This window comes from Dictyobacter formicarum (assembly GCF_016587435.1).
The window spans coordinates 344,983-402,653 of the sequence record NZ_BNJJ01000006.1 but is presented as its reverse complement, the minus strand read 5'-3'; the positions used below and the strand labels follow the sequence as shown (position 1 = coordinate 402,653).

General features: G+C 52.1%; 41 protein-coding genes (1 of these 41 running past the window's edge). 11 read left to right on the top strand and 30 right to left on the bottom strand.

Annotated features, from left to right (window positions below):
* The 3 genes from JMI88_RS13205 to JMI88_RS13195 form a co-directional block, all read left to right on the top strand.
* Positions 1-133 carry part of the coding region annotated (locus tag JMI88_RS13205) for an RIO1 family regulatory kinase/ATPase domain-containing protein (RefSeq protein WP_201362323.1) on the top strand (this coding region is incomplete at its 5' end). Its footprint begins 571 nt before the window's first position, so 133 of the 704 annotated nt are shown.
* Between the two features lie 220 nt (positions 134-353).
* Complete coding sequence (locus tag JMI88_RS13200) at positions 354-1,391, top strand: zinc-dependent alcohol dehydrogenase (protein WP_201362322.1); 1,038 nt, start codon at positions 354-356, stop codon at positions 1,389-1,391.
* A 35-nt stretch (positions 1,392-1,426) separates the two neighbouring features.
* Positions 1,427-2,356: a U32 family peptidase gene (locus JMI88_RS13195; protein ID WP_201362321.1), complete on the top strand. Its 930-nt coding sequence runs from the start codon at positions 1,427-1,429 to the stop codon at positions 2,354-2,356.
* 5 nt (positions 2,357-2,361) lie between these two features.
* Here JMI88_RS13195 and JMI88_RS13190 read toward each other — a convergent pair whose 3' ends face one another.
* Positions 2,362-2,709, bottom strand: coding sequence for an inorganic pyrophosphatase (locus tag JMI88_RS13190; protein ID WP_201362320.1), 348 nt, complete (start codon positions 2,707-2,709; stop codon positions 2,362-2,364).
* A gap of 119 nt (positions 2,710-2,828) precedes the next feature.
* Between JMI88_RS13190 and ptsP the strand changes: the two genes are divergently transcribed.
* Positions 2,829-4,574, top strand: coding sequence for a phosphoenolpyruvate--protein phosphotransferase (gene ptsP / locus JMI88_RS13185; protein ID WP_201362318.1), 1,746 nt, complete (start codon positions 2,829-2,831; stop codon positions 4,572-4,574).
* Positions 4,575-4,696: 122 nt separating this feature from the next.
* Here ptsP and JMI88_RS13180 read toward each other — a convergent pair whose 3' ends face one another.
* The 14 genes from JMI88_RS13180 to rpiA form a co-directional block, all read right to left on the bottom strand.
* Positions 4,697-4,963 (bottom strand): HPr family phosphocarrier protein, encoded by a 267-nt coding sequence (locus tag JMI88_RS13180; protein ID WP_201362316.1) that lies wholly within the window; start codon positions 4,961-4,963, stop codon positions 4,697-4,699.
* Between the two features lie 63 nt (positions 4,964-5,026).
* Positions 5,027-5,701: a class II aldolase/adducin family protein gene (locus JMI88_RS13175; RefSeq protein WP_201362315.1), complete on the bottom strand. Its 675-nt coding sequence runs from the start codon at positions 5,699-5,701 to the stop codon at positions 5,027-5,029.
* Between the two features lie 73 nt (positions 5,702-5,774).
* Positions 5,775-8,675, bottom strand: coding sequence for a glutamine amidotransferase (locus JMI88_RS13170; protein WP_201362313.1), 2,901 nt, complete (start codon positions 8,673-8,675; stop codon positions 5,775-5,777).
* Entirely contained in the window at positions 8,662-10,728 is a 2,067-nt protein-coding gene (locus JMI88_RS13165; protein ID WP_201362311.1) for a vWA domain-containing protein, read from the bottom strand. The genes JMI88_RS13170 and JMI88_RS13165 overlap by 14 nt, the downstream gene beginning before the upstream one ends.
* 18 nt (positions 10,729-10,746) lie before the next feature.
* Positions 10,747-11,643 (bottom strand): DUF58 domain-containing protein, encoded by an 897-nt coding sequence (locus JMI88_RS13160; protein ID WP_201362309.1) that lies wholly within the window; start codon positions 11,641-11,643, stop codon positions 10,747-10,749.
* A gap of 17 nt (positions 11,644-11,660) precedes the next feature.
* Positions 11,661-12,764, bottom strand: coding sequence for an AAA family ATPase (locus JMI88_RS13155; protein WP_201362307.1), 1,104 nt, complete (start codon positions 12,762-12,764; stop codon positions 11,661-11,663).
* Between the two features lie 4 nt (positions 12,765-12,768).
* On the bottom strand, positions 12,769-14,424 hold the full coding sequence (locus tag JMI88_RS13150) for a DUF8809 domain-containing protein (protein WP_201362306.1): 1,656 nt from the start codon (positions 14,422-14,424) through the stop codon (positions 12,769-12,771).
* A 75-nt stretch (positions 14,425-14,499) separates the two neighbouring features.
* Positions 14,500-15,375: an ABC transporter permease gene (locus JMI88_RS13145; protein ID WP_201362304.1), complete on the bottom strand. Its 876-nt coding sequence runs from the start codon at positions 15,373-15,375 to the stop codon at positions 14,500-14,502.
* The gene (locus tag JMI88_RS13140; RefSeq protein ID WP_201362303.1) at positions 15,372-16,364 is read right to left on the bottom strand and encodes an ABC transporter ATP-binding protein; all 993 of its coding nucleotides are present in this window, start codon (positions 16,362-16,364) and stop codon (positions 15,372-15,374) included. The genes JMI88_RS13145 and JMI88_RS13140 overlap by 4 nt, the downstream gene beginning before the upstream one ends.
* 12 nt (positions 16,365-16,376) lie before the next feature.
* A complete protein-coding gene (locus JMI88_RS13135; RefSeq protein WP_201362301.1) occupies positions 16,377-19,091 on the bottom strand; it encodes a DUF8815 domain-containing protein in 2,715 nt (904 codons plus the stop codon).
* A 386-nt stretch (positions 19,092-19,477) separates the two neighbouring features.
* Positions 19,478-20,458: a ketol-acid reductoisomerase gene (gene ilvC / locus JMI88_RS13130; protein WP_201362300.1), complete on the bottom strand. Its 981-nt coding sequence runs from the start codon at positions 20,456-20,458 to the stop codon at positions 19,478-19,480.
* Between the two features lie 50 nt (positions 20,459-20,508).
* On the bottom strand, positions 20,509-21,375 hold the full coding sequence (panB, locus tag JMI88_RS13125) for a 3-methyl-2-oxobutanoate hydroxymethyltransferase (RefSeq protein ID WP_201362298.1): 867 nt from the start codon (positions 21,373-21,375) through the stop codon (positions 20,509-20,511).
* 39 nt (positions 21,376-21,414) lie between these two features.
* Complete coding sequence (gene panC / locus JMI88_RS13120; protein ID WP_201362297.1) at positions 21,415-22,299, bottom strand: pantoate--beta-alanine ligase; 885 nt, start codon at positions 22,297-22,299, stop codon at positions 21,415-21,417.
* Between the two features lie 36 nt (positions 22,300-22,335).
* Positions 22,336-23,034 carry a ribose-5-phosphate isomerase RpiA gene (gene rpiA, locus JMI88_RS13115; RefSeq protein ID WP_201362296.1) on the bottom strand — a complete coding sequence of 233 codons (699 nt, stop codon included), beginning with the start codon at positions 23,032-23,034 and terminating at the stop codon, positions 22,336-22,338.
* A 645-nt stretch (positions 23,035-23,679) separates the two neighbouring features.
* On the opposite strand from rpiA, the gene JMI88_RS13110 reads away from it, so the two are divergent.
* Positions 23,680-25,575, top strand: coding sequence for a response regulator (locus JMI88_RS13110; RefSeq protein WP_201362295.1), 1,896 nt, complete (start codon positions 23,680-23,682; stop codon positions 25,573-25,575).
* Positions 25,576-25,867: 292 nt separating this feature from the next.
* Here JMI88_RS13110 and JMI88_RS13105 read toward each other — a convergent pair whose 3' ends face one another.
* The 11 genes from JMI88_RS13105 to JMI88_RS13055 all read right to left on the bottom strand — a co-directional run bounded on the left by JMI88_RS13105 (position 25,868) and on the right by JMI88_RS13055 (position 43,148).
* Positions 25,868-28,036, bottom strand: a complete 2,169-nt coding sequence (locus JMI88_RS13105; RefSeq protein ID WP_201362294.1) for a S9 family peptidase — start codon at positions 28,034-28,036, stop codon at positions 25,868-25,870.
* A gap of 190 nt (positions 28,037-28,226) precedes the next feature.
* Positions 28,227-29,087: a PspA/IM30 family protein gene (locus tag JMI88_RS13100; protein ID WP_201362292.1), complete on the bottom strand. Its 861-nt coding sequence runs from the start codon at positions 29,085-29,087 to the stop codon at positions 28,227-28,229.
* Positions 29,088-29,362: 275 nt separating this feature from the next.
* Positions 29,363-30,913 carry an SPFH domain-containing protein gene (locus JMI88_RS13095; RefSeq protein ID WP_201362290.1) on the bottom strand — a complete coding sequence of 517 codons (1,551 nt, stop codon included), beginning with the start codon at positions 30,911-30,913 and terminating at the stop codon, positions 29,363-29,365.
* A 6-nt stretch (positions 30,914-30,919) separates the two neighbouring features.
* A complete protein-coding gene (locus tag JMI88_RS13090; RefSeq protein WP_201362288.1) occupies positions 30,920-31,678 on the bottom strand; it encodes an NfeD family membrane protein in 759 nt (252 codons plus the stop codon).
* A complete protein-coding gene (locus JMI88_RS13085; protein WP_201362287.1) occupies positions 31,665-32,003 on the bottom strand; it encodes a hypothetical protein in 339 nt (112 codons plus the stop codon). The genes JMI88_RS13090 and JMI88_RS13085 overlap by 14 nt, the downstream gene beginning before the upstream one ends.
* A gap of 168 nt (positions 32,004-32,171) precedes the next feature.
* A complete protein-coding gene (locus tag JMI88_RS13080) occupies positions 32,172-32,654 on the bottom strand; it encodes a hypothetical protein (protein WP_201362285.1) in 483 nt (160 codons plus the stop codon).
* Between the two features lie 231 nt (positions 32,655-32,885).
* Positions 32,886-34,049 carry a TQO small subunit DoxD gene (locus JMI88_RS13075; protein ID WP_201362284.1) on the bottom strand — a complete coding sequence of 388 codons (1,164 nt, stop codon included), beginning with the start codon at positions 34,047-34,049 and terminating at the stop codon, positions 32,886-32,888.
* 502 nt (positions 34,050-34,551) lie between these two features.
* Positions 34,552-37,002, bottom strand: coding sequence for a penicillin acylase family protein (locus tag JMI88_RS13070; protein WP_201362282.1), 2,451 nt, complete (start codon positions 37,000-37,002; stop codon positions 34,552-34,554).
* 94 nt (positions 37,003-37,096) lie between these two features.
* The gene (gene cysS / locus JMI88_RS13065) at positions 37,097-38,521 is read right to left on the bottom strand and encodes a cysteine--tRNA ligase (RefSeq protein ID WP_201362281.1); all 1,425 of its coding nucleotides are present in this window, start codon (positions 38,519-38,521) and stop codon (positions 37,097-37,099) included.
* A 381-nt stretch (positions 38,522-38,902) separates the two neighbouring features.
* On the bottom strand, positions 38,903-42,487 hold the full coding sequence (gene metH, locus JMI88_RS13060) for a methionine synthase (protein WP_201362279.1): 3,585 nt from the start codon (positions 42,485-42,487) through the stop codon (positions 38,903-38,905).
* A gap of 136 nt (positions 42,488-42,623) precedes the next feature.
* Positions 42,624-43,148: a type 1 glutamine amidotransferase domain-containing protein gene (locus JMI88_RS13055; RefSeq protein ID WP_201362278.1), complete on the bottom strand. Its 525-nt coding sequence runs from the start codon at positions 43,146-43,148 to the stop codon at positions 42,624-42,626.
* A 247-nt stretch (positions 43,149-43,395) separates the two neighbouring features.
* Between JMI88_RS13055 and JMI88_RS13050 the strand changes: the two genes are divergently transcribed.
* Positions 43,396-44,565 (top strand): carboxylate-amine ligase, encoded by a 1,170-nt coding sequence (locus tag JMI88_RS13050; RefSeq protein WP_201362276.1) that lies wholly within the window; start codon positions 43,396-43,398, stop codon positions 44,563-44,565.
* A 57-nt stretch (positions 44,566-44,622) separates the two neighbouring features.
* On the opposite strand, the gene JMI88_RS13045 is transcribed toward JMI88_RS13050, so the two are convergent.
* Positions 44,623-45,807: an aminotransferase class V-fold PLP-dependent enzyme gene (locus JMI88_RS13045; RefSeq protein ID WP_201362274.1), complete on the bottom strand. Its 1,185-nt coding sequence runs from the start codon at positions 45,805-45,807 to the stop codon at positions 44,623-44,625.
* A gap of 236 nt (positions 45,808-46,043) precedes the next feature.
* Positions 46,044-46,481, bottom strand: coding sequence for a YbjQ family protein (locus JMI88_RS13040; protein ID WP_201362272.1), 438 nt, complete (start codon positions 46,479-46,481; stop codon positions 46,044-46,046).
* A gap of 150 nt (positions 46,482-46,631) precedes the next feature.
* Here JMI88_RS13040 and JMI88_RS13035 point away from each other — a divergent pair, with 150 nt between their 5' ends.
* Positions 46,632-47,681 carry a homoserine dehydrogenase gene (locus JMI88_RS13035; protein ID WP_201362270.1) on the top strand — a complete coding sequence of 350 codons (1,050 nt, stop codon included), beginning with the start codon at positions 46,632-46,634 and terminating at the stop codon, positions 47,679-47,681.
* 8 nt (positions 47,682-47,689) lie between these two features.
* Here JMI88_RS13035 and JMI88_RS13030 read toward each other — a convergent pair whose 3' ends face one another.
* Positions 47,690-49,336: a mucoidy inhibitor MuiA family protein gene (locus JMI88_RS13030; RefSeq protein ID WP_201362268.1), complete on the bottom strand. Its 1,647-nt coding sequence runs from the start codon at positions 49,334-49,336 to the stop codon at positions 47,690-47,692.
* Positions 49,337-49,683: 347 nt separating this feature from the next.
* Here JMI88_RS13030 and JMI88_RS13025 point away from each other — a divergent pair, with 347 nt between their 5' ends.
* From JMI88_RS13025 to mutL, 4 genes are all read left to right on the top strand, one after another.
* Positions 49,684-50,064 carry a hypothetical protein gene (locus tag JMI88_RS13025; RefSeq protein WP_201362267.1) on the top strand — a complete coding sequence of 127 codons (381 nt, stop codon included), beginning with the start codon at positions 49,684-49,686 and terminating at the stop codon, positions 50,062-50,064.
* Positions 50,065-50,608: 544 nt separating this feature from the next.
* Positions 50,609-51,544 (top strand): hypothetical protein, encoded by a 936-nt coding sequence (locus tag JMI88_RS13020; protein WP_201362266.1) that lies wholly within the window; start codon positions 50,609-50,611, stop codon positions 51,542-51,544.
* A gap of 722 nt (positions 51,545-52,266) precedes the next feature.
* Positions 52,267-54,969 (top strand): DNA mismatch repair protein MutS, encoded by a 2,703-nt coding sequence (gene mutS / locus JMI88_RS13015; RefSeq protein WP_201362265.1) that lies wholly within the window; start codon positions 52,267-52,269, stop codon positions 54,967-54,969.
* Positions 54,969-56,750 carry a DNA mismatch repair endonuclease MutL gene (gene mutL / locus JMI88_RS13010; protein ID WP_201362264.1) on the top strand — a complete coding sequence of 594 codons (1,782 nt, stop codon included), beginning with the start codon at positions 54,969-54,971 and terminating at the stop codon, positions 56,748-56,750. Before mutS ends, mutL begins: the two co-directional genes overlap by 1 nt.
* Positions 56,751-56,842: 92 nt before the next feature.
* On the opposite strand, the gene JMI88_RS13005 is transcribed toward mutL, so the two are convergent.
* On the bottom strand, positions 56,843-57,670 hold the full coding sequence (locus JMI88_RS13005; RefSeq protein ID WP_201362263.1) for a hypothetical protein: 828 nt from the start codon (positions 57,668-57,670) through the stop codon (positions 56,843-56,845).
* Between the last annotated feature and the right edge of the window lies 1 nt (position 57,671).

Sequence of the window (57,671 nt, the reverse complement as noted above, 5' to 3'; positions counted from 1 at the left end):
TTCCCATGCTTTGTCCCTACTGACGCGCGATATTGACAACGTGTGTAAATACATGGCCCGCTACGGATTGAAGCGAGACTCGGCTCAACTCGCCAATCGGCTCTGGCAGCGCTTTAAGAACGCCAGATTGTAGTCTGCCCCCTTCCTTACGCGGTGTGGCCTCAAACAATTGAGAAGAGCCAGTGGAGCGACACGATAGCAGCTGCGTCGCTCCACTGGCTTTGTTTTCTTCATTGTGTTTCGCTACATGTAGGCCTCGTAGGTACGAGCGATATATAATAATGGTAGTTCGAATGTTTGCATGCTACTTGATGGTAGTGTTATATATGTGGTGGAAAGGCTAGCTTGAGCTTATGAAGGCTGTGATTATTACCGAACCTGGTGAGGCTCATGTGACTGAGCTAGATCGACCAGCTATCGGACCTGGTGAAGTGCTGGTGCACTCATGTGCGGTTGGCATCGGTGAAAGTGATGTGGAGCTTTTTCAGGGCAAGCGTGCAAAAGGTTTTTTCCGCTATCCCGTTATCCCTGGCCATGAGCTGTCGGGTGAGGTGGTGGCAGTGGGTGAAGGCGTGTCCAATGTCGCACCCGGCGCTAAAGTGGTGGTTGAGAGTATTTATGCCTGTGGGATCTGCCGTAACTGTCGTGAGGGTAAGACAAACCTCTGTGAGTCTGGCTACAATGAGCTTGGCTTTACTCGTCCTGGTGGGCTGGCAGAGTATGTAGTGGTATCTGCTCGCCAGCTGCATGTGTTGCCTGAGAGTGCTTCACTGGAGGAGGCAGCCCTGCTGGGTCCCGCAGCTGTGGTGGCGCACGCCTTTTTACGCACCCAACCACGGCCAGGCGATGTGGTCGTTATTCTTGGGGATGGACCATCCAGCCTGCTTGCGGTACAGGTAGCGCGGCTGTATAGTCCAGCGGTAATAGCGGTACTTGGCTTTCGCGCCGAGCGGCTGCAACTGGCAGAAGACTATGGAGCGACCCACACTGTAAATATGAGCCGCGAAGACACGCAATCCCTTATTCAGGCTTTGTCAGGTGGACACGGTGCCGATCTGGTGTTTGAGGGTACCGGACACGTACAGGCGATTGAAGAGGCGCTCTCAGTGGTTAAGCGCGGTGGGTCGGTATTACTGACTGGCCTTGAAGCCTCGATTGCTCCTTTAAGCTTTACCACTGATCTTTTTGTCTTAAATCAGATCAGTGTTTATGGTGTCTTTGGTGCCAGCACAGCCGCCTGGACCTATGCGGCCCAGCTATTCCTCAACGGTTCACTGCAATTAGCGGAACTCATTTCCCATCGTTTTTCGCTGGAAGAATATGAAGATGCACTGGATGCCATCATTTTACGTCATAGCCGGGCCATAAAGGTTATAATGATTCATGAGTAAATGCATCTTTGTGAATGTGAAAGGATTAGAACCTGATGGAAGAGACTCGCCGTTTCCTGACCAGCCTGGGTTTACCCGCTGGTGATGCCTATGATCTCCCAACCAGTACGAAGCGTTTCCCAGATGGCGCCCAGTATCGGATCGAGATTCCCAGCACCGAAAGTGGGCCCGCGTTAGCTGCCATCATTGAGGAGGCCGAACGCTATGAGCTGACTATCCATCGCGTCTCTCAGGGCAGTGGTGTGATGTTAATGACCGACGCCGAAATACTGGAGATGGCACGCCTGGCTAGATCTCAGCAGATGGAGGTGAGCCTCTTTGCTCGTCCCAATGCTGCCTGGGATATTGGTGCTATGGCCGTTGCCAGTGGTGGCAAGACCGTGGCGCCTCGTCTCCGTGGCCAGGATCAACTGGTGCATTGTCTGGAAGATGTGCGGCGGGCGGCCGATCTGGGCATTCGCAGTGTGTTGTTGGCTGATGATGGCGCTCTCTGGGTGGCCAATGAAATGCGCCAGCAAGGCCTGTTACCCGCTGATATGCAGTTTAAGATCAGCGTGATGATGGCGTCGGCCAATCCCACATCTATTCGCTTGCTCGAAAAACTTGGGGCCGATACCTTCAATATTCCAACCGATCTGAGCTTGCCACAGATAGCTGCTATTCGGCAGGCGGTAGATATCCCATTGGATATTTATGTCGAGGCACCAGATGATCTGGGCGGTTTTGTGCGCTTGTATGATATTCCTGAACTGATCAGGATTGCTGCGCCTGTCTATATCAAATTTGGCCTGCGCAATGCGCCCAATATCTATCCCGCGGGCACCCATCTGGCATCCACTGCGCTGGCTCTTTCGCGTGAGCGCGTACGTCGAGCCAGGCTGGGTATGGATATCATCAAGCGCTATTATCCAGATGCTGTGATGTCTCAGCCTGGTGCCAGTGGCTTGGCCATTCCTATCGAGTGAAGACTCTAGTGCTCGACCAGTAAAGCTGATTGTGTAGCGGGCCATCTGTTATGTATTGCCAGAATGGCCTGTTGTTCTTGTGGCGTACAACCTATAAGTAGTTTTATCTCGCTATCCCGTTTAGTGAGGTCAACAGTGATAAGGATAGCACTGATGTGCCTTTCTGGCAGGCTGCCCAGCCAGACATCGATACCATTGCCATCACCAGAGATTGTGCCACTGAGGTATCCGTAGTCCAATGGATAGATGAAGTCCGGGTAACGGGGGTGAGCCGAGCCTTTGGGGCGGTCGATTTTGATGGTGCTGGTCTCGACCAGAGTTGTTAGTAAGTGCCAGAATGCTTCATTATACATGTATTACTCCTCGCCGGAATGTTTGTTTTATGTATTTTATAATGTGAGATTATACTACCATTGACGGCTGTCGGGCTTTGATTTTGGAAGGGTGACGCAAGAAACGTTGAGGTTTGGTTATGTCTTCGATTGTAAAGGGTATTCCAGTCACCGCTGGAATTGCTATTGGCTCGTGGGTCGTCTCTGATCCTACGCCGCCGGTGGTTCCGAAAAATCATATAACACCAGATGCCGCTGAGGGTGAGAAAGCCCGTTTGCAACAGGCTATCGAGGCTTCTATTGCAGAAGTGACCCTGTTGCGCGATCAGGTGCAGGCTCGTTTAGGTGACGAGGAAGCGGCGATTTTTGGTGCTCATCTACTGTTGTTTGAAGACGATACTTTGCTGGAGGGGACGCACCAGCGCATTGATGATGAGCATATGAACGTGGCCTGGGCTCTGGCCGAGACAACCGATGAAATAGCTCAGATGTTTGCGGAAATGGAAGATGAGTATTTTCGTGCCCGTGCCGCCGATGTGCTGGACATCCGTACCCGCATCCTCAATCATCTACAGGGTCGTCCTACAGCGCAATTACGCTATCTGAAGGAGCCTGTGATCGTCGTGGCGCGCGACCTGTTGCCCTCAGATACGGCCGGGCTGGACCCTCAGTTTGTGCTGGGCCTGGTGACAGAGCAGGGAGGACCAACCTCGCATACCGCTATCCTTTCGCGCCAGCTGGGGATTCCTGCCATCGTGGGTGCGCAAGGTTTGCTTGCCAGGATGTCTACTGTCTCTCAGTCTGAGCATGCTACGCTGGTACTGGATGCGCGCAATGGCGAAGTGATTATCGAGCCAGACATCGCTACCATACAACGCTATGAGCAGGAGCTGACCAGTTATCGGCAGCAGCAGGAACAGCTCAAGGAGATGCGCGAGCTGAGCGCTACTACACCTGATGGTACGACTATCGAGATTGCTGCTAATATTGGACGGCTACGCGATGCCGGACCAGCAGTAGCGGCGGGCGCCGGTGGCATTGGTCTATTTCGAACCGAGTTTCTCTTTCTAGACCGTCAGGCGGCTCCATCGGAGGAAGAGCAGCTGGAAGCTTACAATACGGTCCTGCAGGAGTTTGCTGGCCAGACGGTTATTGTGCGCACCCTGGATATCGGCGGCGATAAAAGCGTTCCCTATCTCTCGTTGCCAAAAGAGGACAATCCATTCCTGGGCCTGCGTGGCATTCGCCTGTGCCTGGATCCACGCTATCAATCTCTCTTTCGTACGCAGATACGTGCTTTGTTGCTGGCTGCTCGGCCCGCTGTAGCGTCGCTCTGGATTATGTTGCCCATGATCTGTGATCTGCGCGAGCTGCGCCAGGCCCGGACCTTCATTGCTGAGACGGAGGCGCAACTGCTGCAGGAAGGTAAACTTACAGCGCCTGTTCTACCCCGTTTACGCCTGGGAATTATGTTGGAGACGCCCTCCTCGGTCTGGCTGATAGATCAACTGGCCAGGGAAGCGGATTTCTTTAGTATTGGCACCAACGACCTGGCCCAGTATACCCTGACCAGCGATCGCATGAACGCCGGCTTAGCGGAGTTGCAGCGCCCCTTCCATCCCGCTGTCATGCGTACTATTGCACACATCGTGCGGAGCGCCCGTAAGCTGCAGCGCTGGGTGGGCATGTGTGGCGAAATGGCCGGCGATCCACGCGCCAGTGCTTTTTTATTAGGCCTGGGCATTAATGAACTGAGTATGGAGGCGGGCTCATTCAATGCGGTGAAGCGGGTCATTCGCAACACTACCATGGCGCAGGCTCGGGAGATTGTGGAACGCGTGCTGGCCGCTGAAAGCTCTGCAGACATAGAAGAGATACTCTTGTAAGGAGGAGTTGAGGTGTGGAAGAGTACAGCTCTACGCAACCAGAATAGGCGCTAGCTGTGCCCCCGGCATGCTCGCCCTCGCAACGCTTCTCTCCCTCCTTCTCCGGAAGGAGGGAGATTCTTTTATACTTCTGCAAAATTGTTTTGAATCAATCCTGCCAGTGCTGTTATCGCCTTTTGTTCATCCTCGCCCTCGGCTGTGATCTCAATTTCTGCGTCTTTTCCGGCGCCGACACTGAGCACACGGACCAGACTTTTGGCATCCACAGTTTTCCCGTTGTAGGCAACGCTAATTTTACTGTTAAATTGCTTGGCTAACTTCACAAATTGAGCGGCTGGTCGAGCATGAAGGCCTACCTCATTCTGGATGCGTACGATGTTCTGTTGCATAACTACTATCCTCTATCTGGCCCTGGCGGGAACGATACTGGTATATTAGTGTATACCAATGGTTTAGCTTGCTGTCAATGGAGTGTCGATGGCTGTCTGGCCATATCCCTGCTTCCAATTGGCATGCAGTCTGGCTACCTCTTCGGCCGGCAACGGTACGGGCGTGCCTAGTTGCCTGGCGAGACAATAGATGCGAGCGGTATCTTCTAGCGCATGAGCGATTGAGAAGGTCAGTGCCAGATTAACGCCCACCACCATCGCCCCGTGGTTGCCCCAGATAACGGCCGGACCATCTCCCAGCGTCTGTGCCACCAGTTCGGCAAAAGCTTGCGTCCCCGATTCTTGATAGGGCACAATCGGCACCTCGCCTCCCAGGCAGGAAGCCGATTCCTGTAAAATCATCGGCAACGGTTGATAGACAACGCCAAAGGCCGAGGTATAGAGTGCATGCGTATGCATCACACAATTGATATCCCGGCGCTGACTTAAAATATAGGTGTGGAGCGGCATCTCGACCGAAGGTTTCCACCTGCCTTCTATGATATTACCCCGCTCATCAACCACAGCAATATCCTCGGCGGTTAGCAACTGATAATCTGCTCCGCTGGGTGTGATGCAGATCAGCCCGCTTTCTGGATCACGGGCACTGAGATTGCCCTGAGTCGCGCGCACCAGCTGACTCTCATACATTTTCCTGGCATAGTGCGCCACTTGAGTGCGTAAATCATTCAACAGCATCTGCTGTACCTCCTTAACAGGAAGTGTATCACGTTTCTTGACATAATTGTTCCTATTTTGCCTGTCTGTCAGACTATTCCTTTTCTTGTTCTCGTTTCCGTTTGGCCTCTACCAGGCGAGATGCGGTTGATGAACTGGCCGACACCGATTGTTTGGGTTCAGTCGGCTGAGGCTGCGACCTGCTTGTCGTTGAGGTTGCGTCGGGCGCCGCTTTAACCGGCGATTGTGCCCTCTGTGGTGGCGATACGCCTGCTTGATTAGCTTGGGGCGCGACCGGAGGCTTGATCCGGGCACGCTGACTTTCACGTTTGGCCCGAATAGAGCTCAGGGATGCCACGCTGGGCTTCTCACCAGGTACGTTACGGTTAGCTGTAGCTGGTTGTGCTCTGGCCCCCGTTTGGGCGTGTGTCCTGAGCCAGTGGTATCCTTCAACGATAAAGTCAAAGTTGGCCAGACGTCGGGCGGCAATATCCACCGGCAGGAGTAGAGCGGCTAATATCAACAGCCAGAATGCAATAGGAATTGAGGCTGAGGTTGGCATCAGATTCTGGGTAAAGGCTGATTCTGTATCATTGGGATTGAGGAGTATGCCTCCACCGGTCTGGGCCAACAGTTGTAAGAAGCGTGTATCCGTTCCCTGGTTATGATATTCGGGCGAATAGGGGACCACCATGCCTGTTGTGGCGGTCAGGCGACTCTCCTTCTTGTTAGCTCCCTGCCAGGTTACCTGCAACAGATAGGCTCCCACCTGTTCAGCCGGAAAACTGCCTTCCCAGCGCTCAGGAGCGGTTGGCTGTAGATTGATATTTTGCTGCGAGAGGTCGGGTCCAATGATATGGGCCTGGACCTGCTGTTGACCGCCCTCGGCTGTTGTGCCTGGCGGCAAGTCGACCGTTAGCTGTCCCTGCCCATTGGTGACCTTGCCGTTAATGCTCATGCCCCCATCATTGGCGGCTGGCAGGGTCCAGGTGACAAGGTTGGCCCACCACTTAGAGGCATCGTTCCAGCTTAACCAGTTCTTGGTCCACAGGCCTAAGGAATCGCTGGTCCAGGCCGCCACGCGCCCCAGGCCGTATTGCCAGACCGCCAGCACCGGATCATCCAGGTGACTTACCAGCACCATCTGGGCGGCCGGCTTGGGCGTGGTGGCCACATAGCCGTTCAGAGTTGGCAGGCCGGTGATCCCGGTCAGGATTGGATGGTTGCCGACTACGGCCGGATTGAAGCTCTCATTGATTAAAGAGCGCCGTGCGGCCCTCTGCGTCTCTTTCAGTAGAATTTGGGGAATAATGCTGGGATTGTCGGCGCGATAGAAGCGACCTTTGCCCCATTGAGCAATATTTTGCATGGTTGCCAGGTCTTCATTGCTCAAGGCATTTGTTTCAACCGTCGAGACGGTAATATTTTCATTGGCCAGTTTGGTCACCTGTGGCGCATAGTTGTCGTAGGCATCCCCATCGCCCAGTAAAATGATGTGCTTAATTTTGGCATCCGTATGCAGTAATTCCTGTTCCGCATTGGCGAAATCAGGATTATAGCTGGGTGGATCGACCGGATTAATGTTGTCGATAGCCTTATTGATCGATTTTTTGTTGGTCACATGCTGCATTTTAATGCTCAGGGTACCATAGCCAGCCGATATTCCTACCTGGTCGCGTGGCGTGAGAAGTCCCACCACTCCTTTGGCGGCCTCTTTTGAGATGTTGATCTGCACCTGCTCTTCCAGGCTCTCTACGATCAGTACGACCGCGATTGAAGGCGTCTCTTTATGTTGTGGAATATCCATGCTTACCGGCAGCACCTGCTCTAAGGGCGTATCTGTATAGCCTCCAACACCATAGCTGTTCTGACCACCACTCACCACCAGTCCATGCCCGAGATCACGTACAAAGGCCTGCAGGATCTGCATCCGTGTGTTGCCCAGAGCGATGGCTGGCACATCGGCCAGGATAACGCTGCTATAGGGCACCAGCCCATCTAGCGTGGTGGGTACATCGTTGGGGGTAGCAACCGTCACATTAATGTGGGTCGCCTGCAGGGCCGCCACGATGTTATGTCCGCTACCGGGCTGACCTTCGATAACCAGAATTTTGGGTGGTCCCTGCACATTGACAAAGGCGGCCGCCTCATCGTTCTGCGTAATCGAGTCTTTAGGAGCTTCCAGCGTAATGCGGAAGGTATGAAAACCGACCGTCGGAGCCTGCATATCAATACTAAGGTCTTGTTCGCCTGCGGATAGGGTTACTTTTTGTTGCGAGATGACTGTTGAGTCCAGGTAGATACGTGCCGTGCCCTGTTGGGCAACAGTGCTATAGATTCTGGCGTGCAGTTTAAAATGTTCGCCAGTATGCAGGTTGGTTGGAGCATCAAAGCTATCCACCCTGACATCATCAGTATTGACGGTCGGCAACGCCACGATATCCAGTCGAATGCCTTGCTGCTGTAAGAGCTGAGCTTCCTGTTGCGCGTCTTCAAGATTTTGCTGACCATCGCTGAGCAGTATGATATGGCGCTGGCTGTTGGAGGGCAGAATGGCCGCCGCCAGGCGCAGTCCAGCGGCCAGATCGGTATAGTTGGTGTCCGGCGTTGACTCAAAATGAGAGAAATCTACAATCTGTGATTGTATCGATTGCTCTACCAGGGCGTTGCGTCCAACGGCAACGATACCAACCTGGTCGTCGGCGTGTTTATGCCTCACTGCTGAGCCAATCCACTGCTCGATAAAGGTGCGCTGTGGACCCGTGCTGGCCGAGATATCGCCGACAAAGATGGTGGCCTGGCGCGAGACCGGCATCGCCCAGGCTGTTCCTGCCAGGGCCAGGATAATACAGCTGAAGATTAGCAGACGTGTTGCCAGGATCAATATACGTTGCTGCCTGGGATAAGGAAGCGACATGCGTTTCCAGGTCAAATAGACCAGGATTCCGATGGGTATTAAGAGCAAGAGTAGCAGTGGTTGCTCAAATGTTAACACGGCGCTCCCCTTTCGTTGATTTCTTCAACTTTGTGCGCAGGCGTTTCCTGAATTTCTTGCTCTGGCGCTGGGTGCGATTCCAGCTTGCCTGCACCTGTTCCTGTATGGAGGCAAGCCACGGATAGCGGGCGCTCCGCTGATTGGGCTTGCCACGCATGGTTGTGCGCGGCGTCTTACTCGCTGACTGATTGCCGCTTTGTTGCGGCTGGTAGTTGCGGCTAAAGAGCCACCACTCAGCACAGAGTATCAATAAGAGAAACGCGGCGATCCATGGCCATATCTCTCGTAGCTGGCGCGAGATGGTGTTTTTATTGTTGGTCACATTGGTGCTATGGGCGACTGGAATGCTTTTGGCCGGGGCCAGTTGCGATTGATTGGGATTGAACAGGTTGACGGTAAAGATACCGTTGAGGACATGCCCGTGGACGCGCTGACTGACCTGGTAGATGCCGACCGGATTGGTACGTGCATAGGGCGTTACGGGAAAAGGTGGTCCCACCGTAACGGTCTGCTGATCTGGTCCTGTGACTGTGACCTGGTCTGCGCCCGGCCAGGTCTGTATATTCACTGCCGCGCCTGGGATCACCTGTCCATTGCCGGCTACCGGTGAGGGCAAAAACCAGTTGATCAGATTATATATCAGGATCGGGAAGGATGGTTGTAGCGGTAGATCGGTTTCGTGCAGATCAAAACCAAAAACCGCGATACGGCGGTTGTTACTTTCACCCGCTAGCAGCAGCGGGGTCTCGGGCGTATTGATAATGGGCTGGGCCCAGAGCGATGGTTTGAGCTGATGGCTATCGTGCATGGTATGAATACTGCTCAGGTCGACATTGCTTAACAGGTTTTGTGGATCATTGCCGGTGCTGATATGTGTGACTGCTGTAATCGGACCGGATGAGCCAAAGGAGTAATTATGCGTGGGCGGATTGACGTATAAGATGTTGCCTGCTGGCTCTTTTGGCGGTGTATAACCATCAAAGATCGTCAGATCATATGTGCCTATATTGGCAGCATATTTAGCTGGATCAATAGTGTATAGCGTGACATTGGATTGCAGACGCAGGGCTGTTTGCAGATACATGTTGCCTTTGGTAACCAGCAGCACACGGCCACGAATAGAACTACCCACCAGGGTCCAGGCTTCGTGATCGGTGGTCATCGCATCTTGCGAGAGCAGGCGAGCGTGCAGCAGATTTGTGCGCGCCGGCAAGGGGCCCCATTCAATCGCTCCACTGGCTCCTGCATTCAACGTCACAGTTTTGACGCTGAAGAGTCGTCCATCGGCATAAAGCTCAACTGGGATAGAGCGCTTATCATGGCTATAATTGCTGATCTGGGCAAAGGCGATTAAGTTGCCTTGCAATGAGCGCGAGGAGAGGGCCATCAATGCAACATTTGGCGCGTCACTGCCAATCGACATATAGCGGACCGGAAAGGACGAGTCCAGCGTTTGATTGCTATTCATGACGTGGCCATCCCCAATTACCAGTACCTGTGCGTTCTCCTGTCCTGCCGCCAGCGAGCCTGCCAGGGAGATGGCCTGCTGCAGATCGGCATCCTGGTTGGTTACGCGCGCATGTTGCAGGGCATTCGTTAACTGCGTTTTATCCTGCGAGTTCGCGATCAAGACCTGGGGTGTACGCGCCATAGAGATCAGCGAGAGGTGATCGTTTGGTCCAAGGGCATCGATAAAGCTGCTGATGGTATCTTTAGCCCTTTCAAAGCGGCTAGGAGCTACATCGGTGGCCTGCATACTGGCAGAAGCCTGCAAGATAACAATGGTATTGCCGCTGATTGGACTGCTCATAAAAATAGCCGGGCGTACCAGGACCAGGACGATAATGATTGCCGCCAGGAGCTGTAAGAGCAGAAGTGGCGTGATGCGTAGGCGTTGCCATGGACGACTTGCCTGCAGATCTTGCATTGCCTGCTGCCATAAAAGCGTGCTACCAACTATCTTTTCCTGGCGCCTGGGGCGCATAAAATAGAGCAGCAGGATAATTGGTATGATGGCGCTAAAGGCAAGGGCAGCAGGAACAAGTATGCTCATGACACAATCTTTCTATGGTTATCGAACCAGTTCTACTTGTCGCAATAGGCGCTGCACGACATCCACAATATCGGTATCGCTGGCAATCAGTGTGTATGTGCCCATATGGGTATGCGCGAAGGCTGCCAGTTCTTCTGTGAAACGGGTCAGACGGTCCCGGTACGCCTGTAGAATATGCGAAGAGGCGCTGACCTCAACGCTCTGTGTGCCTTCGCTATCGCGTAACCTCCAGTCCCCTTGTATCTGTGGGTCCAGTTCATCGGGAGAAAGTATTTGCAGTAAAGCCACTTCCTGCCGCAACTGGCGGATTGCCCGCACCCCGGTTTGATAGCCCTGGGGTGTCAAGAAATCCGAGATAACAATGGTCAGTCCGGGAGTAGTGACCACGCGCCCAATATCGTAGAGCGCTCGATTGAGATCAGTTGTCCCCGAGCGGGGCAGACGCTGCAGGAACTCACCTGCGCTCCAGATGGCATTTTTTCCGCCACTGATGCGTCGATATGCTACCAGGCGATCCGTCAGGGATCCCAGGATCACGTTATCCTCACATTTGAGGGCGATATAGGCCAGTGCCGCGGCTACCGCAACGGCCAGTTCTGCTTTCTCTGGCGTTCCTTGATGCATAGAATCCGAGCAATCGAGCAGAATGGTGACGGTAATGTTCTCCTCGGCCTCAAAGACACGCAGGAAGAGCCGTTCCAGGCGCGCAAAAGCCCGCCAGTCGATGCGGCGGAAATCGTCACCGGGCGCATAGCGTCGATAGTCGGCGAACTCCATTGATGATCCAGCTAGTGGCGATCGTCGGCGTCCCTGTCTTCCCGTGGCCATCGGACGGCGCGTGAGCAGCGAGATATTATCCAGGCGCTGGAGCACACTGGCATCCAGCGGAAAACGCACTTTCTCAGTATCAGGCATGGGTAGTCTTTCTTCTATTAATCTGCATCTAGCTCAGCGATAATGGCTTCGATTAACTGCTCGGTCGTAATATTGTCGGCCAGGCCATCGAAGTTAAGAACAATACGATGGCGTAGAGCTGCGTAGGCCACCGCTTTGATGTCTTCAAGCGAGACATTGTAGCGACCTTCCAGCAATGCCCGTACTTTGCCCGTCATAATCAACGCCTGCAAGCCACGCGGGCTGCCGCCGTAACGTACATACTGACGCACTTTTTCTGGTGCCCCTTCCTGATCGGGGTGGGTGCCCAGCAGCATACGTACCGCGTATTCTTTGACATGAGTCGCGATTGGCACCGCCCTGGCAATTGCAATCATGCGTATCAGTTCCTCGCCCGAAGTTACTTTCTGGGCCTGCAATGTCTCTGTGCCGATGGTGGTATCGATGATGCGCATGAGATCTTCTGCCTTAGGAAAATTGACCATAATCTTCAGCATAAAACGATCGAGCTGCGCCTCTGGCAGGGGATAGGTCCCTTCCATTTCTAATGGATTTTGCGTGGCCAGCACAAAGAATGGCTGGGGCAATGGACGCGTACGATCGCCCACACTGACGGTCCGTTCCTGCATCCCTTCCAGCAAGGCGGATTGGGTCTTCGGGGTGGCGCGGTTGATTTCATCGGCCAGCACAATATTGGCAAAAATGGGGCCTGGCTGGAATGAAAAGGCGCGTTTGCCGCCCGCGGCGCTATCGCCTTGCTCTGAGACAATATTCGTACCCACGATATCAGCGGGCATCAGGTCGGGTGTGAATTGGATGCGTGCAAACTTGAGCGACAAGGCATCTGATAGTGTGCGTACCAGCAAGGTTTTGCCGAGACCGGGCACACCTTCAAGCAAGACGTGCCCTCCGGCCAGCATGGCCAGCAGCAGTTCTCGAATGACATGCTCTTGCCCTACGACGATGCGGCATAGTTCCTGTTCCAGTTTATTGGTTACCGCGATGAATTGCTCGATATTCTCTTCACTGGGTTCAGCGGAAGTTATTGTGGGCTCCTTTGTCGCAACCTCAAAGGTTTGCGGTTGAGGCTGAAATTGCGTATCATCGTATGGATTGAAAGTGCTATCACTTGCGTTTGCCATAATTTTACTGTTGCCCTTCTAATGTGTTGAAGTAATCATGGACCAGATCCTTCTCGTTCGGTGCGACATTGCTATTATCAATAGCGTCGTGGGCTTTCTGATTATACTGTTCAATCACCTGCGAATAGGGAACCTTTGAGCCAGGCTGAACTACACTGGTGTTATTATCTGTGCTCTGAGTGCTTGAGCCCTGGCCGTTTTGGCCCTGAATATATACAGACTCATCTTTATGTGGGCCCGAGCCATTTGTGCCGTTACCACCGGACCCTCCCTGGTTCTGCCCTTGACCCTGACCCTGACCTTGCCCCTGCTGCCCTTGACCTTGACCTTGCTGACCCTGACCTTGACCTTGCCCCTGGTTTTGTCCCTGACCCTGGCCTTGTCCTTGATTCTGACCCTGGCCCTGACCCTGCTGATTTTGCCCCTGGTTTTGCCCCTGTTGATTCTGACCTTGCCCCTGTTGTGCCTGCCCTGTGGTATTGTCTGTTGCCGATGCCAGGTTATTGGCGGCGTCCTGCAGACTCTGCGAGGCCTGGTTGATTGCGTTCTCACCGGCCTGGTTGGCGGTCGTCTGGCTGCTGGCTGCTTCTACAGCCTTGGCGGCATCTGAGATTTCGCTACTACTGCCGTCTGCTATAGATTTGGCTAACTGGTGCAAGGCGGAACTCAGGTTAGGATCTTTGTTGGCCTGATTGGCAGCTTTTTCCAGGTCTTGCGCTAGCTGTTTGCGTTGATCAGGCGATGCTTTACTGGCCTGATTGGCGAGATTTTGGAGCGATTGGGCCAGGCTTTTATTATCGCTATTGCTTAGTGCTTGCCCGGTGGCTCGCGTGTTGGCGTTAGAGCTATTTTTGAGTGTGTCGCCTGCGGCGGAGCGAGCCTGAGTTCTGTTGCTGGACTGCGGATCACGTAACTGATCCAGTTTGGCCTGTGCTTCTGAGAGTGCCTGCTGGGCGTCGTTTGGATTTTTTGCCTGCTGTAATTTGGTTTCCAGGTCGCGCAGGATCTGATCAATTTTTTGCTTCTCATCTTTAGAGATTGCTGGCTGCTGAGCGGTTATTTGCCTGATCTTTTCGACGTTGGCAACCTGTTTGGCGATTTGCGCTTGTAATGCGGCCTGTTGTTTTAGGACGGCTGTCATAGGATTGGGAGCCAATACTAAGGGTACCAATAAGAGCAATAGCACGACCAGGGTGATGGTCGTGGCTCTTTGCAGGCGCAGTGCAATACTTTTTGCTGGCGTATTGGCCCCTAGTTGTTTCAGGGCGTCGCGCCGCTGTAATTTTGCCAGCACCGATGTCTGATCGCGTAGCTCCCATGCGGTTCCCACGCGGTCGTGGAGAGACAGCCGCTCATCGACCATATGGGCTGTACTGGTATTCGTTGGCCGAAACCATAGCGCCAGGGCAATACCCAGGACCGGTAAGGCGATACCGACACCCAGTGCCCAATAGGGGGCTGAGGCCCAGGGGAGCAACCGGGAAATCAGCAATACCAGGCAGGCCAGGAATAAACCGATTAGTAAGCCTCGGATGCCCCAGAAGAGAATCCTTTGAGTCCAGATGCGTCTACGCCAGGGTCGCAGTGCAGTGTTGAGACTGGTCTGCGCTGGCGTTTCCCGGCTGCTCGTCTGGGTATGTGACGGTATAAAGGTTGCCATACTACACCCTTTCTCTCGTCTCATAAGGTGGACGGATGTCTGTATTCATCTATGTACACCTGCATTTCTATTTCATTACGCTGTCGCCGACGCTTTTGTTTCGTTTCCTGGTGTCCCGATATTGTTGTTGCGGGTACGTAGCCGTAAACGCTGCCAGGCCTGCGGTTTCACCAGCCACAGACTCAAGCTGATGAAAACGAGGGTGGCGATGAAGTTGAAAATACTATACGTTTGCCAGAGAGCAAGATTGAATGGACCAAAGGCATACATATTATTGTTGGTGAGTCCACCATAATTGAATGTGCTGAGCAGTGCCATGACCGGATGCCACATCATATAAGACGGCATTCTGCTTGAGTTGGAGGGTATCATGATGGCGAAGAGGACCGGTAAGCCCAGCCAGAGCAAGAGCGCGACATAGGAGAGCGCGGTTGAGATGGCCGGTCGCGCCACCAGGGTCGAACAGAAGATACCCAGGCTGGCGGTCAGGATCGCGGTCAAGATAAATACCAGCAGTGCTGCCAGGGCCTGTAGTGGTGAAACACCACCAAAGAAAAAGACCAGGCTAAAGATAGGGATAGAGGCTGCGATCAGTATTAATGCGTTGAGCAGTCCCGCCAGTAACTTGCCCGTAATGAGCGATGTCGAAGATAGGCGTGAACAGAGCAACAGATCAAAAGTCTGGCGCTCCTTTTCGCCGTTGACGGTGGTCGCTGTAAAGGCTGGCGTGATAAAGATGATCAGGAAGAGTTGAACTATGAGCAGCATACTATAGAGTCCAATCCCGATGTTGGCCCAGTTCCCACCGTAGATCGCATTATTGCTACTGATACTAATATCCAACCAGCCCAGCAGGCCGAGTAATAAAATGTAGATGACAATCAACCAGATCGTGCGTTCGCGCCTCATGCGCAGGCGCATTTCTTTGATTAATAGTGCCATAAAGGTCATGCCTGGTTGCTCCTTTCGGTAATGTTCAAGAAAACTTCTTCGAGCCGCCCACCGCCCGAACGAGGAGCAAAAGAGACAACCGGATAACCCTGAGCGATGAGCGCCGCCAGGATATGATGGAGCGTCTCATCATCACCGCTAAATTCTGCTTGAATCAATTTGTCTTCGTTGGTCGTGATATTGTGAATATCCGCAACATTTTCCATGTGCGCGACAATGTCGGTGATCCGTGTGTTGTCTAGCAGCCGGATCTCTATTTGACGTGCGCCACCCAGCTGGTGTGTGACTTTTTCAACATCTCCCGCGATCACCATCTGTCCGTTTTGGATAATGGCGATATCTGTACACATTTCCGCCAGCTCAAGTAGAATATGTGAGCTGATCAAAATTGTTTTGCCCATGCTCTGGAGGGTGCGCACCAGTTCGCGCAGTTCAACGCGTGCCCGTGGGTCCAGACCCGAAGCTGGCTCGTCGAGCAGCAGTATATCTGGATCATGGACGAGCGCGCGGGCCAGGCAGAGCCTTTGTTTCATGCCGCGCGATAGTGTCTCGACCATGGCTTCGCGCTTTGACGAGAGCTCGACCAACTCTAAAAGATCCGTCACGATGCCTGCGCGTTTTTGTCGTGGAACGCCATGAATGCCAGCATAGAACTCCAGGTATTCTGCTGAGGTCAAATCTGGATAGACGCCAAAGAAGTCCGGCATATAGCCAACTTTGCGTTGAATAATGGAGGGAGAGCGTGTCACCTCCTGTTCTTCGATCCAGACCCCTCCTGAGGTAGGGGTGAGCAGGGCCGCAAGAATGCGGAGCAGTGTGGTTTTACCTGCTCCATTAGGTCCAATTAATCCATAGATGGTGCCACGCGGTATCTCCAGGCTGATATCGCGTAACGCATGTGTATTATGATAACGTTTCGAGACGTTTTGAATCTTTATGATCGGTTCCGTTACTTCTGATATCGTAGATGGTAACACCATATTCTGCATAGCTGCCCCTCTCTAATGTGCGACCGTTCCTTGTAGGGTTAGGACTGGTTTATCAAAGACTGCATTGGTATCATGATTGCTTAAATGCAGCAATATGCGTCCCCCCGGCCCGATATAGGACTGCGCAGATTTGACTGTGCAGGTAAATTCACTGAAGGATACGCTGTCCCAGTTACCTGTCTGCCAATTATAGAGATAAGACTGTAGATGATTGATATTCGTTGTTGCGCCAATAGTCTGGCCAACAGATTTTGTTGGCGATAGCGACGATGTGAATGTCAGAGAACTATTCTCCAATTTGGATATATTGGGAAGGGTATATTCCAGCGTCATATTTCCAGTCGTCATCGTATAGGTACCTAATGCCGGCTCCTGAATATTGCCGGGGGCACTCTGCTGAATATGGACTATCTGACTATTAATGACCCCCGATGGAAGCTGAATTGTACCTGTGAAATTGACATCCAGCGGTGCCTGCACCATGGTTTCCTGTGAACCATTGGGCGTTTGTCCGTTGACCGTAATGTTTCCATTAATGGCGGACGAATCATTGGCCCAGCCAATAATTGTCGCGGGGGCGCCCGATAACAAAAGCGGATCGCGGTCGCTCACATTATTGCCTACCACAAAACGTTTAGTGATTACACCATTATTATTGACCATTTGTAAGTTCTGGTGGTAGCAATTATTGTTGTCGCAGTAGCCTCCACTGAGCGCTTCCAGCATGAGCACATGGCGGTGTGGCGTGTCTTTGACCTGGTTGTTGTTGCTGTTATAAGAGTAATAGCCCCCGTTGGGATTGGTGATCATGCCGCGACTGTTGGCGATCTGGTCTGCAATCGTCAGGTTATTGGAGGGGCTATTGGGGGTGTTGCTCCCCAGATTCAGTTGAATGCGGGTTGTGCTGTTCGGTTTGATTTCACCCAGCGACACATAGCTATTACCCATGACCACAAATGCATCGGTTAGTGTATAAGGGAGCGTGCTGGTGACTGTGCCGCTCAGGATATTCCGTTGTAGCTGCAGTTGTGAAGTAATGCCACCCGAGGTATGCATATCTCGTTGGGCTACCAGCGAGCGTGTGGTCCAGATATCAACGCCCTGTAAGTCGATATCGGTACCGTTACTACCGACTGTATAGATCGATTGCTGGTTATTTGAAGTTCCACGATAGGCAGGATCAACATAGCCATTTGGATCGGCCGGCTGTACCAGACTAGCCCCGGGTACATGGACCTGGAAATCTCCCTGGCTGGGGACAAACACACCTAGAAAGGTGGTAGCATGGCCGCTAGAGCCAGTTTTATCGGGTGTATTGAGTTGGATGAGCGTAATACTACTATTGATAATGGCCGATCCCTTTTGCTGCAGGGCCAGTCCATAGCTCAGCAATGTAAAGACGGCGATGGTCGCCAGTACGATGCGCCAGCTCCAGTCGCGCCGTTTAAAGGCACGTATTAATAGCAGGCGTAACGGACCCAGAATGAGGATGTAGCTCAAAAGAAGGATCAAGATGAGCCAGATAGAAGGATAAGCATTCGGGAAGAAAGTTTGCAGCAGCGAAACCAGCGTTGAAAAGGCCCCATTGTTATTTGACACTGGCGTAATAGTATTTCCCGCGGCGCCTGTACTCATTAGGACGCGATCTCCTAAAGAGCGTAACAGGAGGTTTGACCAGAGCTGATGGGTATTTTGCCAGCTGGCCAGGGGCTCGATAGTTGGATCATAGGCCAGATAATAGACGGTACCCTGTCCCTGTACTTTTTGTACGATTACCGGCGTGCGATCTGATGAGAGAAGCGTAGTTGTATTCTGCGTCGGTTGGGCCGTGCTGATCGGGACCGCTGCTTTGAGCATATCGTTACTAGCCTGGTCACCTGGTGTCAGCGTATTAACCGGCAGGAGGTGTTTGTTGGCAGGGATGTTGCCAGTTCCATTGATGGTGACCGGCAACAAACTCGCAGGAAAGGCACTCAGGGTACGTTTCCACTCAGGCCCACCGGTTACAATAAGATTTCCTCCTTGATAAACCCAGTTCTGCAGTGCCGCCAGTTGTTCCTGGCTTAAAGAGCCCGTAGTGAAATTATCCACCACGATAACATCGAAATTTTTGAGTATCGCGGCCTGTTTAGGCATGGCGGCCACCGTCAGATTCTTCGTTTGTCCGGCTGTAGTAAACAGGTTTGAGAGAGCCAGGTTTAGTTGCCCAAAGTTATTTGGTGTATCAGATAAGATGCCAACCAGAGTCAGATTGCTAGTAGTATTAGACGCTAGCCCCTTGTGGGAAACGATATGACCACTTGCATCCAATAAATTTACCGAGACCTCTGCATTCGCACCCTGCGCATTTAAATTTAGCGGTACTGGTATAGAGATTTGCTTTTTTGAGCCCGGTGGAAGATTGATTGCTTCTTGATAGCTATTTGTACTGATGGTTGCATTAGGTCCATTTAGTGGTGTGGTGGGAATTGTAATCGATACTTTGCCCGTAAAATCGCCGCCCGTATTGCTCAGGTTGACTTGTATGGGCACCCAGTTGCCATCCCGATAAAGGCCCTCGAATCCCATACTTGCATTAGTAATGGTGGGGCCGCTGGCCACGCTATGTTGTTGATAGGCGAGTGCCGATGGGGAAAAAAGCGCAAAAAAGAGAAATAAAGCAAGGTAACCAGCAATATATAACGTATTTCGTACAATGCGTTGAGGCCGCATGTGTAAAATGAGCATATCCCTGAGCCTCTCTTATGAATGGTAATCACAGTATCACGTCGCATAGAGTTAGTAAGAAACGTGCTTTAGCCCATTTGAAAACATATATCTTCTCAATAGAGCGAAAGGTGGAAAATCTCCAGGGTATGTTTTATGCTAGATTGTATGTTACTGCTAGTACATTAGACGTTTTAAAAGGATGTTTTGTTGCATATAATCTGGTACACTTGTATGTTCTCCGCTTCACATCACAGAAGAGCCAAAGGCTGGTAGCAGAGGAAGAGATTATAGCACCGGGCTGTGCATCCTCCTGTTGCTTTATTCATCGGCGCCAGCCTGGCGCAAATAAAGGTAGTATTTCCTGTGCATGCTTGATATAGGATAACAGATAATCCTGAGAAATACTATGGCAATAGTTGCCGCAATTGTGCTCCTACCGTTTCGATTGGATGCGCCGCATCTTTTCGTCGCCAGGCTTTCAGCATTGGTTGGCCAGCCTGGTTTTCTAGAATCCAGTCGCGGGCAAAGCTACCATTTTGTATGGCTTTAAGCGCCTGGCGCATGTTGCCCCGTGTATGCTCATCAATAATTCGCGGACCCGTCAGATAGTCACCAAATTCGGCAGTATCACTGATCGAGTTATGCATAAAGTGAATGCCTCCTTTGTATAAGAGGTCTGCGATGAGTTTAACTTCTTGCAGACAGCAGGTATAGGCCACTTCAGGCTGATAGCCTGCCTCTACCAGCGTCTCAAACGCTGTTCTTATTAGCGATGTGAGTCCCCCGCACAGCACAACCTGTTCCGCGAACAGATCGGTCTCGGTCTCTTCTGCGAGCGTCGTTTGAATGACGCCTGCTCGTGTACAGCCCAGGGCCCGGGCATAGGATAATGTCAGCTCGCGTGCCTGCCCGGTGACATCCTGGTAAACCGTCCAGAGGGCGGGGATACCTGATCCGACGCTATACATGTATCGTAACTGCGCGCCCGGCCCATTGGGCGCTACCATGGCCACATCGATATTTTCTTCCGGTACAATCTGTCCATATTGCAGGCTAAAGCCATGGGCTATCAGGAGCAGGTTGCCTGGAGCAAGGCCTGGTTTAATGCTCTGCGCATAGACCTGGCCCTGATATTGATCCGGCACCAGCAGCATAATGACCTCTGCCTGTGCCGCGGCTTCATGCGGAAGGAGTGGCGACCAGCCATCCTTTTGAGCTTTTTCTCGACTTTTACTGACAGCTGGCAGGCCTACCAGTACACTGCAGCCGCTATCGCGTAGATTCAGAGCGTGTGCGTGCCCCTGACTACCATACCCAATGATCGCCACCTGCTTATGACGAATAAGCTCTATATCTGCATCCGCATCATATAAAATCGTTGCCATACCTGTTTCCATTCTTCTCTACGTATCGTCAGACGGTAACTGTCGAAAGCTCAGACCTCTGGATCTGTTGGCTGATCTATAAACTGGCTTTTCAGGGTCCGGGCGACCTCTTTATGGGTATGATAGGTTTCGCTATCAGCGGGAAACGTGCCCGCCTGCACATCCGCACTATATTGTTTTAACGCCTGGGTGGCGATCTCTGCAAGCTGTGCATACTGGCGCACAAACTTGGGCAGGTGATTGGTCGTCAGACCAAGGATATCATGAAAGACCAGGACTTGCCCGTCGCAATGCGGCCCGGCACCAATGCCAATGGTCGGGATGGCAATCTCTTGCGTAATGATTTGTGCCAGCACATCGGGTATCCCTTCCAGGACCAGCGCAAATACACCTGCCTCAGCCAGCGCCATGGCATCTTTTAGCAATTCTCGCGCGCCTTCTAGCTCTTTGCCCTGTACCCGATAGCCACCCATGGCATGCACGGATTGGGGGGTCAGGCCAAGGTGGCCCATTACAGGAATTTCAGCGGCCAGCAAGGCTTCAATCATTGGCAGGCGTTTGCGACCACCCTCCAGTTTGACTGCCTCGGCTTTTCCTTCACGCACCAGGCGACCGGCGTTGCGAATCGTTTCCTCTGTCGAAATATGGTAGCTGAGCCAGGGCATATCCGTTACAATCAAAGAGCGTGGTTGAGCCTGGGCTACGGCGGCACTGTGGTGGATCATAATCTCAATGGTGGCTGAAAGTGTATCCGGCCTGCCCAGCACGGTAGTGGCGACGGAATCGCCAACCAGGATCATATCTATCCCGGCCTCGTCTACAATGCGGGCCATTGGCGCATCATAAGCAGTGACCATCGTCAGCTTCGTTGTATGTTTGCGAGCTTTAATGGCAGGAACTGTAACTTTATCGCGCATGGTTGTTCTTTCTCTTGATTTATGGGTTCGTGTATCGGTTCAGAATGCCTGATTGCCTGGCTTGCCTGTATCCCATGTTCCATCGGCATGCAGCACAAAATTATCGATCAGGCGCGTTTTTCCAATTCGCACAGCAATCAGCAAGAGGGCGGGCGGGCTCAGTGTCTCCAGCGGAAGAAAGGTGTTGTAATCACGAATTTCGATATAATCGAGCCGGGCGCCCGGTTCGCTGTTAACCACGTCCCGGGCTGCCTGGATAATGGTCTGTGCGTGTGTTTGGTGCTGGTTCTCAAAGGCTGCCTGAGCGGCTTTGAGGGCACGATAGAGCACTGACGCGCAGGCTCGCTCTGCACCAGTAAGATAGCTATTGCGGCTGCTCATGGCGAGTCCATCGGCTTCACGGATAGTGGGTAATACCTGTAGGGTAAGCGGAAGATTGAGATCAGCGATCATGCGGTTGATTACCGCAACCTGCTGGGCGTCTTTTTGGCCAAAATAGACCTTGTTCGGTTGTACAATCAGAAATAATTTGAGAACAACAGTGGCGACGCCTCGGAAATGCCCTGGGCGCAAGGCTCCCTCCCCCTGGTCGACCAGCGCGCCCTCGGGCGTCACATAGGTGGTAAATCCCGAGGGATACATCTCCGCCACGCCAGGAAGAAAGACCACATCGACCCCCAGGGCTGTGAGCAGTTGGAGATCGTGCTCGATGTTGCGTGGATAGCTGCTAAGGTCCTCATGCTGACCAAATTGCGTTGGATTGACAAAGATGCTGACCACCACATGTTTGTTCTCGGCGCGTGCGCGCTGAACCAGCGAGAGATGACCTTCATGAAGATAGCCCATGGTTGGTACGAAGCCAACGGAACCTGTCCACTGCTCATGTTCATGCCTCATTGCTTGAACGGTGCGGACTATGTGCATAGTTGCGGGACTCCTGTGATTGTGATGTTGTGTGAGTTATCGTGAAAAAATCTGTACGCCTTCTGGACCACCAATAATGACCTGGCTGACCATATTAATGAAGAGGCCGGTTTCAACGACCCCAACGATGCTATGGATCTGGGCGTCTAACTGTGCCGGATCGCTAATGCCCTGGGGGAATGTGCAGTCCAGAATATAATTATGATTATCAGTAATAAAGGGAATATTGTTATGCTGCCTGATCTTAACCTCCGCTCCCAGCCGGGTTAACTGTAATGTGATCGGTGTCTTTGCCAGCGGCACAACCTCTACTGGCAGTGGATAGATATGCCCTAACTGCGTAACCTTCTTGGACGAATCAGCAATGACCACAAAACGCCGTGCGGCTGAAGCCAGAATTTTCTCGCGCAAAAGCGCTCCACCGGCACCTTTGATCAGGCGGAATTGAGGATCAATTTCATCTGCGCCATCGATATAAATATCCAGTTCTGGATGCTCATCCAGGTCCGTCATAGGAATATGCAGGCTGTTCGCCAGATCATACGTGGCCAGTGAACTGGCCACCGCTCCCTTGATTTGTAGGCCCTGCTGGATCCGCTGCGCCATGGCCTGCACCAGATAGGCCGCCGTCGAGCCAGTCCCCAGCCCTACCACCATTCCTTCCTGTATCAGCTCGGCGGCTGCGTTACCAGCTAATTGTTTCCATGTATTTTGTGGACTCATAGGTGATGTCATGACCAAACTTGCTCCTTCATTGTTCAGTTCTGGTGCCCCTGATTGCGCGAATTGTAGTACAACGAATGTACTAATAATAGCCTTTTCGCGGCAGGGTACCGCTTGCTGTGTCGAGTATAGCACGTTCTATAAAGAGGCTACAAATGTGCTTCCTGAGTTGCGTGGTACCTGATCCTACTTATCTTGCCATCCCTACGACGTCGTGATACACTCTTCAAGTAATTAAAGAAATTAATCGGAAAAGTCCTGCTCCTTTACAGGAAGGATGAGCGAATTCCTTTACGCGTTTGTTGAGAATCTGTCGTTCGGGCTATAATCATATACAAAGCGACAAATATAAAGGCATGGGACCAGAGCTATGCTACTAAAAGCATACTACTATTTTGCCCAGACTCTCCTTCTTACCAGGAATAGTGAAAAAGAGCGCGGGCTTTTCTCATACCTGCTACGCAACATTGCTGTTATTTACAGCCGGGCGACTTGAGATTACCCGGCCTGCGATGCGTTTTCCCGTTACGGTTAAGAATGAGCAAAAGAGAACATGGGTGAGCGTAGCGCTGTCTACCTGCCGGTAGGAATTATCTCAGAAGGCCGAGCAACGATAAAGACTGAGGCTTTTTCTTTGGCTGTTCGATGCAGGAGCTGGTGTCTCGGTCTACGTTGATGGGGGTGGAACAGCCGAATCTGTTTCAGGTGGTAGTAATGATGTCTGATGTCTGGCGCATTATTGTGGTTGCGAGTGATGATGCTCTGAACCAGAATTTAGTCAACTCTCTGCGCAAGGATGGCTACGTTGTGCAGAGCGTGATGAGTGAAGCGGATGCAGTGCGTGCTCTCTGGTCGGAAGAGTATGAGATCGTCATTTGTGATGTGAAGACGCCCGGCGCCGAGGGTTTTGAGTTGCTTCAATGGCTGCGCGCCTATCGTCCCAACATACGTATGATTATGCTGGGAGAAGTCGACTCTGCCATGTCGCGCATGCAGGCCCTGGAGAGTGGCGCGGTAAGCTATTTTGAGAAGCCATTAGATATTCGATTGCTAAAAGAAGAGTTGCGTCGACTGCTCCAACCAACAGGTTTTTCAGCCAGCCTGGATTCATTTGATCTGTTAGACGTGATCCAGATGGTCAACATGAGCCGAAAAAGTATTACCTTATTGGTGAATACCGGGCTAGAGGAGCGCGGCATTCTGCGTTTTCAGAATGGCGAATTGATCTGGGCTGAATATGGAGTGCTGCGCGCGGAAGAAGCCTTTTTTGCTCTGGCCGCCCATAAAAATGGCACCGTGATCCACCAGCCCTGGAATGATCAGATTGCTTCTAATGTGACGCAGCCTCTGTCGCGTCTAATTTTTCAGGCCTTGCAATACCGGACAAAGTATGCTAATCGCCAGCAATATAGTGGTGAGATTGAGAGAGTTCAGCCGGCCCCTACTTCTTTTGCCGACATAGATGATACCCCATTTATGGTTCTGACTGAATCCTCCTCTTACACACCTGCTTTACAGGCCAGCGAAGACCAATGGAGAGATACAGCAGCCGCAGCGCCTGAGGTGCCGCCAGACAAAGAATGGTGGGAAAACACGGGACGCATGCCCCGCGTGGGCCCCGAGCAGGCCAGTGCCGCTCAACTCAATGACGCCACGTCTGCCCCTACGATGGCCTTGAACGGGCAAGAGTTGATGGATATGCTCCAGAAAATGAGCGATCGCTCGCGTGACCAGGCTGCGTCTGTGCCTGTTCCTGATCAGAATAGCGAGCTTCCTGGCTGGTTGACGAATCAGCCAACCTCTTCGCAGCGCGCTATTCCTCAGCCTGCGGCCGATACATCGTCGTCTGCTGCGTATCCAATACCTGCCACACCGGATATGGCTGCGCCAGCAGAGGAGTGGTCGGCTGATCAGACTCTAGCGGCAACCACCGATCAACTTGCGCCTGAACAGCGCGGTAGTTTTCAGGAGACTGAAGTATTGCGTCCGTCCAGGAGCGTGTGGGATTCTATCGGGCATACGACATCGGCTCCTCTCAATAGGCCAGCTGCGTCATCCTATCAGAATCAGAGTATGACGCAGCGAGCATCCAATAGCGATGCCTTTGCTTTTAACGCCGCAGACGAAGGAAGACAACAACTATCTTCGAGTATGCTACGAACTCAACAGGCGGCCAGGCGTAATTATGCTTCCCTGGTTTCGGCCCTCCAAACGCTAGGCTATTCTGTGCCTGGCTTTATTGCTGCCGCCGTAGCCACAATTGAGGGACAACCTATTGCCCAGGTAGCTGTTGACGACATGGATGTCTCCAGCCTCTGTCGCCACTTTAGTGCGATCCAAAAGAGTGCTCTGCTGGCTGTCAATGAGCAGGATGAGGGAGGGGAATACGAGCATACTGTAGTGACCAGTGCGGGAAGACAGATCTTCATGCATATGGTTGGCACAGATCAGCGAATTTTTCAGGTTTTAATCACCACCCGTGAGGCTGACCCCACGCAGTGTATCCAATTAATGACCAACGTAGAAGAGACCATTAGCACAGCTCTACAATAGATGCAAAGCGAGAAAGACATTTCCCATGAGTGAGAAGCAGATCGAAAAAAAAGAAGCAGCCCCCAACAAAGGATATTCCTTTATCATTGGCATGATAATTGCTCTGGCCATTATTATTGTGTTTGTGTTTCTTTTTCCTAACTAAACCTGGGCCGTCGCGCTCCCAAAGGGAGCGGGGCGTGGGGATATTTGTGGGGACAAATTATGCCCCTCGCGTTCTCGCCCACACCCGCCAAGGGGCCGCCTGAGGTTTTGCCGAAAACCTTTCGCTTAAAGTGGCAAAGACGTTGCCTCAATGATCAGTCGACAGGTGACGATGCAAAAACTCCACCAGCCGCTGTTCCTGATACTTAAGGTGCGCGGGATTGCGTGGCATGTGCCGCGCTTCCGGGAATATCATCAGTTCGTAGTCCCCTGCAACTGTAGCCAGGGCTTCAGCTAGCCGCATAGTATGACGGGCATGCACATTTTCGTCCACCAGGCCGTGCACCAACAATAATTTGCCTGCCAGCTTTTCGGCGTAAGGTAACACCGAACTGGTTGTGTAGCCTGTGGCATTGGTGCCTGGTTGCCCCATGTAGCGCTCGGTATAGTGGGTGTCGTATCCCTCCCAGAAGGTGACCGGTGCGCCAGCAATGCCTGCTTTGAACACCTCCGATGCCCGCAATAGCGCCCTGCAGGTCATATAGCCACCATAGCTCCAACCATAGATGCCTACCCGCTTGCTATCGACATAGGGTCGGCTACTCAGGAAGCGTACCCCTTCCGCTTGATCGTCAACTTCGAGCTGCCCCAGGTTGCGCGCGATCGCAGCCTCAAAGGCCAGGCCACGATTCGCGCTGCCCCGGTTATCGACTTTCAACACGACGAAGCCCTGTTGTGCCAGGTATTGAGCGCGCAGGTCTACGGTGAGGGACCAGGTACTGGTAACTGTCTGCGCGTGAGGACCTCCATAGACGGACACCACCAGCGGTCGTGGTTGACCGGCGGTGCGTGTTTGCTCTGATGCATAAATTGCCGCGTAGAGCAACGTGCCATCGCTCGTATGGAAGCTGGTGATCTCAGGCACGCAAAGTCCGAGCGAAGCGGGCGTGGTTCCCTTGTTCTCAAACAGCACATTCCGTTCCTTCCCATCTGCCAGGCTGCGTAGTGTCAGGCGAGGCGGTTGCTGAGGACTTTGCCAGGTATCGACGAAAAAGCGGCGATCAGGCGAGATGACCGCGTCGTGCCAGCCCGACTCCTGAGTCAGGCGCCGCAGGGGTCCGCCATCAAGCGAGACAGCATAGAGGTGCCGTTCCAATGGTCCCTCGCCAGTGCCCTGGAAATAGACGATGCGCCGATCCTCATCAACTGCCACCTGGCCGGTCACCATCCACTGTCCCTCGGTCAGTGTCCGTATCTCACGTCCATTGCGATCATGGAGTGAAAGATGGCGAAAGCCTGTCCGTTCGCTTGACCAGAGAAATTCACCCGAGCGGAGGAAGCGCAGGTCATTGTGAAGATTGAGCCAGGGTTGCTCTTGCTCCTCGATCAGTGTCGTTGCCGCGCCACTCTGGGGATCGAAGGTCACCAGCCGCTGCGCACACTGATCGCGTGACTGGATCAACGCCGTCAGCGTGCCATCGGGTCTCCAGGCCACGCGTGTCAGGTAGATATCGTCATTTGTACCCAGGTCCATCCAGGTGACATCCTCCGGGCGTCCGTCCACTGCCACAATGCCCAGTTGCACGACTACATTCCGTGTGCCTGCGAAGGGATAGCGGTGCTCCTCCACGGCTACTTGTTCCGTTCCCTGATGCACGATAGGATAGCGGGGAATATGGCGGCTATCGGCGCGCACAAACGCCAGGCGTGCACCATCCGGACTCCACCAATAACCCTCTGAGCGTCCCATCTCCTCCTGTGCGATATATTCCGCCAGGCCATTGGTCACGCCATCCGTTGCGCCGCTGGTAAGCGTTCGTAGTTGTCCAGATCCATCAGTCGTGATAACATGGAGTTCACCGGAGCGCACGAAAGCCACATGTGACCCATCCGGGCTGAGTTGCGTGTCAATCGCCCCTTCACTGTTTGCTAATGGGGTCAAGCCTTGCTCGCCGTGCGCGATATAGAGCCGCCCATCAAATGGGATCAGCAGGACCAGTGACGTCCCATCCGTTGCCCGGGCGAATTGGTAACTGGTGACGCCTGATTCGCGTTGCCGGCTACGTTCGCGTCGCAACTCCTCCTCGAGGGAGATCTGACCGGTGGCACGTACCGTGCCACCGGTCAGATCCGTGAGCTGTCGCCGTTTCCCATTGTTCAGATCATAGCTCCATAGCTCTTGAGCCAGCGAACCTGCGACACCCTGCCGATAGGTCACCTTCTGGCTGTCGGGGGTGAATGCTATGCCGTTTGGTGCGCCCATGCCCGGGCGTGGATAACGTGCGACGTCCTCCAGGGATAACTGACTGTCCGTCATTTCGTGCCTCCTATGAAATCCTTTTATCCAACAAGTGTATAACCTTTGCAAATCACATGATTATATATAGGATACGACAAAATTAGCAAAGGTAATCTTTTTTCGAAGGGGGGAGTTAAGGATGCACCAGGGCCAGATTATCCGTGTGGGTGAAGAAGGCCGACCTCGTAGCGCCCAATCATGGCCCCGCTTACGCGTCCGAGTTCTGCGAGGTTTCGAGGAGCTTTTTCAGGTAGTTCAGGTCCATATCTCGCTCGGTCGAAGGCTCATCGGTAGGCGAGAGCGGATTTTTCGGTTGGATGCGGATACGTTTTCTGGTCGATAGCTCTGTGTTTGATGATGTTGTCAGAGGACCAGTACGGGGTGGACGTTGTTCACTGGCATTAGTTTGTGAGCCAGCCTGCTGTTTATTTTTCAGGCTATCGAGTTGTTGCTCAATTGTTTGTTCGGCACTCAACGCGGCTAGCTGAGCGCTGAGATCGCGCTTCTCAAGCTCTGCCATTGCCATGGTCCGCGCCTCGCTATCCAGCTGAGCATCTCTGGCCTTACGATTCGCTCGCGGGTTTGCTTTACCTGTCTTCTGGAGAGCCTCATAGACGCGTTGTTGAATCAATGCATTGCGTTTGCGGGTTGCTAGTAATTCAATGGTTGTGTCCACCTCGGCTATCTTTTCATCTAGTTTGCGCAGCACGCCACGCAGCGTGGCTACAAACTGCTCCTGCTCCTTCTTTTGCTGCTGGTAGCGCTGGACAATTTTATTCTGCTCATTGTATTGTATCAGAGCCTGGCGTGCCAGCGCATCGTTTCCATGTTGCACCGCCTGCTCCGCCTTTTTCAACCAGCTATCAACCTCAGTCTTGCGTGCCTGAATCCGTTTTTGCAGAACATGCCCCTCTGCAATAGCCTTGGCAACCTCAGTTTTCACTTGCACCAGCTGATTACGCATATCTAGCTGCAGTTGCCGCAGGGATTTTTCCGGGTCATCAGCCTTTTCTGCTACCACATCAAGATTGGCCCCGAGCAAAGTAAGTACACGTTCCAACAGATTCATAGGCTCTCTCCATTAATCATATTGTCGTAGGTTCGGCCCTTGCGGCCGATTTGCCTCGCCGCACGAAAACGCCCACCCGTCGTAGGTTCGGCCCTTGCGGCCGATTTCTCGCCACCCCTTGCATCCCCGCTTTTCCGATGATGTTCAAAAACCTTAATTTTATATTTCAGGAGAGCCGGGAGGTGCATGTTGCTAACATGCGCCCCCTGGTCCTGTTATTCAATCAACTGAGCGGTTTACCGCCGTTCCAATATTCGGTGTCACTATAGATGGTACTAATTTTTGCTACGGGCAGACTCAACTGCGCCGGTACCATTAGCACGAGCATTCGCATCTGTCTCGTTGACGTTATCTTCGTGACGGAGCGCAGGCACATTGCTCATCAGGTCACCAATGCGGGTACCGCTCAGCAACTCGAAGAGGGCAGGCACCTGAGCTACCATATTCATGATATCACCAGTTAAGCGACTGGCACCAACACCGTTGTGACTGCTATCACTGCCAGTAGAGACAATGGTGACCTTATCAACTTTGCCCAGTGGCTCAGCAATCGCGCGAACGATCTCTGGCATACCGGTGAGTAGTTTATCCAGTACCGCAGCCTGGTTGTATTCATGGAACGCGGCCGCTTTGACTTTCATCGCGTCCGCTTCGGCTTCACCTTTCGCACGGATAACTTCAGCTTCAGCGAGACCACGGGCACGAATAACTTCGGCATCGGCAAGACCGCGGGCGCGGTTAGCGTCCGCCTCACCAAGACCGCGAGCCTTAGATGCATCCGCCTGACCTTGCGCTTCCAGGATCAGGCGCTGTCTCTCAGCTTCAGCGACCGTCTCAATACGGCGGCGCTCGGCCTCGGCAGCTTTTTGGATGGTTGCTTGCAGTTCCAGTTCACGGCGCTGGATTTCAGCCTGTTGCACTTTGATCTGGGCGTTTTTCTCAACCTCGGTAACACGCACAGCCTCGGCCACGACCTGCTGCTGCGTCACATTGGATTGAATATCATAGGCTTTGTCGGCGCTTGCCTGTTGTTTCTTGATTTCAGCATCGAAGGAGGCCTTTTTCAGAGCGAGGTTTCTCTGAGACTCTGCCTGCAATGCCAGCGATTCGGCTTCGGCTTTTACACGCTCTTGATCGGCCAGGGCACGAGCAACGGCGGCCTCACGAGAGGCATTGGCCTGCTGAATCTGCGTATCGCGTTGAGCCAGAGCCGCAGCGATATCGGCCTGCTTACGGATCTGTGCAATCTGTGGACGACCCATGTTGGCGATATAATCGTTTTCGTCACGGACATCTTTAATGGTGAAGGAGATAACTTCCAATCCCATTTTTTGCATATCAGGTGTGACGGTACGCAGCATTTTTCCGCCGACGCTCTCAGGATCTTTCACCAGATCCTCAACGGTCAACTGACCGACGATCCCACGTAGATGGCCTTCCATTACCAGGCGGATCAGATTCTCGCGATCCTCCTGCGATTTGCTCAGGAACTGTTCAGCCGCGGTACGAATGCTCTCGTCATCTGAGCGCACTTTAATCTGGGTGACGGCCTCTACATTGACGGCTACACCCTGGGTGGTGTAGAGGGCCTGGCGTGGTGCGACATCAAAGGACATCAATTCCAGAGAGAACTCTTGCGCGCGATTGAACAGAGGAATAACCAGTTTGGCTCCTCCTGTAATCACATGCGTGCCACCCTGCCCATAAACTATCAGTGCCTGGTTGGGGCCAACTTTCCGTAACAGGGCACCCCATACGCGCACGAAGATGATCACGATGAGCAAAAAGGCAACTATACCAATGCCAATAAGAGCTAACAGACTCATAATAATTTACTCCTTTTTCGTGTTATTACGCATAATGTATTCAGAGTCATTTTTATTGGGTTCCTCAAGGAGTGCGCGTAGTGTGGCCATATCATCGGCTTCGGGTTGTAGCAGACTCGCTGAATCCTCCTGGTTCACAAAGTGGTCCCAGGTATCAACCTCAGCGATACCATGCTGGTAATTGACAACCACCACTTCCTGGTCGCGTTCCAAACGACGATTATCGATGCTGCGTGCCGGAATACTCTTACGCATACCGCCAGGAGAAATGTATAGGATTTCTCCCAGTCCGTTTTCCTGAATGGTAATGCTGACCTTGCCAAGCAGACCTGTACGGTCGGACACATCCTGTACGGTAGCTGCTTCGCTGCCGCCCAGCATACGCGAAAACATCATGAGTAACAGGATGGCCACAATTACCCCGCTTACGCAGGCGAGCCCCAGGACGATTGACATGCGAAAGTTGGTGGTCGTATGAAAGGTATAGCCAAAGAAGCCAAAGCCGATCAAAAAAAGTACAATACTGGTTGGATTGAGAATACTAAAAAGTGAGAAATTGTTTCCCTCTTTGTTTCCATCAGAGGTATGATGGGCACCGTGGTGACCTGCATGTGAATGTCCTTCAATATGGAAATGATGGGCATGGTGACCGGCGCCTTGTCCATGATGGCCCAGGTTACCGAACAGTGCTGTGACGAGCAGGTAAAGGATGCCAAGTAGAAAACAGCCAATAAACAATAGTGAAAGCTGATCAGTTGCGATCATAGCGCTGCTCCTTTAGATTTGGAGATACTATGACGTATGCTCTTCGCTGCTCAACATGTTCAATGATGTTGATGATGCTGGTGAGTATACCGCATGTCCCTAATACCCATGCCAATAAGAGGCAAGGGAGTGTTGGTGACGCCCCGATAAATGCCAGGACAGGAAATAGCGTGTCGGCGAAATAACTAACCATAGCGAGTAGCAATGCGCTACTGATTAAGCAAAGTGAGACTAGCACTGGATGACGTTGCAGGAGTGGATGTCGTCCATGCCAATGTTGATCATAGCCATGCTGGCTATGGAGCTCAAATTGTCGCGGAGCCATTGCCTCTCCTTCTTGTTTTTGGCTGGCACATTGCTAAACAGGCAATGTGTGATAAAACTCTCATCAAAGTCTCCACATTGTATGCTTGAACCCTTTGCCGGGGGCATTCACTATCAAGCGTTACCCCATATATATAGACGGGGTAAAAGATAGAAAATACAATCGGCTTTATTCGGCTTCCTCTTGCATATCCAGGGCATCGATAATTGCTTCCAGCTCTTCAATTGAGAGCTCCATAAATGTACGAAAGACCGCCAGGTAGCGTCTTGGCTCTTCAACTTCGGCGAGCAATTGTAATAGCTCACTCAATACTGGTTCGCGGCGCCATTCAGCTGCATTGGCTATCAACCATGTCCCCAGACGGTCACTTTCCTGACCGACCTCGGTGAGTAGGTCAGTGCTATAATCCGGCGGATCGCTCACAAGATAGCCTGGATGAACTTTAAAAAAGCGCGCCAGGAGATCCCGGCTCGATGCCGTCAGATGCAGTCGCTTTGAGCTCTCGAGTTGGGATAGATAGGCCTGACTTATGCTGACCCCCAACTCTTGATGCATTGTTTTAACGACTTCCATTTGCGTCATCGGGCGATTAAACCCTCTCAATTCGCCTTCTACTTCACGTAAATGTTTAATCTTCTCCGCTAGATTCATGCTTACCTCATAACTATTTGCTATAGAAAGTATAGCTAGATGCTATGTTATTGTCAAGAGAAAAAGAGGCTTTTTACCGAACTGACCAGAATATATGTGTATTGCCCCCAAAAAAGAGAGATTAGCCACGTGAAAAGCATTGACTAATCTCTCTTATTATAGCTGCTGCAACGGGATATGTATGCCTCTATAGGCTAGAATAGCCAGTGGAGCAGTATTAGTTTCAGGTCGCTATACCTGCGTTATAGTGCCGGTGGTGCTATCGATATGGATGGTCACCGGGGTTAATGGGGTTTCAGCTGGACCCATAACGGGATTGGCCTGCTGGGCCGGGTCAAATTCGGCGCCATGGCATGGGCAGACGAGGAGGTGCTGTTGTGGATCATAATCTACCTGGCAGCCTGCGTGGGTGCAACGTAGATCATAGGCTACAAATTTACCACTGGGCAGGCGAATCAGCATACCGGCCTCACCGCTACTGTTGATAGTAAATGGCACACTGCTATTGTTCGGTACCGCATTGACCTGGGCGATTTTGTTTCCTGCTGGGGCATCCGTGGATGCTGGCGTTGGCGTGGCCTGATTGCCATCGTCACCCTGGGAAGGCGTGGGTGGCTGTGTCGCAATGGCCGTTGGCTGCTGTGTAATAGGGGAAGCTGCCTGTGTCTGAGTGTTTAAAATACGCGCGGCCATGGCGACGGCTGCCAGCCCGAAAGCACCTATGCCACCTGTAACCAGTCCCATCAGAAAACCACGGCGTGTACTTCTTGTCTGTTGAATGGTGGCTCGCCTGGGACCCTGATGCTGTGGCGTGTTCCGGGCCGGTGTAACCGGTTCTGCCAGCGGCCTGATGCCTATTATAAGCATTGCCAGCCGGGTGAGTGCCGGAGACCGCTGCTGTGAATTGGCGGTCCGTAATACGGGTGCGAATAGGCTTTCGTCAATGGTAGGCAGGCCTGTATGGGAAGGGCCATTGAGCAAGAGGGTTAACCAGGCGAAGACAAAAACGATATCAGAGCCAAAGAAGTAGGGATAGACACGCCAGGTGGCTGAGAGAAAAAAGACCAGGCTGAGTAGCGCGCCAAAGAAGGCAGCCGGGCGCATCAGCAGGCCAAGCAATGCGCCAGCCCCCATAGCAACCTCTCCGAAAGCGACCAGAAAACCGAAGAACTGGGCATGCGGAACCGCTACATGCAGCAAAAAATCTTTCAACGGCGATGCCGTCGCATATCCCGCCAGCTGCTTGCCAATATAGCCAGCTTTCTGAGGATCAAAGAACTGTGGGTCAGCCAGCTTTTGTATGCCCGCATAAATGAATGTAATGCCAAGAAATAGCCGTAATGGTAACAATATCCAACCAGGAGATGGAGCTATGGAGAGTCTTTTCTCTTGCATATGAATGTTATATCCCTCTTTTATGTATGTGTATTGACAATAGCCCTGTCGCTCTGAGAGAGTGTCTGAAAGTCAGACTTTTTGCGCCTTCGGCCCCTAACACTACGCTCCTTCGGAGCTCAAACCTGTTTTAATGAGTGGTGCAGAAAATGTGCACAACACATTTTCTGCACCACTCATTAAAACAGGTGCGGGCGCGCAGGCGCCCGCCCGTACGGGGGCGGTTTGCTTCCCATCGTGATAGACTTCAGACACACTCTGAAAATCTACACCTTTTGTTTATAAAATGCCAACATGATAATGTGATTAAAGACGGGCGAAGTTTTATTGGGAAGGAAAGAGATGCGGAGCCAAAAAAATGATGAGGCTTGCACATGCGGACAAGCCTCGTATCAAGTGACGTAGAGCCTGTGACTCACTCTAGCATTTCACATGACAACAGTATACGCTCGAAATTTCAAGAAACTATCACGGATTTGTAAATTTTGTTTAGTGTTTTCCCTTACAACTTTTTGGGATTTAAATGCAGTGTTCCTTCTGTATGCTCTTCGATCTCTTTTCGAAGATAGAGCATAGGATGTGTCTCTCCCGTCCGCCAGAGGGCAATAAAGTCATCATAGTGTTTACTGCCGGGCAACCCGGATTGACCTGGTGCGTGAATTGAACGCGATCGCGATAACTGATCTAAATCAATAATCTGGCGGTAAGAAGGCACTACCATCACATTCTCCGGATCGGTGATGATGGAGGAGCCGACATTAACGGTATCGCTATCGCCACCAACAGAGAAGGGACCACGATTGAAGAATCCCTCTAACGCCTTCACCGCGCCCAAGGGGTGTGTGTACTTTATTTTATGGATGGCTCCATACTGCCAGCGCAGAATATTGCTACCGAGTCTCTCTTTCAAATCTTCTAATGTTGCCTCAAAGGCGCGCTCCAGCGCGATCGACCACGTTTTGGGCCCATTGGGAATGACCGAGTTATCAAACCAGCTGGCGGGCTGCTCGCGCAGAAGGCGCAGGAGCAATGGCCTGTTGCGACCAGCATAACCGTTGAATGTACCCAGCGCGTTCAGGCTTTTACCCAGATATTGCTGGATGAGGATTTCGTCATTGCCCAGCAGCGCATCCAGCACCAGGCGCTCCAACTTGCGTATAAAGGTGGTATAGAGACTGGCCCCGATGCTGTGGAGGCTGAGCTGATAATCCCAGGTCTGTAAAATTTCATGGGCCGCACGCTTGAGCGCCGTATCGGCCTCCAGCTGAAGTATATAGGGCACGACCTCGATGGCCGGGAGGCAATAATAATCATTTTGAATGGTGGACATATCTTCAACGGTGATTTTTTGTTTCTCGGTTAGCATTTGTTGGATGCGCTGAGCTCGATAGCCGTTCAACCATTCGTGAGTGATATAGTAAGGATAATCATCATCGATGACACGGTTATTGGCGGTGATCAAAAAATGTTGTTCCGGGTTATAGGTCTGGGGTAGTTCTTCAAAGGCAACCCTGCTGGTCCACTCGTACTCTCCTGTCCAGCCAGGCACCGGCACCAGTGCCTGTCCCTGGGCTCGAATGGGAATATAGCCGGCCATGACATAGCCGATATTGCCTGCCCGATCGGCATACACAAAGTTTTGCGCTGGCACATCCCAGTCGCGTAATGCGCTATGAAACTCCTGCCAGTCGCTGGCACGGTTCAGGTTTCGGATAGCAGACACCAGGGTACTGGATTCCAGGCCAGTCCAGCGCAATGCCAGCGGTAGCTCATTGGTTTGCCCCTTGCTGCTTTGAGGTTGTGAGATGGCGGGAATATGGGTAATAATCGGTCCATGGCGCGTAATTCGTACCTCTTCAATGACAGGCATATCCTGTCCTTTGATCGTGATCTCTTCCCGTATGACCTCTGCCTCTTCCCACTGACCTGCAAACTCATACTGACGTGGATTCTCTGGATTGAACTTCTCCACATACAGATCCTGTACATCTGATACCGCGTTGGTGACGCCCCAGGCAATCTGTTGATTATGCCCGATGATGACGCCGGGGGCGCCAGGGAAGGTGACTCCGGTGACGTCCAGCTCTTTTGAGATCAGGTGGCACTCAAACCAGATCGACGGCGCGGCCTGTCCCAGGTGCGGATCATTGCAGAGCAAGGGAGCGCCGCTCTCGGTCATGCTGCCATCCACCACCCAGTTATTGCTGCCTCCCATCACGCTAAAGCCGCTCAAGGTCTGAATTTGCTGGTATTGTTCTAGCAGGCCCAGATTAATGCCCTGATAAGAAACGCCTGGCGGCAGAATCAGCGGATGTTGGGGGTCATAGCCCGGCTCTAGTTGTGCCGCACACTCTATTCCTACCTTCTCGACGATGCGCGCGCGAATCAGTTCAGTTTCCCAGTTGCCGCCCAGCGTCCAGCCCTGCACTTTGCCCCATTGGAGCGTATCGGCTGGCTTCCAGGGTTCGGGCCGATAATTGAGCAGGCGAAACTCTACTGGCAATTTGTTTTGATTACGTCTGATAAAGCTGTTGACACCGCTGGCATAGGCTTCCAGGATGCGCAGGTCCTGTTCTGGCAGGGACGCTACATCGGCGGCCGCGGCCCGATGCATGCCCAGGCGGCGGCAAAAGCGATCAGTCTCCAGGGTGACATCTCCAAATATCTCGGAGAGGCGACCAGATCCCAGTCGCCGGTGCAAGTCCATCTGCCAGAGGCGTTCCTGGGCGTGAATATAGCCTTGCGCGAAATAGAGATCATCATCGTTGCTGGCGTAGATATGGGGAACACCATATTGATCCGTAATGATTTCAACCGGGTCATGTAGTCCTGTGATTTGAATGGTGCCACTGGTTGAGGGGAGTCGACGATGGGTCAAGAGTGAATAGAAACCGTTGACAAAACCGCCCAGTTCGCCGGTTTTGTTCAGGTTTTTGCGCCACCAGGATGCCATAGATTGTCCTCCTTCTATTGGAAACATACCACGGCGGTGTGCTGGAGGTGCGGGCGAGCATGCTCGCCCGCACCTCCAGCGTTTTTTGAATATATTACACCAATTGCGTGCCCTGTGGGGTATCGCGCACTTCAAAGCCCATACTTTTCAGTTGATCACGCAGGCGATCCGACTCTTTCCAGTTGCGTGCGGCCCGCGCGGCGTCCCGCTGGCGTACCAGTTCTTGCGCCTGATCGCTGATGGTTACGGGAGCCTTTGGTGCCACTTTATCCAGTTGCAGACCCAGCACCCGATCAAAATCCAGTATCAGGTGGCGCCGTTCGGCGGGCGCGATTTTGTTGGTGCGTGCTGCCTCACGGGTGATACTGATTGCCACTGGCAGGTCCATATCATTATTAATTGCTTCATGGAACGCCTCGCGTGTACGCTGCGCCTCTTCTGACCAGACAGCTGGCGCATCGGTCACAGGAAGATCAGCAATATCCGCGCGTAGATTATTCAAGGCGTTCTGGGCGGCATTGATTGAATCATCGGTAAAATTGAGTTTCGAGCGATAGTGCGCCGTTAAGAGCAGGTAGCGATACGCCATCGGCTCGATGTTGCGCTCTTTCAATGTGCTCAAGAGCAAGACGTTGCCAACCGAGCGCGACATCTTGCTGTTGCCGAAGTCCAGGAACTCATTGTGTACCCAGTACTGGACGGGCTGCTTGTCGGTCGCACCCTGACTCTGAGCGATTTCGTCTTCATGGTGGGGAAAGACCAGGTCGATGCCGCCGGTATGGATATCAAATTGTTCGCCCAGGTATTTGGTGGCCATGGCAGAGCATTCAATGTGCCAGCCTGGAAAACCAACGCCCCAGGGACTCTCCCAGTTCATCTGTCGCGTGGCGTCGCCATGCTTCCAGAGCGCAAAATCCTCTGAATTCTGTTTATCTTCGGCCACCTCCATCTGCGCACGTCCATGGCCACCGGCGCGCAGATTTTCGACTGTGTTTCCGGACAGTGCGCCATAGTTTTGAAAGCGGCTGACCGCGTAATACACATTGCCATCGCTGACGTAGGCCAGATCCTTTTCGATCAGCTTGTTCGTCATCTCAATCATTTCAGGGATATGGTCGGTGGCCTTTGGCACTATATGCGGTGGCAGGATATTCATCTCATCGCTATCACGTATGTATTGCTGTGTATAGTGAGCGGCAATCTCATAGGCCGAGCGACCGGTGGTGCGCGCCTCATGCTCTAGCTTATCTTCGCCACCACGGGCGTCGTCATCCTCATGCAGGTGACCAACATCGGTGATGTTACGGACCAGCGTGACGTCGTAGCCATTGTACTCAAGTATACGGCGTAGCCAGTCGGTGGTGGTAAATGAACGTAGATTGCCGATGTGAATATCTTTATAAACGGTGGGTCCGCAGTTATAAATCCCTACTTTAGGGGCGTGTAACGGCTTGAACAGTTCCTTGGTGCGCGTCAATGTATTGTACAGGTAAACTGGTTTGCTTGCTATCGTTGACATGAGCAAATCTCCTCTATAAGCTGAGTTATTGTGCTTGTGTGCGTGCGTATGTGCTCTATTGTATCAGTCTGGTATCTTACGAGGTAGCAGCTCAGACGGAAGACGTGTGGGGGGAAGCTAATACTAATGGCTGTTGGAGGACACGCCAATACGTTCATAGAGGGCTGAGCTACTGTGTGATGCTGCCTCTATGAACGCATAGACAGGTGCAATTGTGCATTCTAATGTTCACAAATCTCTCCAACATATCAGGTTTTCTTGAATTATTTCGCCAATATTATATCACATAAATTCAACCACGCCAACGTAGGTGCGCCCCCTGGCGGGCGCTTTTGCCGCACAAGCTCGAAAACGCACCTACAAGGTCATGTTTCCTGTTGTTTAGACGCCGACCGCCTCCTCATTTTGCACGCGGATAGCGAAGTATACCGCTTGCTGGTGGTGGGTGATCATCGCGGCTGTTGACTGCTCAGGGACCAACTGGTGGGCCTCCGTCAGAGTGACGCCGATGCTTTGCTCGACGGGAAGCAGCTTAAAGAGCTTTTCGTGATCGGTCAGGTCTGGAATGGCAGGATAGCCCCAGCTATAGCGACGGCCACGGGCCTCATCCGTCAGGCCAAGCTCCTGGCGTACCACGCGATTGGTATATTCAGCCAGTCCCTCCGCCATCTCGACAGCCAGTCCATGCAAGAAGTAGGCCTCTGAATACTGACCCGTATCCTGTAGCGCCTGAATGGTGTTGCTGGCCTCGTGTCCCATAGTGACTACCTGTAAGGGGAGCACATCGACCTTGCCGCTCTCCACCGACGCGAAGTAGTCTGCCATGCAGAGGCGGTCATGCTCGGTCTGGCGGCGGAAGACAAAGCGCGTCACTTCGCGTAACTGGCCATCCTGCTGGAACTGTACTGGATCATACACAAGTAGTTCATTGCCACTGGATTGGCAGGGATAATAGCCATAGACTACTTTGGGTTGGAGGTAGCGCTGCTGGCGTGCCTCGCGCAGCATGCGCTCAAGCCGCGGCTCAAAGTCCTGCTTTACCAGGCGAGTGAATTCCTCACCATGGGCTTTGCCGCCCCAATGGAGTCGATAAAGCGTCTTGTAGTCCATACAGGCTGCGATATCTTCCAGTCCAATGCGCTCCAGGATGCGCGGTCCCCAGAATGGCGGCGTCGGAATTGAGAGTGCAGGCCGCACACTGCTGGATGGCGTGGTTACCACTTCCTGCTCTACCGGCTCCGTTTCGGCGCCCCTGGCATTTTTCTTCTGGCGTTCGTTCAGCGCCTCGCGTTGGATACGCTGTACAAACTGCTCCCGTTCCGCCGGAGGATTGGTCAGCTTATCCACGATATCCAGCCCCTCAAAGGCATCGCGGGCATAGAAGACGCCCGGCTCGTATGGTGTGGGTACGGAGTCCGCCTTCTGCTCATCCACAAAGAGGATACGTCGTCCAAAGGAACGGTTGATGGCTGCGCCGCCGATGATGACCGGGAAGGACAGATTGCGCTTATGCAGTTCTTTGACGCACAGCGGCATCTGCTTCGAGGTACTGACCAGCAGAGCCGAGAGGCCAATCGCATCGGCCTTGACCTCAATAGCCTTTTCCAGGATTGTATTCAACGGCACCTGTTTGCCCAGGTCATAAACGGTATAGCCATTATTACTGAGAATGGTGTTGACCAGATTTTTACCGATATCATGCACATCGCCATAGACTGTGGCCAGCACGACCTTGCCTTTGGTGTAGCCTTCCTGTTTTTCCAGGTAATTTTCCAGGTGGGCCACCGCACGCTTCATCACCTCAGCCGATTGCAGTACAAACGGCAGAATCAGTTCGCCAGCTCCAAAGCGATCTCCCACATCCTTCATAGCGGGCAGGAGCACCGTATTCAACACGTTGACGGCCGCGTCGTTGTTATTGACCTCCATGCTGTTGGCGCGCTCGGCCACTACCTGGTCGATCAATGGCTCAATGCCCTCTTTGCGGCGATGCAGGATCTGCCAGTGGATGCGCTCGGCCACCTCCATGCCCTCGGTGGGATCAACCTTGTCGTTGTCGTCGCTTTTCTGTGGACCATGCTGTTCAAAGTAGTTAATGTAGCGCGGCAGCGCATCGGGTCGGTTAAAGATCAGATCGTCCGCCAACTGGCGCTGCTCATCATCGATCTCCGCATACGGTTTGATATGGGAAGGATTAACGATCGCCATATCCAGGCCGGCCTTCACCGCATGATAGAGGAAGACGCTATTGAGGACCGCGCGCGCATGCATTTTTAAGCCAAAGGAACCATTGCTGACGCCCAGGATCGTCATCACGCCTGGCAGCTCAGCTTTGATACGCTTGATGGCTTCCAGGGTCTCAATGGCCGCTGTCTGTAGCTCTTCCTGGCCGGTCGTAATTGGGAACGTCAAGGTATCAAAGACCAGCGCGTTCGGGGAGAGACCGTATTCATTGACGCAGATATCATAGATCTTATGCGCGATCTCGACTTTGCGCTCGGTGGTCTTGCCCATACCGTTCTCATCAATGGTCAGTGCAATCACCGCTGAGCCATGCTCCAGAGCCAGCGGGAGCACACTTTCAATACGCTGGCGTCCCATCTCCATATTAATTGAATTAATCAGGACGCGCCCCGGAGCGATCTCCAGCGCGGCTTTGATAACACTGGCTTCGGTACTATCGATGACCAGCGGAGCCTCGCTGCCCATCGAGAGCTTCTTGACCAGGGTGGCCATTTGTACATCTTCATCGGTGCGCTCGGTCAGGGCAACCTGCACATCCAGCACGTGGGCGCCGCCCTCGACCTGCTCGCGACCAATCGCCAGCAAGGTATCATAATCGTCGGCCAGCAGCGCCTGTTTGGCTTTGCGGCTTCCGGTTGAGTTGACGCGCTCTCCCACAAGCAGGGGCGCGGGATCTTGCTGCATCGAGACGGCGCGAATACCACTGGAGAGGAAGGGAGGAATGATCTGCTGGAAGTTTTTCTGCACGATATTGTTGTCGGCAATCGGTCGTGGCTGGCGTGGCGCATTGCGACAGGCTTTGACGATAGCCTGCAGATGCTCATGGCTGCTGCCGCAACAGCCGCCGATAATATTGACGCCAAACTCCGTGACAAATTCTTTGAGCGCCTGGGCCATTGGCTCGGGCTCCATTGGATAGACGGCCTGGCCATTGACGTTCAGAGGGATACCAGCATTGGGGATAGTAGAGATGGGTAACGGACAGTTTTCGGCCAGAAAGCGTACAGGCTCGCGCATATGTTCAGGACCTGTCGAGCAGTTGAGTCCAACGATATCCACGCGCAAGGCGACCAGTGTCGTCATAACCGCCGCTATGTCCGTTCCCAGGAGCATGCGGCCGCTGGTATCCAGCGACACCTGGGCCTGAATGGGCACCTGGCGACCTGTATCCTGCATAGCCTGGCGCAAACCGGTAATCGCCGCCCGCACCTCCAGGATATCCTGACTGGTTTCAATCAAGAGGACATCCACCCCGCCCTCCAGCAGGCTCTTTCCCTGTTCCCGGAAGATAGACGCCAGTTGCTGATAGGTGATATTGCTCAACAGAGGATCGTCAGAGGAGGGAAGCATGCCGGTAGGACCGACTGAGCCAGCTACAAAGCGAGGTTGCTCGGGAGTGCTAAAGCGATCCGCTACTTTGCGCGCCAGCTGTGCCGCTGCCAGGTTGATTTCATGGGTCAGGTGTCCTAATCCATATTCATCCAGTTTCAAGCGACTGGCGGTAAAAGAATCCGTTTCAATGACGTCACAGCCCGCCTCCATAAAGCCCGTATGGATTTCCTCGATGACATTGGGCCTGGTCAGCACAAGGTATTCATTACAACCTTCGGTGGCTTCGCCACCATAGTCTTCGGCGGTAAGTTGATAGCGTTGAATATTTGTGCCCATCGCTCCATCATAGATCAAAATACGTTGGGCCAGTGTATCGAGAAATCGGCTCATATTTCCTCCGAACTACTGGAATAAGCTAGTATGATACATTCATAGAGTCATGTTTTTGATGGCATCAGGCGTCACCCTTGAATAAATTATATGGAGATAGTTTGCTGCCTGATATGATTGCTATTTGGGATGACACTTATTTTTCTGCCAGTGCGGCAACAAGTTCGCGACAGAAGGCTGGAATGTCTTCCACCACACGGCCCCAGACAAAATGACCTTCACGGAAGGCCGCTTGATCTATCCAGATGCCACCTGCATTCGTGATATCATCTTTGATGCCAGTCGAGCCGGTTGCTTTACATCCTCGTATAATTCCTGCAGAGATAGGAACCCAGCCGCCGTGGCAAATCGTTGCGATAATTTTCTGCTCGTTATGCATATCACGGACCAGCTGAAGTATTTTCTGACTTCTACGCAACTTATCCGGAGCCCAGCCACCTGGTATCACCAGTCCATCTAACTCTCTGGCGGTTGGAGCATCATCAATACTCACGTCAGGCGTCATTTCCAGACCATGTTTACCATGGACCGTTTCTTTATTCAGACCAATGACAATAACACGAGCACCTTCTTCGCGTAGACGCATCACCGGCACCCAGAACTCCAGGTCCTCTACTTCCTGGGCGACAAAATACCCGATAGTTTTTCCTTCTAAGCGCATAGTAAATCTCTCCTCGGTGTATAGGTGTCATGGTGTATTATAACATGAGCTGCGAAGCAATAGTGAGGTCTATGTATGTGCAGAGGTCATATTTTTGATAGACTTTGTATATATTCTATAGATTTTGTATATATTCTATTGAGTAGCTTCTGAGAGCCTGGAACTCAACTGTCATCGAGATCGTTAGTAGTAGAGTAGAGTAACGATTTTATTATCGGGTACAGGATTTTGATGGAGGTGTTGGCATATGGCACAACGTTTTATGCTCGGGATTGAGGAGGAGTTTCAGTTGGTCGATGTAAGGACCAGCAAGCTTGCCTCGCGTGCCCAGAGTATTCTTGATAAAGGGGCTCCTGTCTTTGAAGAGCAAATCAAGCCGGAGATGTTACAATCTGTGCTGGAATTTGTCTCGCCTATTTTACCTGATATCGGCGCGGCCCGCATGGAATTGTATACCTCGCGCGCGTTACTGGCACGTATTCTACAAAAAGAGCACCTGGCGCTGGTGAGCGCTGGCACACATCCTAGTTCTTCCTGGCATGAGCAGAAACCGACCCCTCACGAACGCTATGCAGAGCTGGAAGAGGAATATCAGGATGTGGCCCGTTCAATCTTGATTTTTGGCCTGCACGTTCATGTCTCCGTGGACTCTAAAGAGCGGTCCATTAAGATTATGAACCAGGTGCGCACCTGGCTGCCCCATATTCTGGCGCTCTCGTCTAACTCGCCCTTCTGGAACGGGCGTATGACTGGCATTAAATCCTATCGCTCCGTTGTCTGGAAGCGTTTCCCGCGCAGCGGTATGCCGGATGTCTTTCGCGATCGCGAGCACTTTGATCGCTTTGTCAACGACCTGGTTGAAATGGAATGCATCGACAATGGCAAAAAGATCTGGTGGGACATTCGCCCCCATCCATTTTTTGATACCATCGAGTTCCGCATCAGCGATATGCCAGCAACTATTGAAGATACGCTGGCCCTGTCCGCGCTCTGTCAGGCCCTGGTTGCCAAACTTACACAAATGGATGAGAGCGGCAAAGGGGTCCCCATCCTCGCGCGCGACTATATTGATGAGAACAAGTGGCGCGCTATGCGCTATGGACTGGACGCCGAGGTGGCGGATTTCAGGGCGCGTCGCCGCCTCAGCATGCGCGACTCCATCCGCGAACTCCTTGCCTTCGTTGATGATGTGGTTGATGAGCTGGGCAGTCGCCGCGAAATGGATTATATTCGCACCTTATTGGATGATCCACGTGGAACCGGCGCCGATCGCCAGATAGAGGTCTTCCAGCAAACCAATGATCTTGATAAGGTCTGTCAGTTTTTGATCGAGCAAACCATGCAGGGTGTGCAGCTAGATGATGCCATGCTCTATGATAAATTCATTCGCTTCAAACCCTACGAAGCCTTAATTTGACACTGATGAGAGGGCTACCCATTCACGGACAGCCCTCTTATTAGAAGTCAGCTAATTTTAGAAATCAGCTAATTGGGCGATCGCCGTACTGAAGCGCGTGAGCTCTTCCTGCGTATTATAGTAGTGAACAGATGCGCGCACCATTGTTGTCAGGCCGCGCGTCTCCATGTCTAGCAGCGTCGAGTTACGTACGGCGACCGATACATTGATCTGCTGTTTAGCCAACTGCTGTTTGATCTCTCCTGGTTCAACTCCCTCAACCGTAAAGGTCACGATCCCACACTGTGTAATGCCGCGATCGCGTACAATGACGCCTGGAATGGGACTGAGTTGTGTGCGCAAATTATATCCAAGCTCCTTAATGCGTCGCCAGATGTTGTCTATACCCCAATCAAGCGCGTAATCGATGGCCCGCGTCAAACCGATCTTACCCGCATAATTGGTCTCCCAGGTCTCAAAGCGGCGCGCATCGGAGCGGACTTCATAACTGTCCCGGCTTACCCACGACGCCGAATGGAGATCGAGGAAGACTGGTTCTATCTGCTCGATTAACTCGCGCCGCACATACAGGAACCCGGTGCCACGCGGACCACGCAGATACTTGCGGCCCGTGGTAGAAAGCATGTCGCAGCCGATCTTCTGCACGTCAATCGGCATCTGTCCCACCGACTGACAGGCATCAACCAGGTAAAGGATGCCCGCCTCGCGTGCGACCTTACCAATTTCAGCAATGGGATTGACCAGTCCTCCACTGGTCGGCACGTGGGTGATCGAGATCAGCTTGACTCGTTCATCCAGCATATTGCGCAGCGCCTCAACCGAAACCTGGCCATAAGCATCATCTGGAATAGCCTCAACCACGGCGCCGGTTTTGCGGGCCACTTGCAGATAAGGAATATAGTTACTGGCATATTCCGCCATCGAAGTTAAAATACGATCTCCCGCTTTAAATGGCAACGAATAGAACGCAGCATCCCAGGCGCGGGTAGCATTCTCAACAAAAGCAATCTCATCACGCGTGCAATTAATCAGCGTAGCAGCGGCATCATAAGCATGCTCCAGCACCTCCTGCTGCCGCTCCACCGCCTCATAGCCACCGATCTGTGATTCCAACTGCAAATGAGCAATCGTCGCATCCAAAACAGGCTGCGGCATCAACGACGAACCCGCGTTATTCAGATGCAGAATATGCTGGCTTCCTGGCGTATCCTGACGTGCCCGCTCAACATCAAACAAAGGCATAGCCCACTCCTCACTTTTTCTTGATATTGTAACAGACCAGCCCCGCCATGAAACCAGCCAATTTTCACTCAATCCCTACAACATCGACCACCATCTATTCGTATAGCCAAAGAAAACAAGCAAGCTGTGCTTTACATAATATGCAAGAGCTTATTTGGAAGGATAACGAAAAAAAGGAGAAATAATAAGAGGAAGCGGCCATTGAAGGCCGCACCTCCAGTTGCACGGGTGTGAGGTTAATTGGTTGGGATGACAACGCGGCCCTGGTTGGTGGGAGGCAAATTGGGTCCGGAACCCACATAGCGTACGGCGGTGCCGATGGCTGTGACTTCCATCCATTCGTTGTTGTGCATAAAATCAACGTTGATATCGACACCGATCACACCATCGGCGCCCAATTGGTCGGCCTCAAATTGCATGCGGCTGATGGCTAATTCACGTGCCTGGTACATCAGCTCCGAATATTCTTTTAGCTCGCCCTGAAAATTGCCTTTGAAGCCGACCAGCCAGTTACGAACAGCTCCCATTGAATAGATACAGTTGCCGACCACCAATCCCAAGGGTTGGAAGCCTTTATCGACAACCAGCCAGAACTCCTGCCCGCTGAGGTCGGAGGTAAAGGCGCGTCCACGATAGCCTGGTTTAACATCCATGACGTGACGAGGTCCATTCATATTTTTTCTTTCTCGCTTTCTCTGGTGTAAACGTACCTGTGCTCTTTGAGAAGATGCAGATACGTATTTTTGGTGTTTATAAAGCATCATGCATCGATTGCTATGTTAAAATAAACGCAAACATTATCAATATTTCCAATAGGAGCTGTCATGAAGACATATAATCTTTGTTTGCTTGGCTTTGGCAATGTGGGGCGTGCGCTGCTGCGCCTGTTACAGGAAAAGACGGTTGAGCTGCGCGAGCGCTATCATATCGATTGGCGCCTTACCGGCGTGGCGACGCGGCGCCTGGGCTGGTTGGCTAATCCCGAAGGGCTGGATGTCTCAGCTTTGCTGGCCGAGCAATTTGAACACATACAAACCGTTGAGGCAGGCAACAATGTTCGGGATTGGTTGGCTGCCGGTAAGGCAGATGCATTGTTTGAGTTGACCTCGTTAAACGTCGAGAGCGGACAGCCAGCCATTGAGCATATTCGTGCCGCGCTGGAACATGGGGCTCATGCAATTACCGCCAATAAAGGGACCGTGGTGCATGGCTACCACGAATTGCAGGAACTGGCGCAGCGCCAGCAGCGACGTTTCCTGTTTGAGGCTACCGTGATGGGTGGTGCCCCTATTTTTTCGCTCTTTGCCAGCAGTCTGCCCGCCGCTAATATCGTTCGTTTCCGTGGCCTGCTAAATTCCACCAGTAATGTCATTATTGCAGAGATAGAGCGTGGCAAGAGCTTTGAGCATGCGGTGCAGACCGCACAGGAATTAGGGATCGCTGAGACTGATCCTTCCGCTGACATCGATGGTTGGGATGCGGCTGTTAAGGTGAGCGCTATTGCGACGGTATTAATGGATGCTCCAATCCCTCTGGAGCAGATTGAGGTTGAAGGGATTCGCCACCTGGATGCGGCGCAAGTACAGGCTGCGCGAGCCGCCGGTACGCCTTATAAACTGGTGGCACAGATAGAGAAGAATGAGGATGGCATCAAGGCTTTCGTCAAACCGCTTCCCCTGCCAGCACACGATCCTCTGGCTGCGGTAACAGGCGGCTCGATGCTGGCTCATTTTGAGCTCGATGTGCTGCCTGGTCTGACGATTACATTGGATGTGCCAGATAATGGTCCCGCCGGACCCCTGGGCCCGGCGGTTACGGCGTATGATGTACTGGCTGACTTTATTCGAGCCGTCCAATCAGAACAGCGTGTTTGATCGACGTCTTATGGCAGGCCGACGACGCGTAGACCCTGCGGATGCTCAACTGTAAAGCGATACTCAATGCTGTATGCTCCGTTAGCCGGTAGGACCTGTTCCCAGGTAAGTAGTTCAAGCTTGGTGCGTTCAACCGGCTGGGGCGTGATGCTTTGTACCCTGACCTTGATGCGCTCATGTTGCGGCACCGGTATGTGGTCTTTAATTACCACTTTCCGGGACGCCGTTGCATAGTTATGGACGCTAATGCGATAGGCATACGTACTACGCCGGATATCGCCTTGCAGCAGGTTTCCTTTATCAACTGAACGCTCGATGGGCTCACGCTTGATCTTCAGGCTATCATCGATGCCCAGGAAGATTTTGAACTCTTCGCGCGCCGCTGTAAAGTCCAGTTTAGTGGTGCCAACATACTCGGCATCCAGGAAAATGCTGGCCTGGCCCTCCAGCAGAATGCGCTCGGTTGAATTGATGACAGTCGCGCGCATATGGGCGCTGGTTTCCAGTGCTGGCGCGCTGACGTAGTCAAAGTCGCAGGGCAGATCATCGCGGGCTATAGTGGTTTTGTGTGGCGAATTGTCAGAAGGAATATCAACCGAGCGACCAACACGGAAGACCAGCGCGGTCCCACTGCGTTCGACCGTTGCGGTCGCGATCTCTGCCTCGACAGGTGGTGGCGCCGGTGGCTCCAGTTCTTCCTCTTCCAGTGTAAAGCCACCGCCTGGCGCCGCCATACGCGACTGCATCATGCCTGTAGGGTGTTTACCATACATAGGAGACATGGGAGCCGCCGCGGCTACGGCCATGGGACGTGGTGGTGGTGGATTGTATTCTTTGAGATACCAGGGTTGTAATTCTGGTAGGATCGCTGCCTGACTGGGGCGCGCCGTTGACAGCGCAAGCTCTACCTGGTCCCAGCTTTCACCGGTAGATTGTTGCACCATGCCAATATAGGTGAGCTCGACTGTGCCCCTGGGTTGTTGTCCATCAACATGGACGCGAATATCGTACTGTGGATACCAGGAGGCATTGCGCACCAGGTAAGAGATCTCTAGCTCTAGTTCGCCAGCGGTTGCCAGTTCAACCGTGATCAGAGCCGCCTGGCGATCGGCAGTGATTTCGTCGCCCTGGCGTTGATAATACTCGCGCTGCTTGGCGTCGATCTGGAATTGGACCTGTTCTATCTGTGTTTGTAGCTGTAGCGCGGCCTCGGCATCCTGAGCGGCCTGGGAAGACATAAAACTAAAGAAGTCTGAGCAATCCTGTGGCTTCATCTGGCCCTGGGCCAGGCCACGCGCAAAATCTTTGGATTGCTCGCCGAGCGCGCGTAGCCATTGGCGTCGATCTGTCAACGCATCCTGCCTGGCCTGTAGCAGTTTCTTCTGATGTTGTAGCGTCTCAAGTTCCGTTTGAATGCGGGCCAGATCTTCTTCAGGTGGCCGAGGATAGAAGGCGGTGGTAATATCAACATTAAGAATACGCGTCCCCTGGGGACCATGGCCAGAGGCACGCAGCGAGTCCCGCAAAAATTGAGGCAAATTATTGACGCGGATCTCGTGCTCACCGGCTTCAAGTGTAATCTTGCCTTTGCGCGTCACTAACGCGCGGTCCGCATAAACCGTGACAGCCGTAGTGGGGGCGGTAATGTCTGTCATTTTATATATTATTCCTTCCAGTATATGATGGAATCGAACCTCATAGGAGGGTCCTTACTGTAGGCGAAGAAATAGTAGATAAGTCTTTCGTATGTGTTGATAATGTACACTAATAAGAAGTACGCTAGATGCGAAAAAAAGTTTTGAAAAAAACCGTCCTTTCTATCCGTTTTCTCGTCTTTATTCTATAGTATGCTCATAGAGTACAAAAATGCACTCAGTACATGGAAAGAAAAAGCTAGAAACACTATAACGATATCGAGCACAAGCAGAGTTAAAAAACAAGTAAAACTAATGTCAAAGCAGAAGCCTAGACACAGTGACGTGGTTTGAGAAAGGAAATACTGATGCATCCGCATGACCAGGCGATAGAACTTTTTAAAGCTTTACAACCACATCGATTTCCTCTTCTTATTAGAATGGATTATCGCGAGCAGTATTCTTACGAGATTTTTGAACAAGAACTGCTTCTACAGTTATGGTTCCGTGCTGATGATGAAAATGAAGTAGAGAAACCATTTCTCCATCTCTCCTTCTATGGCGTAGATTTCTTCAATCTCCGCCCGAGCAGTTTTCAGCCTTTTCCAATAAAAATTGAGTCAATCAGACATTGGCAAAACGAGAATGTATTCTTCAAAGTAAGTTCTTATGAGAGTAGTTATAATGACTATTACGAAGAACTCAAGTGTAGGCGTTTTGAGGCTAGCTTGGAAGAGACGTTCGAATAAACCAATTAAAATCTATAGAAAAACCAAGCAGAACAAATGTCGGAGTAGAGGTGTAGCTACCATAAAACCGCCTGAGAGGAGCGTTTAGAGCAGGATTGAGCTTCATAAAGATCTCAGAAGCAAATATGGCGCAAAGCTCATTTCTCATTTTATGGATGCCATAGTTGACCTGGGCAGAAGAGGAATAATCGTCGAGAGGATTATATCAGTAGGAGCTACCCGCAGCGGGGTCAGATTGCTGCAGCACTTTGGTTTTAGTGAGATCATCTTCTCGCGAGAAGACACCAGAGTGTTCGTCCTCGACATGAAAGAGTCTGGAGCACCAATCACGCAATCTTATAGAGAGGCCTATCAAAATTTTGCCACCCAAAAGTAGACGTTACAGGCTTTCCTAATTACCGCAAAAGTCTCATTTTCATTGAGACCTTTTTATTTATCATCTTGCTGGCACCTGGGAAACCATACAAAGTGCAAAACAGTTATTACAAGATTCTTTAGATGTAGATAGGTGATAAAAACCTATTTCTATAAGGAGAATAGTGAAATGCATGTACCAAGTCAAGATTACGTATCACAAAATCGCTTACCTTTAGAATATGGTACGTATGCAACAATACAATATGATGCTGTTGAAAGAGCTTTTTGTTTCTGCTATTTGAATGGATGGGAATATGATTTGCATCAATTCTATCAATGTTGGAGGAATTGCTCTATTGAAACGTGCTTACATATTCTGTTTCATGGCAGTATTGATGACAAATGTGTTGCTATCTGTGTTATCGCTTGGAGTGGCTATGAACATACTCAAACTGTTTTGGCCCCTTTTTTAGAGAGCTCCTCGCCAAAAGAGCGATGGTGTGCAACTTTCTGTTTAAAAGATATTGGTATGCTCCAGCATCACAGCGTATTATGTCACATGCTTACTGAATTTTTGCCTTCTAAAGATAATCCCATGCCTCTTCCAATCGATGATTTACTTTGGTTTGATGTACGAAGATATTGGGTGATTCTCGCATTAAGGGATGTGCCAACTATAGAAGTTGCCCCATCGTTGAGAAAAGCATTAATACAACAAATAGAAGCAGAGTATTATATGACGTATGTACAATCATATGCACATTATTTTGAGGATTCTATTTGCTATGAATTAGGATTTAGAGGGGTATTCGGAGCAATAGCAGGTATGGAATTAAGGGAATCCTATAGGGATTTATTTTATGCAAACATGGCTGTAGGTTGTTACGATTCAGAAGTTGGGATGTACCAATGGTATGGAACTGATGCAATAGAACCATTAATGTACGAAAATAAATATAGGAGACATTTGAATAGAATTATGAACGAAAAATTTGGTTTGGATGAGGAGGTAGCAAATGGAATATGCTCATCATACTATGATAATGTGGATGCTCGTAACGCACTATCTGATTTAGATAAAGAAGGAAGAATAAAACAACGGGGTCAGTGGAGCGATGACTGATTTGCCAGCCAGTTCGCACGAGAGTATGAGTAGCTTGTCGGTAGCCGTAACAAAGAAGGCCAGGATGTGCAAGGACGTATAATGGCCCCGGAATCCTGGTACCACCATACTTATTAAACATTACAAAGTTATAACCGAGTGTGGAAGAATGAAATTTAAGAGGATTGCTTTAATGGCTAAAGCTGCTTGCCAAGCCATTCTATATAAAGATTAGACAAATAAAAAACCGCCAGCACCTAAACTGTACGGCTTGTTCAAAAATATAAATCAGCCTGTGGAGACACTTTATACACATTTCTATTTCCTAAACCGTGCGTCGGAGATACGAGTCCTCTATGCCCCATCTAATCCCTCAGACATCAATTCGCGATATAAAACACACAAGAGACACCCAAAATAACAAAGAGAAAAACCTCCTATTTTTTTGTCATAAACGCAGCAAAAATGGACGAAAGCGCTTCAATCCTAGAGCGTAACAGCATTATTATGTGTTATAATAGAACTCACTCATCATTGAACACTTGTACGAAACCTCTGCTCTTGCTCTATAGAGAATACCGAAAAACCGGACCAGAAGAAATAAATAGATACTCTAAGCACAAGGTAGGAAATAGCCCACGAATCTGCCTGAGAAGCCAGGTAAGAAAAGCAGAGAATACGGTAATGTACGGATGTTCAATGCGACCCGATATTATTCTGTGTTATGTCGAGGTGTGTAATTCATGGCGACCCTGAGTCCTGCTCGCAAACAATATCTAGAATTCAAAAAACAGTTTCCCGATGCAATCTTAATGTATCAGGTAGGAGATTTTTTTGAAACTTTTGATGAAGACGCTTATATTACTGCGCGTGAACTGCAGATTGTGCGTACGACACGCACCTATAGCAGAGGCAAAGAGCGTGTTCCGCTAGCTGGTATCCCCAAACATGCCCTGGAAAATTATGTGGGCAAATTAATACACCGAGGCTATAAAGTGGTTGTCTGTGAGCAGGTTGGGGAGGTCGTTAAGGGGCGAGATGTGGTAGAGCGGGCGGTCACGCGTATCCTGACCGCTGGTACGTTGTCCGAACCTAATCTGTTGCCAGTGCGCCAGAACAACTATTTAGTCGCGATTGCTACAGGAAGAACACAGACCGCGCTGGCCGCCGTGGATGTCAGTACCGGTGAATTTATGGTTACCTGGTTTTCTCCTGATGAGTTGCCGGTGGCCCTGGATGCCGAGCTACAGCGCCTGGCTCCGGTTGAGTGTTTGCTGATTGAGGGCGCGCATAAAGAGGAGTATCAATTCCCTGCCGATAACGTTACTATCACCCATTGCCCTCCCTATTTTTATCAAGAAGAAGCCGCCTATCAGCGTTTATGTCGACAATTTGGCGTACAGTCATTGGAGTCCTATGGGTGCGAGGGGCAGCCACAGGCTATTGCGGCAGCGGGCGCTATCGTGGCATACCTGGAAAAGATGAATGGCTCGCTGCTCTCGTTGTTGACCGCCTTGCATTCTTATAGCACAGACCAGTTTATGGTACTGGATGCGCATACCCAGCGCAATCTTGAGTTGTTGCAGGGGACACGCAGCGGTACTCTGCAGGGGAGCTTGCTGGCTGTGCTGGATCGTACGATCACGCCGATGGGGGCGCGCCTGCTGCGGCGAACGATTACGCAGCCGTTGCTGGATCTGAGCATATTGAATGGCCGACTGAAGAGTATCGAAGAGCTCTATGAAAGTCCGGCTATTCGTACACGCTTTACCATGTCGCTGCAGGAACTGGGCGATCTGGAACGCGTCTCTGGCAGGATCAGGCAGGGAACTGCCGTGCGCAATGAGGTGCTGGGTTTACGTGATTACCTGGCCGAGCTGCCGACCCTGCGCGATCTGTTGCAGAGCTGCGAGTCTGAGCTACTACTAGAGATCGCTGACGACCTTGATCCGTGTCCCCAGGTGCGCGGACTGATCAACCATGCCCTGCTTCGCCCCGATGAGGAAGGTGAGGAGGGTGATGACGGGCGCTTGATTCGCCCCGGCTATCACGCTGAGCTGGATGAGCTGTTTAATTCGATTCGAGACTCGCGCCGCTGGATGATTTCTTTGGAGGCGCGCGAACGCCAGCGCACGGGGATAAAGGCCCTCAAAGTGGGTTTCAATAAGGTTTTTGGCTACTATATCGAAGTTAGTAATGCTAACCTTAAGCTGGTGCCTTCTGATTATATGCGTAAGCAGACGCTCGTCAATGCCGAACGCTTTATTACGCCTGAATTGAAGGAGCATGAGGCGCTGATTCTTAGCGCGGTTGAGCGCATCGAGGAGATGGAGCGCAGTATTTATGCTGACGTTTTGCGCCAGATCGCGGTCTATTATCCTCAGTTGATGACCAGCGCGGCTGCCGTGGCCCGCATCGATGTGTTGTTGTGCCTGGCTGAGGTGGCGGCGCATCAAGGATATGTACGACCAGTATTGGAGCAGGGACAGCGCCTGCAGATCGTAGGTGGCCGCCATCCAGTGGTTGAATATACGCTCGACGGGGATGTTTTTATCCCGAACGATACCAATCTGGAGGCGGCGACGGCTGAGCGCATCTTGCTACTGACGGGTCCGAACATGGCCGGTAAATCGACCTATCTACGCCAGGTGGCTTTGATTACGCTGCTGGCTCAAATTGGCAGCTTTGTGCCTGCTCGCAAGGCTCAGATTGGCCTGGTGGATCGTATCTTTACCCGTGTGGGTGCTGAAGATGATATTGCTTCGGGCAAAAGTACGTTTATGGTGGAAATGGAAGAGACTGCGACCATCCTGCACCATGCCACCAACCATAGCTTGATTATCCTGGACGAGATTGGTCGCGGCACCAGCACCTATGATGGCCTGGCTATTGCGCGTGCTGTGGTGGAACATCTCCACGATGAGGTGAAGGCGCGCACCTTGTTTGCGACCCACTATCACGAGCTGGCGGCCCTGGCCAGAGAATTAGGGCACCTGCACGTCTATACGGTCGCTATCAACGAAGATGACCCCAATGGCATCGTCTTTCTGCACCGCGTGGTACCTGGTTGTGCTGAGCGTAGCTTTGGCGTGCATGTCGCTAAACTGGCTGGTATGCCACCCTCGATCGTACAGCGCGCCGAAACGGTTCTGTCGCAACTTGAAACCAACCAGGCAACTATGACGCTACCAGCGCGGATCTCCGCATCGCAGACGGCCCGCGTGGCCGAGTCCAATGGCTTCTATCACCACCAGACCGAGCAACGTCAAGCGGAACCAACGTCTGCTTTACACTGGCAGACCGAGACTGCCCGTAGGATCGCCGAAGCGGTGGAGCGAGGCGAGCACGTACCGTCGCTTGACGATATCGATGTCCAGGCTATTACACCGATGGATGCCTTGAATCTGTTATTTTTCTTACAGAAGAAGAAGAATGTATTGCGTTGATGAGCCAGCTATTTGATTTTATGATCCAACGACCAGAGTTTGTGCGCACACCTCTGCATGAACTGCCGCCCGCTGTTGCCGAGCGCATCGCCGCCGGCGAAGTGATTGAGCGACCGGTTTCTGTCGTCAAAGAACTGGTCGAGAACGCATTGGATGCGGGCGCGCAGGACATTCGTATCGAGGTGCGCGGGGGAGGACTGCGCCTGATCCGCGTCAGTGATGATGGGTATGGAATTCCAGCGGAGGAGCTGGCGGCGGTCTGTGAGCGCCATACCACCAGCAAGCTAACGACCTTTGAAGACCTGGAGCGTCTACATACGCTTGGCTTTCGTGGTGAGGCTCTGGCCAGCATTGCAACCATCGCTGAAGTGACTATCCAGAGTCGCGCCTGGGAGACTGAGCAGGAGGAGGGAGAGGAGCAGCCCGCTTTCTGGTTTACCTGGCGTGGCGGTCAATTACAGGAACGTGGTCGACGCGCGCGCCCGCATGGTACGACCGTGACCGTCACCGATCTATTTTATAATGTGCCGGCGCGCCTCAACTATACCAGGGCGGCCCGCACCGAAAATGGCCATATTGTCCAACTGGTCCGCCGCTACGCGGTTGGCTATCCTTCTGTTCGTTTCTATCTGGCGCTGGATGAGCATACCGCTGTCCAGACCAGCGGCAGTGGCAATCTGGCCACTACCCTGACCGAGCTCTATCATATCTCATTGGAGGAGATGCTACAGGAGATCGATGTCAGCGATGGGGAGCACTACTGGTTGCGGGGCTACATGGGCAATCGTGTGCTGGCGCAAAGTAGTCGTCAATATATGACCCTGTTTATCAATGGACGCTGGGTGCAGTCCCGCGTCTTGCAAGAAGCGTTGGAGCAGGGCTATCGCAGCTTATTGCCTAAAGGGAAGCATCCTTTGTTGGTGCTGGCCTTAGAAGTGCCACCTGATGAGGTGGATGTCAATATCCATCCTGCCAAGATAGAGGTTCACCTCCTACAAGAGGCAAAGATCAAAGATGCTATTACCCAGACCGTCAAAGGTTTATTGGAGCGGAGCCCGGTAGTGCCGGAGTCCGTCCAATTTCCTGGACCCGTTCTAGCAACGCAGCGACGTTTACCCGGTCCCCGGCGTCGTGGGTTGCATGTCGCTGAGACCGCCGACGGCTATCGTGCCGAAGTTGCTGAACCAGGAACGGCAGAGGTGATTGTCAGCCTGCAGCCCCTTGCCCAGTTGCAGCAGGCCGTGATCCTGGCTGAGGCTCCCGATGGTAGCCTCTATCTGATAGATCAACACCGGGCCCACGAGCGTATCATCTACGAGCACCTGCGCAGCACCTATAGTGGTGTCCGAGCCGAAGATGAGGAGGTCCATTCTCATCTGTTATTGGAGCCTGTGATTATCGAGATGAAGCGCTATGAGGCTGAATTGCTGGAACAGCGCCTGCCCATGCTGCGAGGCCTGGGCATCGAGTGCGAACGCTTTGGGGGGCGTAGCTTTTTGATCCGTTCGGTTCCGGCCAGTGAAGGTAGCGAGCAGCTAGCTGCTCATCTACAAGAGCTGGCAGAGCTGGCCACAGAAGATAGCACTGACTGGGAGGATCATCTCTTAATCGGACTCGCCTGCCGCTCCGCGCTCAAGCGTGGTCGAGAATTGGGCCCGGGTGAGCAGCGCACCTTGCTCAAAAATCTTGCTACTGTATCCGCTCCTGCTGTCTGCCCCCACGGAAGCCCGATCCTGCTGCATTATAGCCGTAACTTCTTGATCAATAAATTTGACTGGTAGCTTTTCAGTTTGTTGAACTTTTTATTATTCCCCAATGAAAAAGGCCTCAACAGAGAGGCCTTTTTCATTGGGACATGTATGGTATCAAGGCATCAGTAGCGCACCAGGCGCACCAGGCCTTCAGCAATGACCAGGAAGACGAGATCCAGAGCCAGCAGGACTGTCAGAGCGAAATCGATGCGCGAGGATACAAACGTGGCTACCGCTAGCAGGTCTTCGAAGCGCTGTACGTACCAGATGGCTGCAACAAAAATAGCCGCGAGCGCTGCCAGTGTGAGCACGAACCAGCGGGCTCCATGCCAGTCCTGGTGACTGGGCCATAATTCGGAGGTCACGGAAAGGATCAGATAGGGGGCAAAGATCAGGGTCCAGAGGGGCCAGCCTGATCGAATGATCTGCCATTGTTGATGGGTGACATCGAATGGGATATCCCAGATTGTATAGCCGGTAGCGACCCAGTAGAGGAACATAAAGGCCGCGATGCCTCCAAATAGGGGGGCCACTCCGCTAAAGCCGTCGCCGACATAGCTCATGAAACGGCCCTGCGGACGCACATACTGTACCTCTCCCAATTGCAGCGATTGCGGTCCGTTGCGCCGTACTACACGTCCTCCCCCAACGCGCTGCGCCATCGGTCTGATACGGAAAAGGGTCACGCTGGTAATGCGAAACCCAAATGGCGCGAAGAGCAGAACGACCAGCGCATGACTTAGCTCATGCACGATGACGCCTGGCGCGTTCAGCCAGAACCAGATCAGCAGGCCTTTTTCTCGCAATGTTCGATAACCAAATTCATCCACGCGCCGGCGTAGTGCTTTGCGCGTGATACGCAACAAGATAAAGAGAACAAAAACTCCGGCAATAATGAGCCAGGGTTGATATGGAGCAATCTGTTCCATAAGTTTGGTCTCTGGTGTCATT

Coding starts and splice junctions, on each gene's coding strand:
- panB (WP_201362298.1), bottom strand. CDS start 21,375: ATGCGCGATAAAGTTACAGTTCCTGCCATTAAAGCTCGCAAACATACA.
- cysS (WP_201362281.1), bottom strand. CDS start 38,521: ATGTCAACGATAGCAAGCAAACCAGTTTACCTGTACAATACATTGACG.
- JMI88_RS13160 (WP_201362309.1), bottom strand. CDS start 11,643: ATGCCTGATACTGAGAAAGTGCGTTTTCCGCTGGATGCCAGTGTGCTC.
- JMI88_RS13145 (WP_201362304.1), bottom strand. CDS start 15,375: ATGACCTTTATGGCACTATTAATCAAAGAAATGCGCCTGCGCATGAGG.
- metH (WP_201362279.1), bottom strand. CDS start 42,487: ATGAGCCGATTTCTCGATACACTGGCCCAACGTATTTTGATCTATGAT.
- JMI88_RS13075 (WP_201362284.1), bottom strand. CDS start 34,049: ATGCAAGAGAAAAGACTCTCCATAGCTCCATCTCCTGGTTGGATATTG.
- JMI88_RS13090 (WP_201362288.1), bottom strand. CDS start 31,678: ATGATCGCAACTGATCAGCTTTCACTATTGTTTATTGGCTGTTTTCTA.
- panC (WP_201362297.1), bottom strand. CDS start 22,299: ATGCACATAGTCCGCACCGTTCAAGCAATGAGGCATGAACATGAGCAG.
- JMI88_RS13080 (WP_201362285.1), bottom strand. CDS start 32,654: ATGAATCTAGCGGAGAAGATTAAACATTTACGTGAAGTAGAAGGCGAA.
- JMI88_RS13190 (WP_201362320.1), bottom strand. CDS start 2,709: ATGTATAATGAAGCATTCTGGCACTTACTAACAACTCTGGTCGAGACC.
- JMI88_RS13020 (WP_201362266.1), top strand. CDS start 50,609: ATGCATGTACCAAGTCAAGATTACGTATCACAAAATCGCTTACCTTTA.
- JMI88_RS13140 (WP_201362303.1), bottom strand. CDS start 16,364: ATGCAGAATATGGTGTTACCATCTACGATATCAGAAGTAACGGAACCG.
- JMI88_RS13195 (WP_201362321.1), top strand. CDS start 1,427: ATGGAAGAGACTCGCCGTTTCCTGACCAGCCTGGGTTTACCCGCTGGT.
- JMI88_RS13050 (WP_201362276.1), top strand. CDS start 43,396: ATGGCACAACGTTTTATGCTCGGGATTGAGGAGGAGTTTCAGTTGGTC.
- JMI88_RS13165 (WP_201362311.1), bottom strand. CDS start 10,728: ATGAGCATACTTGTTCCTGCTGCCCTTGCCTTTAGCGCCATCATACCA.
- JMI88_RS13025 (WP_201362267.1), top strand. CDS start 49,684: ATGCATCCGCATGACCAGGCGATAGAACTTTTTAAAGCTTTACAACCA.
- JMI88_RS13030 (WP_201362268.1), bottom strand. CDS start 49,336: ATGACAGACATTACCGCCCCCACTACGGCTGTCACGGTTTATGCGGAC.
- JMI88_RS13200 (WP_201362322.1), top strand. CDS start 354: ATGAAGGCTGTGATTATTACCGAACCTGGTGAGGCTCATGTGACTGAG.
- JMI88_RS13070 (WP_201362282.1), bottom strand. CDS start 37,002: ATGGCATCCTGGTGGCGCAAAAACCTGAACAAAACCGGCGAACTGGGC.
- JMI88_RS13040 (WP_201362272.1), bottom strand. CDS start 46,481: ATGAATGGACCTCGTCACGTCATGGATGTTAAACCAGGCTATCGTGGA.
- JMI88_RS13135 (WP_201362301.1), bottom strand. CDS start 19,091: ATGCTCATTTTACACATGCGGCCTCAACGCATTGTACGAAATACGTTA.
- JMI88_RS13095 (WP_201362290.1), bottom strand. CDS start 30,913: ATGAGTCTGTTAGCTCTTATTGGCATTGGTATAGTTGCCTTTTTGCTC.
- ptsP (WP_201362318.1), top strand. CDS start 2,829: ATGTCTTCGATTGTAAAGGGTATTCCAGTCACCGCTGGAATTGCTATT.
- JMI88_RS13155 (WP_201362307.1), bottom strand. CDS start 12,764: ATGGCAAACGCAAGTGATAGCACTTTCAATCCATACGATGATACGCAA.
- JMI88_RS13035 (WP_201362270.1), top strand. CDS start 46,632: ATGAAGACATATAATCTTTGTTTGCTTGGCTTTGGCAATGTGGGGCGT.
- JMI88_RS13085 (WP_201362287.1), bottom strand. CDS start 32,003: ATGGCTCCGCGACAATTTGAGCTCCATAGCCAGCATGGCTATGATCAA.
- JMI88_RS13045 (WP_201362274.1), bottom strand. CDS start 45,807: ATGCCTTTGTTTGATGTTGAGCGGGCACGTCAGGATACGCCAGGAAGC.
- JMI88_RS13150 (WP_201362306.1), bottom strand. CDS start 14,424: ATGGCAACCTTTATACCGTCACATACCCAGACGAGCAGCCGGGAAACG.
- JMI88_RS13100 (WP_201362292.1), bottom strand. CDS start 29,087: ATGAATCTGTTGGAACGTGTACTTACTTTGCTCGGGGCCAATCTTGAT.
- JMI88_RS13180 (WP_201362316.1), bottom strand. CDS start 4,963: ATGCAACAGAACATCGTACGCATCCAGAATGAGGTAGGCCTTCATGCT.
- rpiA (WP_201362296.1), bottom strand. CDS start 23,034: ATGACATCACCTATGAGTCCACAAAATACATGGAAACAATTAGCTGGT.
- JMI88_RS13105 (WP_201362294.1), bottom strand. CDS start 28,036: ATGACGGACAGTCAGTTATCCCTGGAGGACGTCGCACGTTATCCACGC.
- mutS (WP_201362265.1), top strand. CDS start 52,267: ATGGCGACCCTGAGTCCTGCTCGCAAACAATATCTAGAATTCAAAAAA.
- JMI88_RS13055 (WP_201362278.1), bottom strand. CDS start 43,148: ATGCGCTTAGAAGGAAAAACTATCGGGTATTTTGTCGCCCAGGAAGTA.
- JMI88_RS13175 (WP_201362315.1), bottom strand. CDS start 5,701: ATGCTGTTGAATGATTTACGCACTCAAGTGGCGCACTATGCCAGGAAA.
- JMI88_RS13005 (WP_201362263.1), bottom strand. CDS start 57,670: ATGACACCAGAGACCAAACTTATGGAACAGATTGCTCCATATCAACCC.
- ilvC (WP_201362300.1), bottom strand. CDS start 20,458: ATGGCAACGATTTTATATGATGCGGATGCAGATATAGAGCTTATTCGT.
- mutL (WP_201362264.1), top strand. CDS start 54,969: ATGAGCCAGCTATTTGATTTTATGATCCAACGACCAGAGTTTGTGCGC.